The following is a 57,671-nucleotide window of genomic DNA, read 5'->3' as shown; positions in this document are numbered from 1 at the left end:
GATGCCGATGCGTCGACGGTGTTCGTCAGCTGGCTCCCGGTGTTTCACGACATGGGCTTCTTCGGCAAGGTACTGCTGCCGATCCATCTCGGTGTGCTGTCGGTGCTGATGGCGCCCGCGGCCTTCGTGCAGCGGCCCGTCCGCTGGCTTCAGGCGATCACGAAGTATCGCGCCACGCATTGCGCCGCGCCCGACTTCGCCTACGACCTGTGCGCACGCAAGGTCTCGGATGACGCGCGCGCGCAGCTCGATCTCGGCAGCTGGAAGGTGGCATTCAACGGCGCCGAGCCGGTGCGCGCGGAGTCGGTCGCGCGTTTTTCGCGCGCGTTCGCCGCGTGCGGGTTTCACGCGCACACCATGCGCCCCGTCTACGGGATGGCCGAGGCGACCTTGTTCATCTCGGGGCAGCCGGCGCATTCGCCGCCGCTGGTGGCGGACTACGACGCCGACGATCTCGCCCGCGGCGTCGCGACGAGGCACGCGCACGGCAAGCACCACGCGCTGGTGTCATGCGGGCGGCCGTGGGCCGGGCATCGCGTGCAGATCGTCAATCCGGATACCGGCGAGCGGTGCCCGCCCGGCCGGATCGGCGAAATCTGGTTGACCGGCCCGAGCGTCGGCGCGGGCTACTGGAAGCGCGACGACGAGACGGCGCGCACCTTTCGCGCGACGCTCGACGGCGATGCCGCGCATTACCTGCGCACCGGCGATCTGGGCTTCGTCGACGGCGAGCACCTGTTCGTCACCGGCCGCCTGAAAGACCTCATCATCGTCGCGGGTCGCAATCACTACCCGCAGGATCTCGAGCATACCGCCGAGGGCGCGCACGCCGCACTGGCGCCGAACGCATCGGCGGCCTTCTCGATCACCGTCGACGGAACCGAGCGGATCGTCGTCGCCTGTGAAGTGCGCCGCGAAGCGCTCAACACGCTGAATGCCGAAGCCGTCGCTGCGGAGATCCGGCGCACGCTCGCGGAACAGCATGACGTCGATCTGTACGCGGCTGTGCTGTTGAAGCCCGCGACGATCCTGCGCACGTCGAGCGGAAAGATCCAGCGCAGCCGCATCCGGCAGGCGTTCGTCGACGGTCAGGGGCTCGCGATCGCGGGCGAGTGGCGCCGCCCGCTGCCGGCGGCGCACGCACCGTCCGAGGCCCCATCGCGCGATACGCAAGCGCTCGTGCAATGGTGCGTCGAGCGTGTCGCGCATCTGTCGGGAATCGACCCGGCCGCCATCGACCCCGACCAGCCGTTCAGCATCTACGGCCTCGATTCGCGGGACGCGATCATGCTGTCGGGCGAGTTGCAGGACTGGCTCGGGATTCCGGTTTCGCCTACCGTCGTCTACGATTTTCCGAGCATTGCGCTGCTTGCGCGCCATCTGTGCGGCGCCGACAAGGTCGCGCCGGCCCGCGCCGCGGCCGCACCGTCCAGTGCACATGCGGACATCGCGATCGTCGGCATCGGATGCCGATTCCCCGGCGCGAACGGCCCCGACGAATTCTGGCAACTGCTGCTCGACGGCCGCGACGCGATCGGCGCGTCCACCCGGCGCGCCGGCGCGCTGCCGCCCACGGGGCTGCTGGACGACGTCGACCGCTTCGACGCGGCGTTCTTCGGCATCAGTGCCCGCGAGGCCGAGTCGATGGATCCGCAACAGCGTCTGCTGCTCGAGGTCGCATGGGAGACGCTCGAACATGCGGGGATCGCACCGCGCAGTCTCGCCGGCGCACGCACCGCGGTCGTCGTGGGCATCAGCAATGCCGACTACGTCCGACTGGCGCAGCAGGAAGCGGCCGATATCGGCCCTTATGTCGCGACCGGCAATGCGCTCGGCGTCGCCGCTAACCGCATCTCGTACACGCTCGATCTGCGCGGCCCGAGCTGGGCGGTCGATACCGCGTGTTCGTCGTCGCTCGTCGCGGTTCATCACGCGTGCCGCACGCTGCAGCGCGGCGAGTCCGACGCGGCGCTGGCCGGCGGCGTCAACCTGATTCTGGCGCCGCAACTGAGCGCGTCGTTCACGCAGGCCGGCATGCTGTCGCCGGACGGCCGTTGCAAGGCTTTCGATGCGGCCGCCAACGGTTACGTGCGCGGCGAAGGCGTGGGCATGGTGCTGCTCAAGCGTCTCGACGATGCGCTCGCGAACGGCGACACCGTATTCGCGGTGATCCGCGGCTCGGCGGTGAACCAGGACGGGCGCAGCAACGGCTTGACCGCGCCCAACGGCCCGGCGCAGCAGGCCGTGATCGTCGACGCGCTGCGCGATGCGGGCGTGCCAGCGCAGGACATCGGCTTCGTCGAGGCGCACGGAACGGGGACGCCGCTCGGCGACCCGATCGAGTTGAACGCGCTCGCGGCCGTGCTCGGTGAATCGCGCGCACCGGACGCGCATTGCTGGATCGGTTCGGTCAAGACCAATATCGGGCATCTGGAGTCCGCAGCCGGGATCGCCAGCCTGATCAAGACGGCCCTCGTGCTACACCATCGCGCGATTCCGCCGAACCTCCATTTCCGGTCGATCAATCCGCAGATCGCCATCGACGGCACGCCGTTCCGCATTCCGCAGCAGGTCACGCCGTGGCAGGCCGAGCACGGCACGCGCATGGCCGGCGTGAGCTCGTTCGGCTTCGGCGGCACCAATGCGCACGTGATTCTGTCGGAAGCACCGCAGGACGCGCGCCCGGAAGCGGAGGCGACTGCGAGCGCATCGTGCGTCGTGACGCTCTCCGCGCGCACGCCGGAAGCGTTGCAGACGCTGGCGGCAGCGTATGCGGCCTATCTCGACGCCCATCCCGACGCGCGGGTGCAGGACGTCGCGTTCACCGCGAACACCGGACGCACGCACTTCGCGCGGCGGGCGGCGCTCGTCGCGTCGAGCGTCGCCGGGTTGCGTGCGCAACTGGATGCCGTCGTGGCCGGCGCGCCGGCCGAGCAGCCGCCCGCGGTGAGGTTCCACTTTGCCGCCGACGACGGCGGCAGCGCCGATGCCATGCGCCACCTGCGCGCCGCGAGCCCGGCCTTCGACGCGCTGATGCAGCGGAACGCGGACGCAGCCGACGCAACGCCGTTCACTGCGTTCCAGTGCGCGCTCGCGCAACTGTGGATGTCGTTCGGCGTCACGCCGACGGCGGTCAGCAGCACGGGCGACGGGCATCGCGCGGCAGCATCGCTGACCGGCGTGCCGCCGCTGTCCGACGGCGCCAAGGCGGCCGACACCGGCAACTCGATCGAGATCGAGATCGGCGCGCAGGCGGCCGCGTGGGACACGATCCTGCGCACGCTCGCCGAGCTCTACGTGCGCGGCGCGTCGCTCGACTGGGATGCCGTCGCGCAACACGCGCCGCGTCGCCGCCTCGCCCTGCCCACCTATCCGTTCGAGCGCCGCGCCTTCTGGATCGGTCCCGACGCGCCACGCCATCCGCTGCTCGGGCGTCGTCTCGAGCAGCACGCGCATGCGCCGGCCACGTGGATCTGGCAGTCGCGTCTCGACGCGCCGGCCGCCACGTTTCTCGACGGTCATCGCGTCAAGGGTTCGCCGGTGCTGCCCTACTCCGCATATGTGGAAATGGCGCTGGCCGCGACGTCGGAAATCGGCGCGGCCGGCCATACGACGTTGAAGGATCTCGCGCTGCACGCGCCGTTACCGTTGCATGCGCATCGATCGCACACCGTGCAGACCGTGCTGAGCCGGCGGTCCTGGGGACCGTTTTCGTTCGCCGTCTATCACCGGATCGACGACACGAGCGGCGCCGCCGCATGGCAAATGTGCGCGAGTGCCGAAATACACGAATCCGAGCGGAGCCACGCATGAAATTCGGCCTGATGTTCTTCGCGAGCAGTGAAGAGGCGCTGTCCGGCAACAAGTACCAACTGGTCATGGAGAGCGCGCGCTTCGCCGATGCGAACGGCTTCTCCAGCGTCTGGGTGCCGGAGCGCCACTTCACCGAATTCGGCTCGCTGTACCCGAATCCGGCCGTGCTGCATGCGGCGCTGGCCGCCCTCACCCAACGCGTGACGCTGATCGCGGGCAGCGTGGTAGCGGCGCTGCACAACCCGATCCGGATCGCGGAAGAATGGTCGATGGTGGACAACCTGTCGAACGGCCGCGTCGGCGTGTCGTTCGCGTCGGGCTGGAATCCGGACGACTTCGTGTTCGCGCCGGACAAGTACGCGACCCGGCACGACGAGATGCTGACCACGATCGACGCCGTCCGAAAGCTGTGGCGCGGCGCGCCGCTGGAGGCGACCAACGGCGTCGGCAAGCCGGTGCAGCTGCGCATCTATCCGACGCCGGTGCAGCCGGAGCTGCCGGTCTCGGTCACGGCGGCCAGCAATCCGCAGACCTTCGTGCGCGCCGGCGAAGTCGGCGCCAACCTGCTGACGCACGTGCTCGATCAGGATCGCGACCAGCTCGCGCAGAAGATCGCGCTGTACCGCGACGCGCGCGCGCGGCACGGCTTCGATCCTGCTGCCGGCACCGTGTCGGTGATGCTGCATACGTTCGTCGGCGACGACGCGGCGCGCGTGCGCGAGCAGGCGCGCGCGCCGTTCTGCAACTACATCCGCAGCAATATCGGCCTGCTGAACGGGCTGGCGCAGAGCCGCGGCCAGTCGGTGGACGTGCGCGCGATGGGCGCGCGCGAGCTGGACGAGTTCGTCGAGTTTCTCTACGAACGCTTCGCGCAATCGCGCGGGCTCATCGGCACCCCCGATACCTGCGTCGAACTCGTGCGGGAACTCGAATCGATCGGCGTGGACGAGGTGGCGTGCCTGCTCGATTTCGGGCCGCCGGTCGAAGCGATCCTCGGCAATCTGCCGCACCTGCGCCGGCTGCGCGAGATGTGCGTGCCGACGCGCCGCGTCGCGCCGACGAAGTTCGATGCCGCCGCGGTGCAGGCCCGCTGCACCGAGACGACGTCGGGCGCCGACTTCAACGGCGAGATCGGCCAGCACGGCGTGCAGATCGACGGCGCGTTCAACGCGATCCAGCAAATCTGGCGCACGGCCGGCGAAGCGCTCGGCCGCATCAGCCTGCCTGGCGACGCGCCGGCGTCGTCGCAGTACCACGTGCATCCGGCCTTTCTCGACGCGTGCAGCCGCGTGCTCGCCGCCGCCGTCGATCCGGCTGCGCTGGAGGCCGGCGACCTGTACCTGCCCAGCTCGATCGGCGCGGTGCGGGTCCACCAGCCGCCGTCGTCGACCGATGCGTGGAGCCACGCGACGCTGCGCAAGCCGGACGGGCAGCGCGTACTCGAAGGCGATATCCGCATCCACGACCTCGCCGGACGGCTGCTGATCGAGATCGACGCGCTGCGCTTGCAGCAAGTGCGCTCGGCGCGCGGCGCCGAGCGTCACGACCTGTCCGGGCTGCTTTATCAGCGCGTCTGGAGACCGTCGAGCGCCGACGCGCCCCTCGGCGCGTCGCCCGCCGGCGAGTGGCTGATATTCGCGGATCGCGGCGGCGTCGGCGCGCAACTGGCCAGCCTGCTCGAAAGCGCCGGCGATACCTGCACGCTGCAGTTCGACGACGCGACGCCGGCGCTGCCCGCGCTCGACCGTCCGCTCAAGGGCGTGATTCATCTGTGGAGCCTCGATCTCGCCCCCGCCGACATCGCGGCGCGACGGCGTGCCAGTGCGAGCGTGCTGCAACTGGTCAGAGCGCTGGCGTCGGGCGCGGCGGCCGGCCCGCAGCCGCGCCTGTGGCTGGTGACGTCCGGCGCGATGAACGTGCTGGACGGCGAAGCGACCGCGCTCGCGCAGGCGCCGCTGTGGGGGCTGGGCCGGGCGATCGCGGTCGAGCATGCGGCGCTGTGGGGCGGGCTCGTCGATCTCGATCCCGAGCAGCCGTCGGCGGCCGATGTCGTGCAGGCGATCCGGGCCGCCGGCCGCGAAGACATGATCGCGTTTCGCCGCGGCCAGCGCCACGTCGCGCGCATCGCCCGCGACAATCGCGAATTCGTCAGCCACCGGCCGGTCCAGTTCCACCGCGACGCGACCTATCTGGTGACGGGCGGCCTCGGCGGGCTCGGCCTGCGGCTCGCGTCGTGGCTCGCCGACAACGGCGCCGGTCAGGTCGTGCTGCTCGGCCGCAGCGCGCCGTCGGCCGAAGCGGAGCAGATGCTGCGCACGCTCGGCGCGCGCTTCATCCGTGCCGATCTCGCGAATCGCGACGACGTCGTGCAAGCGCTCGCCGAAATCGCGCACGCGATGCCGCCGCTCAAGGGCGTGTTCCACCTCGCCGGTGCGCTCGACGATGCGCTGCTGACGCGCCAGGACGACGACTTCTTCCACCGCGCCGGCAGCGGCAAGGCCGACGGCGCGTGGTATCTGCACGAGCTGACGGCCGACTTGCCGCTCGACCATTTCGTGCTGTTCTCGTCGATGGCCGCGCTGCTCACCATGCCGGGCCAGGGCAACTACGCGGCGGCCAACAGCTTCCTCGACGCGCTGGCGCAGCACCGGCGCGCGCACGGGAAACCGGCGCTCAGCGTCAATTGGGGGCCGTGGGCCGACATCGGCCATGCGGCCAGCGACTACGGCCGGCGCGCGCACGAACAGCTGGCTGCGCTCGGCGTCGGCACGCTGTCGCCGGACCTCGCGGTCGCGACGCTGGAACGGCTGATGGCCGCGGGCGTTGCGCAGTCCGGCGTGGCGCACATCGACTGGCCAACGCTGTTCCGGGTCGATGCGCCGGCCGCCGGGTCGGCGCTCTTCAGCGAGCTGGCGCAACCGGCCGCCCGGCCCGCGCAGCAGGAGACGCCGCTGGTGCGCGAGCTGCAGGCGTGCGCGCCGCGCGAGCGGCTCGCGCTCGTCACCGACACGCTCGCGCAGATGCTGGCCGAGACGCTGCGGCTCGCCGGCCCCGACGCCATCGCGCCCGAGCAGTCGCTGCTCGATCTCGGCCTGGATTCGCTGGTCGCGCTCGAACTGACGGACCGCCTCGCCAAGACGTTCGGCAAGCCGTTGCGCGCGACGCTGTTCTTTTCCTATCCGAACCTGCAGACGCTCGCCCGCTTCATTCTCGACGAGCTGTCGTCGTCGCTTCCCGAGGCGGCCGGCGACGCCGCCTCGGACGACCTCGACGAGCTCGACGAGGACGAACTTTCCGAACTGATCGCCCAGGAGATCGGCGCCCAATGAACGCCAAGGCCACGCAAGCACTCAAAGCCGCGCTCGACGAACTCCGCCTGCGGCGCGCGGAAATCGCGGCGCTGAGATCGGACCGCAACGAGCCGATCGCCGTGATCGGCATGGCGTGCCGCTTTCCCGGCAGCAGCGACACGCCGGACGCGTTCTGGCGATTGCTCGACGGCGCGCGCGATGCCGTCACCGAGGTGCCGGGCGAACGCTGGGACATCGAGCGCTATTACCACCCCGATCCGGCCACGCCGGGCAAGATGGCAACGCGGCACGGGGCCTTTCTCGAGCGCGTCGACGAATTCGACGCCGCGTTCTTCGGGATCGCGCCGCGCGAAGCGACCTACCTCGATCCGCAGCAACGGCTGCTGCTCGAAGTCGCGTGGGAAGCGCTCGAGAATGCGCATCTGCCGCCCGAGCGCTTCCGGCAATCGGCCACCGGCGTGTACGTCGGCATCACCTGCTTCGATCATGCGATCCAGGTGTCGAACGCGGCGATGCCGTCGAGCAGCTACGCCGGCACGGGCAGCGCGCTGAACATGGCCGCCGGCCGGCTGTCGTTCGTGCTGGGCCTCACCGGGCCGAGCATGGCGATCGACACCGCGTGCTCGTCGTCGCTCGTCTGCCTGCACCTCGCGTGCGAAAGCCTGCGCGCGCGCGAAACCGACATGGCGCTGGCGGGCGGCGTCAACCTGATGCTGTCGCCCGAGGTGATGGTCAGCTTCTCGCAAGCCCGGATGCTGTCGCCGGACGGCCGCTGCAAGACCTTCGATGCGGCGGCGGACGGCTACGTGCGCGGCGAAGGCTGCGGGATGGTGGTGCTCAAGCGCCTCGCCGACGCGCTCGCCGACGGCGACCGCGTGCTCGGCGTCGTGCGCGGCACGGCGGTCGACCAGGGCGGCGCGGGCGGCGGCCTCACCGTGCCGAGCCGCGATTCGCAGGAACGCGTGATCCGCCGCGCGCTGAGCCAGGCCGGTGTCGCGCCGGCCGAGGTCGGCTATGTCGAAGCGCACGGCACCGGCACGTCGCTGGGCGACCCGATCGAGGTCGACGCGCTGGCCCGCGTCTACGGCGCCGGGCGTGCGGCGCACGAGCCGCTCGTGATCGGTTCGGTCAAGACCAATATCGGGCATCTGGAATCGGCGTCCGGCATGGCCGGGCTGATCAAGGTGCTGCTGTCGTTCCAGCACGGCCGGATTCCTGCGCACCTGCACTTCCGGCAACCCAATCCGCATACGCCGTGGCAGGAGATTCCGGTCCGCGTCGCGGCCGAGCCGCTCGACTGGCCGCGCGGGGAGCGCCGGCGTGTCGCCGGCGTGAGCGCATTCGGATTCAGCGGCACCAACGCGCACGCCGTCGTCGAGGAGCCGCCGGCCGCGCCGTCGCCTGCGGCGCAGCGCGCGCTGTTGCTGCTGTCGGCCCGCTCCGAAGCGGCGCTCACGGCGCTCGCGCAACGCTACGAGCGCGCGCTCCGCGACGCGCCGCCGCAAGAGCTTGCCGCCGTGTGCCGCGCCGCCGCCACCGGACGAAGCCACCATCCGTATCGCGCGGCCTATGTGGCCGGCGTGCGCGTGCCGTCGGCCGGCGCGTCGCGCACCGGCAAGGCGTTGCGCGTGGGCATCGCGTTCGGCGCGCCGGACCCGGACGCCGCGCGCGCGCTTCACGCGTCCGAGCCGCTGTTCCGCGACGCGTTCGCGCAATGCGCGGTGCCGCTCGCGGCGCTCGATACCGATGCGGGCCGCTTCGCGGCAGCGTTCGCGTGGGCGCAGCTGTGGCAGGCGTGGGGCATCCGCCCGGCCGTCGTGGCGGGGCGCGGCGTCGGCGAATATGTCGCGGCCTGTGTGGCCGGCGTCCTGAGCGTCGCCGACGCGCTGCGTGTGCTCGCCGTCCGCGCGGATGCCGCCGCCATGCGCGCGGTGCTGCACGACGTACGGCTCGCGCGGCCGACGGTGCGGCTGATCTCCGGCTGCCTCGGCGCCGAGGTCGCCGACGAGATGACGCACGCCGCGTACTGGTTGCAGCTCGCCGAAGCGCCCGAGCAGGCCGCCGAGCCGCCCGTGCCGGAGGGGCTCGCCGACAGCTGGCTGCCGCCGCCCTGCGCGGGCGATGCGCTGGAGCGCGCAATCGCGGCGCTGTACGTGCGCGGCGGGCAGTTCGACTGGCAGGCGCTGTTCCCCGTCGCTGCGCAGCCTGCCACGATGCTGCCGAACTACCCGTTCGAGCGGCAGCGCTTCAGCCTCGAGAAAATTCAGTCGCCGGTCGTCGGCATGGACGCCGGCAGCATCGACGCGGCGGTGCGGCACCTGAAGGCGTCCGGCAAGTACCCGGACGACGTGCTGAACGCGTTTCCGGAGCTGGTCCGCACCGCGTTCGCGCCCGCCGCCGACGAAGCCGTCGCCCCGGCCGCGCCGTCGCTCTATCACGTCACATGGGAGCAGCACGTCGCGGCACCGACTGCGCGCGCGGCCCTGCCCGGATCGTCGTGGCTGATCTTCGCGGACGAAACCGGCGTGGGCGAGCGGCTGGCGGCGCTGCTGCGCGCGCGCGGCGCGTCGTGCGCGCTGGTGCGCGCGGGCGTCGACTATGGCGGCAACGCGGCGGCAGGCTGGCAGGTCGCGCCGGAGCGCCCCGACGATTTCGTGCGCCTGCTGGATGAAGCCGCCGTTCCCGCCCGGCACATCGTGTTTCTATGGGGGCTGGACGAAGCCCCCGGCGCGACGCGCATGTCCGCCGCGTTGCTGCATCTCGTGCATGCGCTGATCGGCGGCGAGCGCGACTGGACGGCTTCGCTGCGGCCGCGCATCCGGGTGGTCACGCGCGACGCCGTGGAAGCGGGCGACGCCCCGCGCGTGACGGGCGTTGCCCAGGCCGCGCTGATGGGCCTCGCGCGCGGCGCGATGATCGAGCAGCCGGACTGGTTCGGCACCGCGATCGACCTCGACCCGGCCGCGCCGGACGACGAACCGGACGCGCTGCTGGACGAACTGCTCGTCGAGAGCCGCGAGGATCAGGTCGCATTGCGGCACGGCGCGCGCCTGGTGGCGCGCCTGAGCCCGCTCGTGCCGGCCGAAACGGACGCGCTGCGGGTCGAGCCGGACGCGACCTACCTGATCACCGGCGGGTTCGGCGCGCTCGGCCTGCACACGGCCCGGTGGCTCGCGGCGCGCGGCGCGCGCACGCTGATCCTGGCCGGCCGCCAAGGCGCGGCGAGCGACGCGAGCCGGCAGGCGCTCGCCGAGCTGCGCGAGCGCGACGTGGCGGTGCGCTGCGAGCGCCTCGACATCGCCGACCCGGCGGCGGTCGACGCCTTCTTCGCCGAACTGCGGCGCGACCGCGTGCCGCTGCGGGGCATCGTGCATGCGGCCGGCGTCGTCGGCTACAAGCCGATCCTGCAGGTCGGGCGCGACGAACTCGACGCGGTCCTGCAGCCGAAGGTCGCCGGCGCGTGGCTGCTGCATCGGCACAGCGAGGCTTTCCCGCTCGATTTCTTCGTCATGTTCTCGTCGATCGCATCCGCCTGGGGCTCGCGGGAGCAGGCGCACTACAGTGCCGCCAACCGGTTCCTCGACGCACTCGCGCATCATCGCCGCGGCCTCGGCTTGCCGGCCCTCTCCGTGAACTGGGGGCCGTGGGCGCAAGGCGGCATGACGTTCCCCGATGCGGAAGCGCTGCTGCGGCGGGTCGGCATCCGTTCGCTGGCGGCCGACCGCGCGCTCCACATGCTCGATCGCGTGGCCGCCGTGCCGCAGGCGGCGATCGTCGACATCGACCTCGAACGGTTCCAGGGCTCGTACGAGGCGCGTGGGCCGCGGCCGTTCCTCGATCGCGTGCGGACCAGCGCGAGCCCGTCGAGCCCGTCGGGTGCCACGGGCGCAGCTGCGCTGCCGGCGTCGGGCGACGTATCGCCGCGCGAGCGCAGGCGGCAGGTCGCGGACAGCATCGAGCAGGCGGTGGCCGACGTGCTCGGCTACGGCGCGGGGACGCTGGACCGCGACCTCGGCTTCTTCGAGATGGGCATGGATTCGCTCATGGCGCTCGACGTGCGCACGCAGCTCGAGAACGCGCTGGGCGTCAAGCTGTCGGTCGCGCTGTTGTTCGATCATCCGACCATCAACGCGCTGGCGGATTTCCTGACGGAGCAAGCGCCCGGCGTGACGCCGGACGCGCTCGCTGAACCGACGCAGCCTGCAGCCCCGCAACCGGCCGCGCCGACGGCCACGGCCCGCGAGGCCGGCACGCCGGAGCCGATCGCGATCGTCGGCATGAGTTGCCGCTTCCCGGGCGCGGCGCACGATCTCGACGCCTATTGGCGGCTGCTGAACGACGGCGTGGACGCGATCTCCGAGGTGCCGCGCGAGCGCTGGGATGTCGATGCGTACTACGATCGCGATCCCGAAGCGCCGGGGCGCATGTATTGCCGCTTCGGCGGCTTTCTCGACGGCGTCGACCAGTTCGATCCGGCCTTCTTCCGCATCACGCCGCGCGAAGCGGCTGCGATGGACCCGCAGCAGCGCTTGCTGCTCGAAGTCAGTCACGAAGCGCTCGAGCATGCCGGCATTCCGGTCGACGGCCTGAAGGGCAGCCGCACCGGCGTGTTCGTCGGCATCACCACCAACGATTACGCGAACCTGCAGCTGCGCCACGGCGGCATCGACGGCTATTTCTTCACCGGCAATCCGCTGAACACGGCCGCCGGCCGCATCTCGTACGGCCTCGGCCTGCAAGGGCCGAGCATGGCGATCGACACGGCGTGCTCGTCGTCGCTCAGCGCGATCCATACGGCCAGCCAGAATCTGCGCAGCGGCGAATGCGATCTCGCGATCGCGGGCGGCGTGAACCTGATCCTGTCGCCGGACAATTCCATCGCCGTGTCGCGCACGCGGGCGCTCGCGCCGGACGGCCGCTGCAAGACCTTCGATGCGGCAGCCGACGGCTTCGTGCGCAGCGAAGGCTGCGGCGCGCTGGTGCTCAAGCGCCTGTCCGATGCGCTCGCCGCGGGCGACCGCGTGCTGGCCGTGCTGCGCGGATCGGCGGTGAATCACGACGGCGCATCGAGCGGCTTCACCGCGCCGAACGGCCGCGCGCAGGAAGCCGTGATCCGCCAGGCGCTCGGCGCCCTTCCCGCCGCGTCGATCGACTACGTGGAAGCGCACGGCACCGGCACGCCGCTGGGCGACCCCGTCGAGCTGAACGCGCTGGCGACGGTGTTCGGGGAAGGCCGCGACGGCCGCCCGCGCCTGCGCGTCGGTTCGGTGAAGACCAACATCGGCCATGCCGAATCCGCCGCCGGCATCGCGGGGGTCATCAAGGTCGTGCTGGCGCTGCACCACGAACGCCTTCCCGCCCATCTGCATTTCCGCCAGCCGAGCCCGCTGGTGCAGTGGGACGCTTTGCCGCTCGAGATCTGCGCCGAGGCGAGCGCGTGGCCGCGCGGCGAGCGGCCTCGCCGGGCCGGCGTCAGCGCGTTCGGCGCGAGCGGCACCAATGCGCATCTCGTGCTGGAAGAGGCGCCCGCGCCGGCGCGCGCGGCGACGCCGTCGAAGCACAAGGTGCATCCGCTGGTGCTGTCGGCGAAGACGCCCGCGGCCTTGCGCGAACTCGCCGGGCGCTATCGGAGCCGGCTCGAAGCCGAGCGCGGCCTCGACATCGCGGCCGTGGCGTTTTCGGCCGCGACCGGCCGCTCGCACTTCGCGCACCGGCTCGCGCTGCCGGTGACGTCGATCGACGACGCGATCGACAAGCTGCGTGCGTTCCACGAACAGGAGCCGTTCGCCGCCGCGCCGCGCGCGGCCCGCGTGAAGACGGCGTTCCTGTTCACCGGCCAGGGCTCGCAATATGCGAGCATGGGCCGCCGTCTGTACGACGCGTATCCGGTGTTCCGCGACGCGATCGACCGCTGCCGCGCGGTGGCCGATCCGCTGCTCGACAAGCCGTTGCTCGACGTGCTGTCCGCCCCCGGCGACGACATCCACCAGACCGGCTACAGCCAGCCGGCCCTGTTCTCGCTGCAGTTCGCGCTCACCACGCTGCTCAGGTCGTTCGGCGTGGTGCCCGACGCCGTGATGGGCCACAGCGTCGGCGAGTACGCGGCGGCCTGCGCGGCCGGCGTCTTCTCGCCGGAGGACGGGCTGCGCCTGATCGCCGAGCGCGGACGCCTGATGCAGGCGTTGCCGCGCGATGGCGAGATGGCGGCCATCTTCGCCGACCTCGGCACGGTCGAGCGCGCGATCGCCGCGTGGCCGCAGGAGGTCGCGGTGGCCGCCGTCAACGGTCCGGCGAGCACCGTGATCTCGGGCCGGCGCGAGCGCATCGCGATGCTCGTCGACGCGTTCGCCGCGCAGGACATCCGCTCCGTGCTGCTCAACACGTCGCACGCGTTCCACTCGCCGCTGGTCGAGCCGATGCTCGACAGCTTCCAGGCCGCGGCGAAAGGCGTGCGCGCCGCGCGTCCGGCGATCCCGTTCTATTCGAATCTCACCGGCGCCGTGATGGACGACGCGCCCGACGACACGTACTGGCGTCGTCACTGCCGCGAGCCGGTGCAGTTCGCGAGCAGCGTCGAGCGTCTCGCCGAAGCCGGCTTCAACGTGCTGGTCGAAATCGGCCCCAAGCCGGTGCTCGTCAACCTGGCCCGCGCGTGCTGCGCACCGGACGCCGGAATCCACTTCGTTGCGCTGCAGCGGCCGCAGGCCGAGCAGCAGGCGCTGGTCGAAACCCTGGCGGGCCTGTATGCGCGCGGCGTCGACATCGACTGGGCCGCAACCGAAACACCGGCGCCCGCGCGCGTCGCCTTGCCGTCCTACCCCTTCCAACGCAGCCGTACCTGGTTCCAGAAAACGGAAACGTCCATGACACAGACAAGTGCATCTCCCGTCGCCGCCACGCCGGCGCCCGATCGTAGCGGCGAGGTTCTCGACTGGCTTCGCGGCAAGATCGGCGAGCTGATCCAGGCCGATCCGGCCACCATCAACATCGATGTGCCGTTCCTCGAGATGGGCGCCGACTCGATCATCCTGATCGAGGCGATCCGCCACATCGAAAAGCAGTACGGCGTGAAGCTCGCAATGCGCCGCTTCTTCGAGGACCTCGCGACGATGGAGGCGCTCGCCGAGTATGTCGCGGACAACCTGCCGGCGGTCGCCGCGCCGGCCGAGCCGGTAGCCGTGGCTGCGGCCGAGCCGGCTGCTGCCGCCGCGGCGGTCGCGCTCGCACCGTCCGCGCCGGCGCGCGCGCCGGTCGCAGCGGCCCCGGCGCAATGGGTCGCGGCCGAAGGCGGCTCCACGGTCGAGCGCGTGCTGCGCGAGCAGAACCAGTTGCTGTCCCAGCTGATGAGCCAGCAGATGGAACTGCTGCGCACGTCGCTGCACGGTCAGGCAGGCGCGGCGGTGGCCCCGCAAGCCGCGGCAAGCGGCGCCGCCAGTCCCACGAACGCCGCCAGCGTCGCGAACGTCGCCGCCAAGGCCGCGATGGCGGCCCCGGCCGCCGCGCGCGCGGCGACGCCCGCTGCCGCGACCACGGCCGCGCCCGCCGCGGCCGACAACCGCAAGCCCAAGCCGATGATGCCGTGGGGCAGCCCGGTCGAACAGCGCGCGCGCGGCCTGTCCGCGGCGCAGCAGGAGCATCTCGAAGCGCTGATCGTGCGCTACACGTCGCGCACCCGCAAATCGAAGGAATCGGTGCAGGCGTCGCGCCCGGTGCTGGCCGACAGCCGCGCGACGGTCGGCTTCCGCTTTTCGACCAAGGAGATGCTGTATCCGATCGTCGGCGATCGCGCGGCCGGTTCGCGGCTGTGGGACATCGACGGCAACGAGTACATCGACTTCACGATGGGCTTCGGCGTGCATCTGTTCGGCCATTCGCCCGAGTTCATCCAGCAGCAGGTCACGCGCGAATGGCAGCGCCCGCTCGAACTGGGCGCTCGCTCGAGCCTCGTCGGCGAAGTCGCCGCGCGCTTCGCGCGCGTCACCGGCCTCGATCGCGTCGCGTTCTCGAACACCGGCACCGAGGCCGTCATGACCGCCATGCGGCTCGCGCGCGCCGTGACCGGGCGCGACAAGATCGTGATGTTCACGCACTCGTATCACGGCCACGCCGACGGCACGCTCGCCGCGGCGAACGCGGAAGGCGCGACGGAAACCATCGCGCCCGGCGTGCCGTTCGGTTCGATCGAGAACATGATCGTGCTCGACTACGGCAGCGACGCCGCGCTCGATGCCATTCGCAACCTCGCGCCGACGCTCGCCGCCGTGATGGTGGAGCCGGTGCAGAGCCGCAACCCGTCGCTGCAGCCGGTCGCGTTCCTCAAGGAATTGCGCCGCATCACCGAGGAAGCCGGCGTCGCGCTGATCGTCGACGAAATGATCACCGGCTTCCGCGTTCATCCGGGCGGCTCGCAAGCGATGTTCGGCATCAAGGCCGACCTCGCGACGTACGGCAAGATCATCGGCGGCGGCCTGCCGCTGGGCGTCATCGCGGGTTCCACCCGCTTCATGGATGCGATCGACGGCGGCATGTGGACCTACGGCGACCATTCGTTCCCCGCCGCGGACCGCACCGCGTTCGGCGGCACCTTCTGCCAGTACCCGCTCGCGATGGCGGCCGCACTGGCCGTGCTGGAAAAGATCGAACAGGAAGGCCCGGCGCTGCAGGCCGCGCTCAACGAACGGACCGCGCAGATCGCCGACACGCTCAACGCCTTCTTCGTCGAAGCCGAGGCGCCGATCAAGGTCACCTGGTTCGGCTCGATGTTCCGCTTCGAATTCACCGAGAACCTCGACCTGTTCTTCTATCACATGCTCGAAAAGGGCATCTACATCTGGGAATGGCGCACCTGCTTCCTGTCGACCGCGCATACGGATGCCGACATCGAGCGGTTCATCGGCGCGGTGAAGGACAGCGTGGCCGACCTGCGGCGCGGCGGCTTCATCCGGCCGCACTCGAAGCACGGCACGGTCGCGGCGCTCAGCGAGGCGCAGCGCCAGCTGTGGGTGCTGTCGGAGATCGATCCCGAGGGCTCGCTCGCGTACAACGTCAACACGACGCTCGAACTGAAGGGCCGCCTCGACGAGGCCGCGATGCGCGCGGCCGTCCAGAGCCTCGTCGATCGGCACGAGGCGCTGCGCACCACGATCCTGCCGGACGGCTCGGGCCAGATCGTGCATCCGTCGCTGACGCTGGCGCTGCCGCTGATCGACCGCGATCAGGACGCGTGGCGCCAGCAGGAAAGCCGCCAGCCGTTCGACCTGGTGAACGGCCCGCTCTTTCGCGCCGCGCTGGTGCGCATGGACCACGACCATCACCTGCTGGTGATGACGGCCCATCACATCGTCTGCGACGGCTCGACGTTCGGCGTGCTGCTCGAGGATCTGGCGCGCGCGTATGCCGGGGCCGCGCCGGACGCGGCGCCGCTGCAGTTTCGCGAGTACCTGAAGACGCTCGACGCCCAGCGTCACAGCCCGGAAGCGAAGGCGAATCGCGACTACTGGCTCGCGCAATGCGCGCGCGCGGTCGAGCCGTTGAGCCTTCCCGCGGACTATCCGCGGCCGGCCGTGAAGACGTTTCACGGCGCGCGCGTGTCGCTGCACCTCGACGCCGCGGCGGCCGCGGCGCTGCGCACCGTCGCGCGCCAGAACGGCTGCACGCTCTATATGGTGTTGCTCGCGGGCTTCAATCTGTTCCTGCACCGCGTCGCCGGTCAGCAGGACATCGTCACGGGCATCCCGGTGACCGGCCGCTCGGTGGCCGGCAGCGAGCGCGTGGCCGGCTACTGCACGCATCTGCTGCCGCTGCGCTCGACGCTGCCGGACGGCGCGTCGGTCGCCAGCTTCCTGGCTGCCACCCGCCAGAACCTGCTCGATGCGCTCGAGCACCAGGATTATCCGTTCGCCGAACTCGTCCGCGAAATCGGCGCGCAGCGGGATCTGAACGCCGCGCCGCTGGTGTCGGCGGTATTCAACCTGGAGCCCGTGTCGGCGCTGCCTGAACTGCCGGGCCTGACGGTCGGCCTGGTCGCGCCGCTGATCCGCTATACCGCGTTCGATCTGAACGTCAACGTGCTCGACGCCGGCGACGAGCTCCTGATCGATTGCGACTACAACACCGATCTGTTCGACGAGCGCACGGCCCAGCGATTCCTCGGCATCTACGAGACGCTGCTGACGGCTGTGGCCGCCGACGCGTCGGCCGCGGTTGCGCGGCTGCCGCTGACGAGCGACGCCGAGCGCAATCTGGTGACCGTCGAATGGAACCGCACCGACGCCGACTTCGGCGACGCGGCCGCGCAACCGCTGCATCGGCTGTTCGAGCAACAGGTCGAGCGCACGCCCGATGCCGTCGCCGCCGTGTACGACGGTGCGGCCCTCACCTACGCCGAACTCAACGCGCGCGCCAACCGCCTCGCGCACCGGCTCATCGCGCTCGGCGTCGCGCCCGATACGCTCGTGGGCGTCGCGATGGAACGTTCGCTCGACATGATCGTCGCGCTGCTTGCGATCCTGAAGGCCGGTGGCGCATACGTGCCGGTCGACCCCGACTATCCGGCCGAGCGCGTACGCTTCATGATCGATCACGCGCAGCTGCGCTGGCTGCTCACGCAACAGCATCTGCTCGCCGCGCTGCCCGATACCGGCGCACGCACGATCGTCGTCGATCGCGATACCTCCGAGTTCGATGCCGCGCTCACGTCCAACCCGGCGCTGGACCTGAGCAACGACAACCTCGCGTATATGATCTACACGTCCGGTTCGACCGGCCGGCCGAAGGGCGCGCTCAATACCCATCGCGCGATCGTCAACCGCATTCTGTGGATGCAGCACGCGTACGCGCTCGACGCCGACGATGCCGTACTGCAGAAAACCCCGTTCAGCTTCGACGTGTCGGTGTGGGAGTTCTTCTGGCCGCTCGTCACCGGCGCGCGCCTCGTGTTCGCGCGCCCGGGCGGGCAGCGTGAGACCGACTATCTCGTCGAGCTGATCGACCGCGAGCGGATCACGACGCTGCATTTCGTGCCGTCGATGCTGCGCGCGTTCCTCGATCATCCGCAACTCGCTGCGCACTGCACTTCGCTGCGCCGCATCGTGTGCAGCGGCGAGGCGTTACCCCACGACCTGCAACAGCGTTGCTTCGAGCGTCTGGATGTCAAGCTGTACAACTTGTACGGCCCCACCGAGGCCGCCGTCGACGTGACCGCGTGGGAATGCCGGCGCGACGACCCGCAGCGCATCGTGCCGATCGGCCGGCCGATCGCGAACACGCGCATCTACATCGTGGATGCACAGCTGCAGCCGACGCCGATCGGCGTGCCCGGCGAGCTCCTGATCGGCGGTACGCCGGTGGGCCGTGGCTATTACAACGAGCCGAATCTGAGCGCCGAGAAGTTCATCGCCGACCCGTTCTCAGACGACCCGCACGCGCGCCTCTACCGCACCGGCGACCTCGCGCGCTACCGCGCCGACGGCAACATCGACTTCCTCGGCCGCATCGATCATCAGATCAAGCTGCGCGGCCTGCGCATCGAGCCCGGCGAAATCGAGGCCGTGCTGACGTCGCACCCGCAGGTCGACGCCGCGGTCGTGGCGCTGCGCGGCGTGGACGAAGGCGCGCGACTCGTCGCGTGGCTGTGCTCGCCGCATCGCGAGGCCGACGTGATCGACGCCGTGCGTACGCACCTGCGGCAGCGCCTGCCCGAATACATGGTGCCGTCCGCGTTCGTCGTCGTGCCCGCGTTCGCGCAGCTGCCCAACGGCAAGCTCGACCGCGCCCACCTGCCCGAGCCGGCCGACGGCGTGGCTCACGTCGCGCCGGGCAACGCGCTCGAAGCACAGCTTGCGGCGATCTGGCAGGAGGTGCTCGGCAACGCACGGATCGGCACGACCGCCAATTTCTTCGAGCTGGGCGGTAACTCGCTGCTGGCGACCAAGGTCGTCGCGCGCATCCGTCGCGATCTGCACGCGAAGCTGGAGATGCGCAGCCTGTTCGAGCACCCCACCATCGCGAGCCTCGCGAAGCGCATCGCCGCGACGCAGCCGATCGACTACGCGCCGGTGACGCCGCTGCCGCCGCAGGCCCACTACGAACTGTCGCCGGCCCAGACGCGGCTCTGGGTCCAGGATCGCCTCAATGCCGGTCAGGCCGGCGGGCCGCTGCCCACGTCGCTGCTGCTGGAAGGCGTGCTCGACGTGGACGCGCTCGTGCGGGCGTTCCGCGCGTTGAGCGAGCGTCACGAGATCCTGCGCACGCGCTTCGTGCTGGCCGGCACCCAGCCGGTGCAACAGGTGCTGCCGCCCGACGAAGCCCCGTTCGCGGTCGAGGTCGTGGATCTGCAGGACGCGGCCGACCGCGATGCGCGCGCGATGTCGATCCACGCGAGCGAGCGGCTCGCGCCGATGGATCTCGCCACCGGCCCGCTGTTCCGCGTCAAGCTGCTCAGGCTCTCCGAAGTGCGGCACGTGTGCATCTGCACGATGCATCACATCGTCACCGACGGCTGGTCGACGGAGGTGCTGCTCGACGATCTGTCGAGGCTCTACGACGCATTCGTGCAGCGTCGCGACAACCCGCTGCCGCCGCTGCAGATCCAGTACAAGGATTACGCCGGCTGGCTGAACCGGCTGCTCGCCGGCCCGGACGGCGCGCGCATGAAGGACTACTGGCTGAACAAGCTGGCCGGCCTGCGCGCGCTGGCGCTGCCCGGCGACGTCGCGCAGCCGGCCGCGCCGAGCTGGAAAACCTGGCGCTTCGCGCTGCCGGCCGCCGAGACGGCGGCGCTCGACGCGCTCGGTAAGCGCCACGGCGCGACGTTGTTCATCGCGCTGCTGGCGGCCATCAAGGCGCTGTTCTACCGCCGTTCCGGCCAGGAGGACATCGTCGTCGGTACGCCGGTCGCGGGACGCGAGCTGCCCGAACTCGAGTCGCAGGTCGGCCCGTACCTGAACGTGCTGGCGCTGCGCGATCGGGTCGCCGGCGACGACCGCTTCGACACGCTGCTGACCCGCGTGCGCGACACCACGCTCGAAGCGTTCTCGCATCCGCTGTATCCGCTCGACCGCCTGCTCGACGAGCTGCACATCGAGCGCGTCGCCGGACGCAATCCGCTGTTCGACATCGGCCTGACGCTGCAGAACCAGCGTGACGGCGCGATCGATCGCTATGCGGGGCCGGTGCGCCTCGCCGAGCTGCCGGATCACGATCCGCAGCACGCGGACAGCGAAGCCGCCACCGATTTCTGGTTCCTCGCCGAGCCGCGTGCGGACGGTCTCGCGATCAGCGTCGTCTATCACGCCGGCCGCTTCAGCGACGCGCTGGTGCGCGGCCTTGCGGACGAACTGACGTCCGTGGTCGGCGAAGTGCTGGCCGATCCGGGCGTCCGCATCCGCAACCTGACGCTCGGACAGCGCGCGCTGCAGGCCGACGCGCGCCAGCCCAGCGTCGAACTGAGCGCATTCTAAGGAGCCTTCGTTGACCATTTCGTCCAACACGCAGGTCTACCTGCGACAGAACATCCAGTTCGAACCGTTGATCAACAGCTGGTACGCGTGGTTCCACACGCTGCCGCCGCTGACCGCCGCGCTCAACGTGGCCGAGCGGTTCCTGCCGCTGCTGAAGTCGTACGCCGCATCGCCGCTGATGCATGCGGCCGCGTGCAGGGACCCCGCGATGCGCGGCGGCCCGTTCCTCGATCTGGACGGCAAGCGCGTCGACGAGATCCGCGCGCTGATCGAGCGGACCGAGCGCCGCGCGACCCGGCAGCTGGAGCTGGCGAAGGCCTACAAGGCGTTCTCCGCGCTGCTGCTGGACCAGGCGAAGGGAATGGCCTCGGACCCGCTCTATCGCGCGCTTCCCGAGGTGTTGAAGGGTTACGTCGAGATCTATTACGACCTGAATCACAACCCGTCGTTCCGGATCTTCGAAAGCCTGCTGTACGCGAGCCCGTTCTATGCGCGCGATGCGCAGAGCATCGCGCTGTCGGCGATCGAGGAACACACGCCGCGGCCGTTCATCCTCAGCACGCCGCGGCTCGGCGACGAGCGCACGCTGTTCCGCGACATGGCGTTCGACGAGCCCGCGCTCGACGCGCTGTTCCGCATGCGCGAGACGCCCGCCAGCTACGCGAAGATCGTCGACCTGATGCGCGTGGAGGAACGCGACGAGCCGCTGTTCCGCTCGTTCTTCGTCGAGGAGGCGCCGGCGCCGAAGCCGGACCGCTCGTTCGACGGCGACGACGTCCGGATCCGCTACTACGGCCATGCGTGCCTGCTGATCCAGAGCCGCGGCGTGAGCATCCTGATCGACCCGGCGATCAGCTACGGCTACGACACCGCGCTGCCGCGCTATACGTTCGCGGACCTGCCGGACCAGATCGACTACGTGCTCATCACGCACAGCCATCACGACCACATCGTGCTCGAAACGCTGCTGCAGCTTCGCCACAAGATCAAGACCGTGGTGGTCGGCAGGAACCTCGACGGCTTTCCGCAGGATCCGTCGCTGCAACTGGCGTTGCGCAAGCTCGGCTTCGCCGACGTGCTCGAAGTCCGCGACCCGCAGGAGATCCCGCTGCCCGGCGGCGCCATCACGGCCATTCCGTTCCTCGGCGAACACAACGACCTCGCGATCCAGAGCAAGCAGAGCTTCATGATCCGCTTCGGCTCGCGCTCGGCGCTGTGCATCGCCGATTCGTGCAACCTCGATCCGCGCCTCTACGAGCACGTGTTCCGGCTGGTCGGCAAGCCCGACACGCTGTTCGTCGGGATGGAGACCGAAGGCGCGCCGCCGTCGTGGGTCTACGGCCCGCTGTTTCCGCACGCGCTGCCGCGCGACATCGACCAGTCGCGCCGCGCGCGCGGCTGCCAGTTCGGCGAGGCCGCCGCACTGGTGGACGACTTCGCGTTCAACGCGGCGTACGTCTATGCGATGGGTCAGGAGCCGTGGCTGAACCATCTGCTCGACAACACCTTCGACGAAAACTCGCCCAGCCACGTCCAGTCCACGCAGTTCGTCGCGCACTGCAAGGCCAAGGGCATCGCGTCGGAAATCCTGTACGGGACCAGGGAGATCGTGCTTTGTCAGAACTGAATCTCAATGCGCTGTCGACCAGCGGGCAATACCGGGAACACGCGGCGTTCTGGCGCGACGCGCTCGGCCGCAGCGCCGAGGACTTCCGGCTGCAGCAGGCGTGGCAAGCCTACGCGCTGCCGCTCGGCCCCGCGCCGGAACTGACGTACGCGCTCGACGGCGACGCGTCGCTCACGCTCGAGAAGCTCGCCGCCGGCAACAAGCTCGGCGCGTTCGTCGTGCTGCTGGCTGCGCTGTTCCGCGTGCTGGCCCGTTACGGCGACACGTCCGCGGCGTTCGTCGAGACGCCGGGCCTCGTCGCCGCGGCCGCACGCGATCTGACCGATCCGCTGCCGCTGTTCGACGCGATCGAGCCCGGCCCGACGGTTCGCGCGTATCTGAACCAGCTGCGCGACACGGTGCAGCGCAGCTATTCGTATCAGGATTTTCCGGTGGCCGCGCTCGCGCACCAGCTGCACGGCGAACGGCGCACGACCAACGTCGGCGTGCGCTTCGACGGGCTTCACGAAGCGTGGGCGGCGGCGGACTACGACCTGTCGATCGAAATCAGGCGCCGCGCGGGCTACGAGATCGTGCTGACGGGCCGGCCGACCGTGTTCACGCTGCACTATCTGCGGCACCTCGCACGCCATCTGGGCAACGTCGTGGCCGGCTTCGGCGCGCTGGACGCGCCGCTCGACACCGTGTCGCTGCTCGACGACGCCGAGCGCGCGCGCCTGCGTGCGCAAGCGGCGCCCGTCGCGGTCCGGGGCACCTTCCTCGAACAGTTCGCGCAGCGGGTCGCCGCCGCGCCGGACAGCATCGCCGTCGCGAGCGCCGAGGCGTCGCTGACCTATGCCGAACTCGACGACCAGGCGTCCCGGCTCGCGCGGTTCCTGCGCGCGGAATACGCGATCGAACGCGGCGACGTGGTGGGCGTGGTGGCCGACCGTTCGGTCCGCTGGATCGTCGGTCTGCTCGGCGCGCTGAAGGCCGGCGCGGTCTATCTGCCGCTGGACCCGGAGTTTCCGCCGGAGCGGCTGCGCTTCATGATCGACGACGCGAAGGTCAAAGCGCTGCTGACGCAATCGGAACACCTGTCCCTGCTCGCCGACTTCTGGGCGATTCCGATGTTCGCGCTCGACTTCCAGCTCGACACGCTCGAGCCCGCACCGGAACCGGCGCAGGCCGACGTGCGGCCCGACGATGCGGCGTACGTCATCTACACGTCCGGCTCGACGGGCGTACCGAAGGGCGTCGTGCTCGAACACGCCGGGCTGCTGAACATGGCGCAGTACCACGTGGACGCGTTCGGCTTCGACGCGGACGACCGCTTCGTCCAGTTCTACTCGCCCGGGTTCGACGGCTCGATCATGGAGATCTTCGTCACGCTGCTCGCGGGCGCGCGTCTGGTGCTGGCGAAACCGAGCGTGATCCGCGACGTGCCGCGTTTCGTCGAATACGTCGCGCAGCAGGGCGTCACCACCATCAACGCGACGCCGGCCTATCTCGCCGCGCTCGACTGGCGCGCGCTCGACACCGTGACACGCGTGATCAGCGCGGGCGACGCCGCGCGCGCGGCCGAGCTGCGCGAGCTGGCGCGTACCCGCATCTGCCACAACTCGTACGGCCCCACCGAGGCGACCGTCTGTATCGCCGACTACGTGGTCGATCCCGCGATCGCATACGGCAGCCGTCTGCCGGTCGGCCGCCCGATCAGCAATGCGCACCTGTACCTGCTCGACGAGCACGGCGCGCTCGCGCCCGACGGCTGCACGGGCGAGGTCTGCGTGTCGGGCATCGCGCTGGCGCGCGGCTATCTCGGCCGCAACGACCTGACGGCCGCCGCGTTCGTCGCGCATCCGTTCGAACCCGGCGAGCGCCTGTATCGCACCGGCGACCTCGGCGTGTGGCTGCCGGACGGCAACCTGGAAATCACCGGCCGCCGCGACACGCAGGTGAAGATCCGCGGCTACCGCATCGAGATCGGCGAGATCGAAGCGGCGCTGCGGCAGCATCCCGACGTCGCGGACGCGATCGTGTTCGTGCGCGAGGATGCCGCGCAGCACAAGCAGCTGACGGCCTGCGTCGCCCCGGCGACGGCGAACGCCGCGAGCCTGCGCGAGCACTTGAAGGCACATCTGCCCGCCTTCATGGTGCCCGCGTCGATCGTGGCGCTGGAACGCCTGCCCGTGACGCCGAACGGCAAGCCCGATCGCAACGCACTTGCCGCGCTGGACGCGCTGGACGCCGCGCCGGGGCCGGGACCGGCCGACGCCGCGTACGCCGCGCCGACCAACGACGTCGAAGCGCGGCTGGGCAGGATCTGGTCGGATGTGCTCGGCCGCGCGCCGATCGGCGTGCACGACAATTTCTTCGAGCTGGGCGGCGACTCGATCCTGCTCATTCAGGTGATGTCGCTCGCGCAGCAGGTCGGCCTCAAATTCACCGCCGACCAGTTCTTCGCGCATCCGACCATTGCGGGCCTCGCGCAGGTCGTCGTCGATGCGCCGCCGCTGCGCGCCGCGCAGGAGCCGGTGGTCGGCCCGGCGCCGCTGACGCCGATCCAGCACTGGTTCTTCGCGCAGGACGTGGCCGACCCGCACCACTACAACCAGTCGACGATGATCGAGGTGCCGGCGACGTTGCGGCCCGACGTGCTGCAACGCGCGCTGACGGCCGTCGCGACGCATCACGACGCGCTTCGGCTCGGCTTCGAGTGCGTCGCCGGCGCGTGGCGGCAAACGCATGCGGCGGCGCCGCTCGCGATTCCGCTCGGCGTCACGTCGCTGGCCGGCGCGTCGGCCGCCGCCCGCCACGCCGCGATGCTCGACACGGCCACGCGCATGCAGCAGGGCTTCGCGCTGTCGGCGCCGCCGCTGCTGCGCGCGCATCTGTTCCAGTTCGAACCGGACGCGCCGCAACGCGTGCTCGTCGTCGCTCACCATCTGGTCATCGACGGCGTGTCGTGGCGCGTACTGTTCGAGGATCTGTACGCGGCGTGCCGGCAGCTCGACGCCGGCGAAGCGGTGGCGCTGCCGCCGAAGACGACGTCGTGGCTCGACTGGTCGACCCGCCTCGCCGCGCTCGGCGCACAGGGGCTCGACGGGCTCGACTACTGGCTGCAGCGGAACGTCGACGCGCTGGCGTGCTTCGACGACATGCCGGTCGGCACCGTCGCCGACGCCGGCACGGCCGTCGTCGAGCTCGACCCGCAGCACACGCTCGCGCTGTTGCAGGACGTGCCGCGCGCGTTCAACACGCAGGTGAACGAAGTCCTGCTGACGGCCCTGCTGCTCGCGTTCGGCGACTGGGCCGGCACCGCGTCGCTGGTCGTCGATCTCGAAGGCCACGGCCGCGAGGCGCTGTTCGACGGCGTCGACACGTCGCGCACGATCGGCTGGTTCACCGCGCACTATCCGGTGTACCTCGACGCCGGCGACGCCACCGGGGCCGTCGAGGCGCTGCGCGCCGTCAAGGAGCAGCTGCGCGCCGTGCCGCTGCGCGGGCTGCCCTACGGCATCGCGCGCTACCTCGGCCGCGACCCGCGCGTCGCGGCGGCGCTGGAGCGGCAGCCGCCGGCGCCGGTGCGCTTCAACTATCTCGGCCAGGTCGATCGCGTGCTGGGCGACGATACCGGCTGGAAGCCGGTGCTCGATTTCCAGAGCCCCGAACACAGCCCGCGCGCACGGCGCGGCCATCTGTTCGAAATCGACGGGATGGTGTTCGACGGGCGCCTGCGCCTCACCTGGCACTACAACGGCGCGAGCTGCGCGCCGGACATCGTCGAGCGGCTCACGCAGTGCTACCGCAGCCGCCTGCTGTCGATCGTCGCCGCGGCCGGCGACGGACAGCACGGGCTCAGCCCGTCGGACTTTCCGGCTGCGCGCATCAGCCAGGACGCGCTGGACGCCCTCGTCTCAAGGATCAAATCGTGACATCCCCGACCATCGCCGATATCTACGAGCTCTCCCCGATGCAGGCGGCGATGCTGTTTCATGCCGTGCACGCGCCCGGCTCGCGAAGCAGCTTCAACCAGCTCAGTTGCCGGATCGCCGGCAGCCTCGATCCTGCGTCGTTTCATGCCGCATGGCAGCAGCTCGTCGATCGGCATCCGGTGCTGCGCACGTCGTTCCATTGGGAGGAAGTCGACAAGCCGATGCAGGTCGTGCACGCGCACGCCACGCTGCCGTGGGTGCAGGACGACTGGCGCGAGGTGCCGGAGCGCGAACAGCGCGCGCGCTGGAGCGCGCATCTCGAGGCGGATCTGGCAGAAGGCTTCGCGCTCGATCGCGCGCCGCTCGTGCGCTGCCGCCTGGTGCGCATCGCCGACGATGCCCATCTGTTCAGCTGGAGCCACCATCACATCCTCGCCGACGGCTGGTGCCTGTCGCTCGTCATCGAGGAGATCTTCCACGTCTACGGCGCGCTGCTGCGCGGCGCGCCGCCCGCCCTCGCGCCGGTGCGCCCGTATCGCGACTATATCCAGCTGCTTCAGCAGGGCGACCCGCAGGCCGCGCAGCAATACTGGAAGCGCTATCTGGAAGGGTTCCGCTCGCCTACCCCGCTGCCGAGCGCGGCGCGCGCCGGCGCGAGCGAGCGCTTCGGCCAGGGTCTCGCACAGGTGCAGGCCGACCTGTCGGCCGATCTCAGCGCGCGCTTGCGGCAGTTCGCGGCGCGCCATCACATCACGCTGAACACGCTCGCGCAGGCGGCCTGGGCGCTCGTGCTGTCGCGTTACAGCGGCGAGACCGACGTGGTGTTCGGCGCGGTCGTGTCCGGGCGCGGCGTCAATCTGCCGGGCATCGAAACCATGCTCGGCCTGTTCATCAACACGGTGCCGGTGCGCGTGCGCGTCGATCCGCGGCAGCCGCTGGTGCCGTGGCTGAAGATGATCCAGGCCCGCGTGGCCGCCCGCGCGCCGTTCGAGCACACGCCGCTGCCCGACATCCAGCGCTGCAGCGACGTGCCGGCGGCGACGCCGCTGTTCGAGAGCAACGTCACGTTCATGAACTACCCGCTCGACGCGTCGCTCACGCACGGCGCGCACGGGCTGGCCGTCGACGAGGTGCAGCTCTACAACCGCGCCGACATTCCGCTCGAGTTCGTGGTGACGGCGCGCGACGACTGGAAGATGGAGCTGTCGTTCGACCCTCGGCGCTTCGACGAAGACGCGATGCAGCGCATGCTCGGCCACGTGGCCGCGACGCTCGACGCGTTCGCGGCCGATCCGGGCCGGTTGCTCGGCCGCGTGCCGATCCTGCCCGACGCCGAGCGGCATCGGTTGCAGGACGTGTTCAACGACACCGCCGTGCCGTTCGACGCCGCGCGCACCGTGGTGCACCGCCTCGAGCAGGCGGCCGCCGAGCATCCCGAGCGGCCGATGGTCGAATACCGCGACGGCGTGCTGAGCGCCGCCGAACTGAACGCCCGCGCGAACCGCACCGCGCGCATCCTGCTGGCCGCCGCCGAGCTCGGGCCCGACACGCTGGTTGCGATCTGCATGCACCGGTCGGCGCGGCTGATGGAGGCGATCCTCGCCGTCTGGAAATGCGGCGCCGCGTACGTGCCGATCGACCCCGACTATCCGGCCGCCCGCATCCGCACCATCCTCGAAGACTCCGGCGCCGCGCTGGTAATCACCTGCGACGGCCTCCTTCCGCCTGAGCTGGCCGCAATCGCGCCGGTCGTGTCGCTCGACGCGGACGGCGGCGATACCGACGTCGACGACGGCAACCTCGGCCGCCCGGTGTCGCCCGACGGCCTCGCCTACGTGATCTACACGTCCGGCTCGACCGGCAAACCGAAAGGCGCGATGGTCGAGCACGCCGGCATGCTGAACCACATGCTCGCCGAGATCGACGCGCTGTCGATCACGGCGTCGTCGGTGATTGCCCAGACGGCGCCGCATTGCTTCGACATTTCGGTCTGGCAGTTCTTCACGGCGCCGCTCGTCGGCGGCAGGACCGTGATCGTCGACGACGACTGCATCCGCGATCCCGCGCGTTTCGTCGACTATCTGGAGGCCGCCCGCGTCAGCATCCTGGAACTGGTGCCGTCGTATCTGTCGGCCGTGCTCGACCGCGCGTCGGAACGGCCGGCGTCGATGCGGCATCTGCAGGAGCTGCTCGTCACCGGCGAGATGGTGAGCCCCGCGCTGGTGAAACGGTGGTTCGACCTGTTCCCGGACATCGCGCTGTCGAACGCGTACGGCCCGGCCGAAGCGTCGGACGACGTCGCGCAGCACCGCATGACCGGTGCGCCGGCCACGCCGTACGTGCCGGTCGGCAAGCCGCTGCGCAACGTGCGCCTGTACGTCGTCGACGCCCAGATGAACCTGTGCCCGATCGGGATCCCCGGCGAAGTGTGCGTGTCGGGCGTCGCGGTCGGGCGCGGCTATCTGAACGACGAAGCCGCCACGCGCGAGGTGTTCGTCGAGGACCCGTTCCATCCGCAGCGCGGCGTGCGCCTGTACCGCACGCGCGACATCGGCAGCTATCTGCCCGACGGCACGCTCGTGCTGCACGGCCGCAGCGACCATCAGCTGAAGATCCGCGGCTACCGGATCGAGCTCGGGGAGATCGACAACGCGCTGGCCGCGATTCCGGAAATCCGCCAGGCGGCCGCGCTCGACTATCGCGACGAGAACGGTCGCGCCGCGCTGTGCGCGTATGTCGCGTTCCGCGACGGCGCGTCGCTCGGCGACGCCGAGATCGCCGCGGCGCTGTCCGCCACGCTGCCGGCCTACATGGTTCCCGGCGTCTACGTGGTGCTCGACGCGCTGCCGCTCAGCGGCAACGGCAAGATCGACCGCAAGGCGCTGCCCGCGCCGGACCGGTCGCGGCGGTCCGCCGCCGGCGACGCGCCGACGCCGCCCCGCACGCGCACCGAGACGCTGCTGTGCGGCATCTGGGCCGAAGCGCTCGGCATCGCGTCGCCCGGCATCCACGACAACTTCTTCGCGCTCGGCGGCGATTCGATCCTCAGCATGCGCATCGTGTCGCTGGCGGCCCGGGCCGGCCTGAAGATCACGACGCGGCTGGTGTTCCAGCATCCGACCGTCGCCGAGCTCGCCGCCGTAGCGACGCTCGGCACAGCGGCCGCCGCGCAGTACGTCGCGTCGTCCGGCCCGCTGCCGCTGACGCCGATCCAGCAGCGCTTCTTCGCGCAGCGCAAGACCGCTGCGGATCAGTACAACCAGGCCGTAATGCTCGACGTGCCGGCGGACCTCGACCCGCTGCTGCTGCGGCAGGCGCTGCGGCACGCGGTGCGATGGCACGACGCGCTGCGGCTGCGCTTTCGCGCGGGCGAAGCCGGCTGGCTTCAGGAAGTCGTCGACGATCAGGAGGTGCCGGTCGGCGTGTTCGACGTTGCGCGCGACGAGCTCGCGCAGCACGTCGCGCAGTCGCATGCGAGCCTGAATCTCGCGCACGGCCCCGTCGTGCGTGCGGACCTGCTGCGCCTCGATGGCGGCCGCTCGCTGCGTCTGCTGCTGATCGCCCATCATCTGGTGGTCGACGGCGTGTCGTGGGGCGCGCTGCTCGAAACCGTGTACGACGCCTATACGCGGCTGCGCAACGGCAAGGCGCCGGAATTCGCCGGCGGCAGCGCGACCTGGACCGCATGGACGCAGGCGATATCGGCGTGGGCCGCCTCCGGCGCCGCCGACGCCGATCTCGCCCATTGGCAGGCCGTCGCGCGCGGCGCGCAGCCGGGGCTGCCGGTCGATCGCGCCGCGCCGGCCGACGCCAATACCGTGTCGTCGGCCGAGACGATCGTCGTCGAACTCGGCGAGGCCGCCACCGCGGCGTTGCTCGGCGCCGGGCCGCGCGCCTACGACGCGCAGATCAACGACCTGCTGCTGGCGGCGCTCGCGCGCGCGGTCGGCGACTGGAGCGGCTGCGCCGACGTGCTGGTCGACCTCGAAGCGCACGGGCGCGAGGAGCTGATCGACGCGCTCGACATCTCGCGCACGGTGGGCTGGTTCACGTCGATCTTCCCGGTCGTGCTGAGCGCCGATGCCGGTGTGCGCGATCCGGCGCGGCTGGTGGCGTCGGTCAAGGCGCGACTGCGTGCGGTGCCGAATGGCGGCATCGGCTACGGCCTGCTGCGGGACCGCCTCGACGGCCCGCTGCCGCGGCCGGCGCTGCTGTTCAACTACCTGGGCCAGACCGACCAGCTGTTCGCCGCCGCACGCGAGTGGCAGCCGGCCGCGGAGCCGAGCGGCGACGGCCGCCATCCGGACCAGCTGCGCGAGCACCTGCTCGACGTGAACGCGTACGTCGCCGGCAATCGCCTGCACGTTGCATGGGAATTCAGCCGCGCATGCCACGACGCCGACACGATTCGGCGCGTCGCGCATGCGTACGTCGCGGCGCTCGAGGCGCTGGTCGCCGCGCATGCCGCGTCGCCCGCGCTGTCGGCGTCGGCGCCGGCAGCGCTCGCCGCCGACGAGATCGCCGACGTCTATGCGCTGACGCCGACCCAGCAGGGCATGCTGTTCCACGGCCTGTACGAACCCGAGTCGGATGCGTACTTCAGCAGCCTGAATTTCCGGATCGACGGCGCACTCGACGTCGCACGCTTCTGCCGCGCATGGGAGACGGTGGCGCAGCGGCACGACATCCTGCGAACCTCGTTTCACTGGGAAGAAACCGAAAGTCCCGTGCAGGTCGTGCATCGCCGGATCGACTTGCCGTGGCACGACGAGGATCTGCGCGCGGCCTCCGCCGCGGACGCGCAACGGCGCTGGGACGCCTACGTGGCGCAGGACCGGGCGCGCGGCTTCGACTTCACGCAGGCGCCGCTGTTCCGCCTCGCGCTGTTCCGCCTCGGCGATCAGGCATGGCGGTTCCACTGGAGCCATCACCACATCCTGCTCGACGGGTGGAGCTCCGCGCGGCTGCTGAGCGAAGTGGCCGCCGCATATCAGGCAGCGGCCGACGTCGCGCCGCCGCCCGCCTTCGGCGATTACGTGCGCTGGCTCGCAAGTCAGGACACCGCTGTCGCCGAACGCTTCTGGCAGGCGAAACTGGCCGATTTCCCGGCGACCACGCCGCTCGTGCTGGGCCAGCCGGAACTCGACGGCACGGCCCGGTCGGGCGCCTATGTCGAAGAGCCGTTGCTGCTGTCGGAGCACGACACGCAGCGGCTGGTCGCGTTCGCGCGGGCCAGCCGGATCACCCTCAACACCCTCGCGCAGGGCGCGTGGGCGCAGTTGCTGAGCCGCTACAGCGGCGAAGCGGACGTCGTATTCGGCACGATCGTGTCCGGTCGCCCGGCGTCGCTGCCGGCGTCGGACGAGATGGTCGGACTGTTCATCAACACGCTGCCGGTGCGGGTGCGGATCGACGCGCGTCCGACCTCCGCATGGCTCGCCCAGCTGCAGGCGGATCTCGCGCAGCAGGACGAATATGCGCACCATCCGCTCGCCGACATCCAGAAGTTCGCCGGCCTGCCGCCCGGCGTGCCGCTGTTCGAAAGCCTGCTGATCTTCCAGAACTATCCGGTCGAGGAGGCGCTGGCCGATGCGCTGCCGGGCCTGCGGATCGGCGCATTCGACGTGTCCGATCCGAACAACTACCCGCTCACGCTGGTCGTGACGCCGGGCAAGCGCCTGTCGCTGCAGGCGCTGTACGACGACGGGCGGTTCGATCGCGACACGATCGTGCGGCTGCTGCGCCATGTCGAAACGCTGCTCGTCGGCCTGGCCGGCGCGCAGGATCGCCCGAACCGCAGCATCCCGCTCCTCGCCGCCGCCGAGCGCGACGCGCTCCTGCACGGCTGGAACGATACCGGCGCGCCCGTTCCGGCCGACCGCACGCTGCCCGAACTGATCGAGGCCGTCGCAGCCGCCCACCCGGACCGGATTGCGGTGCGCTGCGGCACGGAGGTGCGCACCTACGGCGAGCTGGTCGAACGTGCGGAGCGGATCGCCGCCCGTCTGATGCAGGCCGCGCCGCTGCGCGCGGACGACCGGATCGCCGTGTGGATGCCGCGCTCGCCGCTGATGCTCGAGACGATCCTCGCCATCTGGAAATGCGGCGCGGCATACGTGCCGGTCGATCCGGCCTATCCGGCCCAGCGCGTCGAGACGATCCTGACGCTGGCGCGCCCTTCGATCATCGTCGGCGCCGACCGTCGGCCGCCGGCCGCGCTCGCGTCGGTGCCGCTCGTCGACCCCGCGCATGCCGCGCACCGCGACGGCGACGGCGACGCGCCGCCGCGCACGCCGCGTGCCGGCCCGGCGGACCTCGCCTACGTGATCTTCACGTCGGGTTCGACCGGGCAGCCGAAGGGCGCGATGGTCGAGCATCGCGGCATGCTCAATCACGTGCTCGCGATGGCGCGCCGAGTCGGGCTCGGCGCGCACGGCGCGGTGGCGCAGACCGCGTCGCACTGCTCCGACATTTCGGTGTGGCAGTGCTTCGCGGCGCTGGCGTCGGGCGGCACGACGGTGATCTATCCCGACGACGTCATTCTCGAGCCCGCGCGCCTGATCGACTGCCTCCGTCGCGACCGCATCACGGCGATGCAATTCGTGCCGTCGTATCTCGCGACCTTCGTCGAGGAACTGGAACAGCACGCCGAGCCGGCCTTCCCTGACCTCGACACGCTGCTGACGATCGGCGAAACCTTGCAGCCTGCCACCGCGCAGGCGTGGTTCCGGCTGAATCCGGCCGTGCGGCTCATCAACGCGTATGGCCCGACCGAAGCGTCGGACTCCGTCGCGCACTACGCCATGACGCACGCGCCCGCGCGGCCGGCCATCCCGATCGGCCGGCCGATCGAGAACCTGCGCCTCTACGTCGTGGACGCCGACATGAATCCGTGCCCGGTCGGCGTCAAGGGCGAAATCTGCATCGGCGGCGTGGGCGTCGGGCGCGGCTATCTGTTCGACGAAGCGCGCACGCAGGCGGTGTTCCGCGACGATCCGTTCAGCCCGGCACCCGGCGCACGCCTGTATCGCACCGGCGACATCGGCTGCTTCGGGGCCGACGGCAATCTCCACTTCTTCGGCCGCCGCGACTTCCAGGTCAAGATCCGCGGCTACCGGATCGAGCTCGGCGAAATCGAAGCCGCGCTGACCGGCCTCGCCGGCATCTCGAACGCGGTCGTCGTCGCGCGCGACACGCAGGACGCGGGCAAGACGCTGTGCGCGTACGCGGCGGGTGCATCGGACGCCGGCTGGACACCCCAGCGCGTGCGCGACGCGCTGCGCGAGCAATTGCCCGCGCACATGGTGCCCGACACGGTGGTGCTGCTGCCGGCCCTGCCGGTGATGCCGAACGGCAAGATCAACCGCGCGGCGCTACCGCTGCCGGAAGCCGCTGCGTCGCCGGCCGGCCCGCCCGCCGACGCGCAGACGCCGGTGGAAGCGGCGCTGCTGCGGATCTTCGCCGACGTGCTCGGCCACCGGCCGACCGGCGTCGACGACGACTTCTTCGAGCATGGCGGCCAAAGCCTGAAGGCGATCCAGATGGTCAGCCGGATCCGCCGCGAACTGAAACTGAACGTCGCGGTGGCCGACATTTTCCATGCGCCGTCGCCGCGCGCCCTCGCGCGCAAGCTCGCCTCGTCGCCCGCGGGCGACGCCGCCGACGATGCGCTCATCCCGGCACTCGCCGCGCAAGCGTCCTATCCGGTATCCCGCGCGCAGAAGCGCATCTGGCTCGCGAGCCGCAGCGCGGCTCCGTCGACCTACAACATGGCGGGCGCGCTGCAGCTGGACGGCGCCGTCGACACCGCGCGCCTCGTCGCCGCGTTCGACCGGCTGGTCGATCGCCACGAGAGCCTGCGCACGGTGTTCGCGATGAGCGAAGGCGAGCTGCGCCAACGCATCCTGAGCCGCGACGCGTCGGGGTTCCGCGTCGAGCACGCGACGCTCGCGGCCGACGCCGGGCCGGACGCGATCGATGCGCTGATTCGCGCGGAAAGCGAGCAGCCGTTCGATCTCGCCACGGGGCCGCTGCTGCGCGTCAAGCTGGTGACGCTGTCGCCGACCCGGCACCTGCTCCTGCTGAACATGCACCACGTGATCTCCGATGCGTGGTCGATCCGCGTGCTGACCGACGATCTGCAAGCGCTGTACGACGGGCGCGCGCTGCCGCCGCTGTCGATCCAGTACCGCGACTACGCCGCGTGGCACAACGCGAGCGTCGCCGGCCCGCGCGCGGCCGCGCATCGCGCGTACTGGCTCCAGCAACTGGCGCCGCCGCTGCCGCGCCTGCAACTGGCGGCGGATTTTCCGCGCCCCGAACGGCTCGGCCATGCCGGGCAGACGCTCGAAGTCGCGCTGTCGCAGCCCCAGGTGGACGGCCTCGCCGCGCTCGCCCGCGCGCACCGCACGTCGCTCTACACGGTGCTGCTCGCGTCGTTCTGCGTGTTGATGCACCGCTACACGGGGCGCGAGGACATCGTGATCGGCAGCGTGTCCGCGGGACGCGACCGCGAGCAGCTCGAGCCGCAGATCGGCCTGTACCTGAACACCGTCGTGCTGCGCGTTCCGGTGCGCAACACCGCGACCGTCGCCGACGTGATCGACGCCGTCGCGCAGGCGTCGACGCAGGCGCTCGAGCACGCGTCCTATCCGTTCGACGCGCTGCTCGACGATCTGAAAATCCGTACGCCGGCCAACCATTCGCCGATCTTCGACATTCAGGCGAACCACGTGTCGATGCCGGCGCCGCAGTCCGGCCTGCGCATCACCGACGTTTCGCCGCCCGACACGACCGCGAAGTTCGATCTGTCGTTCCAGGTCGTCGAAAGCGCGGGCACGCACCTGATCCAGTTCATCTACAACACGCACCTGTTCCGCGCCGCGACCATCGCCGCGATGCGCGACCGGCTGCTCGCGATCCACGACGCGTTCCGTCGCGATCCGGCCATGCCGATCGATCGCATCGCGCTCTCCTCTGATGCGCCCGCGGGCGGCGAGCGCGTGCGGGTCGGCCTGCGCCTGAAGCGCACGGACGCGCCCGCGCTCACGGCCGACGCCGCGATCGAGGAGAAGACCTGATGCGCGCCGTCCGTGGCGACCGCGGCGCGCGTCATGCGCGCGGCCGCGGGTCGTTCCAGCTAAACAAATCGTCTCAAGGAGTGTCCTGTGCAAGACAATAACGTGCTGGTCACCGACCATCGCTATGCGCATACCGCGCGTTTCTGGCGCGAAAGCCTGTCGCAGGTTGCCGGCGTCTATCGGATCGCACCGCACGGACCGGGCCGCCAGCCCGCGCGCCGGCTGTCGCGCACGGTGCCGCTCACGCGCGCGTCGGTCGACGTGCTGCGGCGCATCGGCGACGGCGAGCTCGGCGAGTTCGCGGTCGCGGCGGCGGGCATCGCGTTTCTGCTGTGGAAGTACTTCAGGATTCCCGTGACGGTGCTCGGCACGCCGGGCCTCGCCGCGCAACCGTCGGCGCGCGCCGCCGCCATTCCGCTGATCGTCGAGGTCCGTCCCGACGAGCGCGTCGACGACTATCTGGCGCGCGTGGCCGCGATCGTCGAAGACAGCTACGCCGCGCCCCATTTCCCGCTCGACACGCTGGTGCGCAACGAAAAGGACATGGACGTCGCGCAGCTCACGCGCGTCGCGCTCGCGGACGATCGCGTCCACCAGGCGCCCACCCTGCGCGACGACGACCTGCAGCTTGAGCTGCGGCTCGGGCGCGGCGAAATCGAGCTGCACCACAGCGACGCGATCGAGCCGTTCGTCATCGACGGTTTCGCGAACGGCCTCGGCGCCGTGCTGGAGGCATTCGAACGCCTCGACGCGGCGGTCGGCGACATCGTCGCGAGCACGCCGACGGAGCGCCGGCTGCTGGCGTCGTTCAACGAAACCGCGACGGCCGGGCCGCGCCACCCGACGGTCGTCGAGATGTTCGAGGCGCAGGTCGCGCGCACGCCCGCGGCGCCGGCCCTCGTCACCGACACGTCGCTGATGAGCTACGCGGATCTGAACGCGCGCGCCAACAGCCTCGCGCTTCGCTTGCGCGAGGATCACGGCGTCGGGCCGGAAGCGCTGGTCGGCGTCATGTTCGACCGCTCCGAATGGATGATCGTCGCGATCCTCGGCATCCTGAAGGCGGGTGCGGCGTTCGTGCCGCTGGACCCGGCGTATCCGGCCGAGCGGATCGATCACATCCTCGCCGACACGGGCCTCGCGCTGCTGCTGACGCACTCGGACCAGCTCGCGCAGTGGTACGAATTCTCCGGCGCGACGCTGCTGCTGGATCAGGAGCTGCCCGGCTGGACGCCGCTGCCGGACAATCCGCCGTGCCGCGCGCAGCCGGCGCAGCTCGCCTACGTGATCTACACGTCCGGCTCGACCGGCAAACCGAAAGGCTGCCTGCTCGAACACCGCAATCTGGCCCACTACATCGGCTGGGCCGCCGACTACTACTTCCCGGAAAGCACGACCGGCAGCTTCGGGCTGTACAGCTCGCTGTGCTTCGATTTCACGCTGACCAACATCTTCTGCCCGCTGGTGCGCGGCAAGACGCTGCGCATCTATCCGCAGTCGGAGAGCATCGACACCATCCTGGCCCGCATGTTCCAGCCCGGCAGCGGCGTCGACACGCTCAAGCTCACGCCGACCCACATTCACCTGCTGGAATACATGAACCTCGGACGCTCGGGCGTGCGCAAGGTGATCGTCGGCGGCGAGGAGCTCGCGCCGCAGCACATCGCGACGCTGCGCAAGATCGACCCTGCGATCGAGATCTACAACGAGTACGGTCCGACCGAAGCGACGGTCGGCTGCATCGTCGAGTGCGTCGACGACGTGCCGTCCACGGTGCTGATCGGCCGGCCGATCGCCAACACGCGCGTGTACATCGTCGACGACGCGCTGCGCCCGGTTCCGCTCGGCGTGCCGGGCGAAATCTGCATCGCCGGCGCCGGCCTCGCGCGCGGCTATCACCAGCGCCCCGACGTCACCGCCGCGAAGTTCGTCGAGCAGCCGTATCCCGACGAACCGCGCATCTACCGGACCGGCGACATCGGCCGATGGCTGCCCGACGGACGGATCCAGTGCTACGGACGCGTCGACGACCAGGTCAAGATCCGCGGCCACCGCATCGAGCTGGGCGAGGTCGAGGCCGCGATCGCCGCGCACGAGGAAGTCGTCGGCGCGGCGGTCATCGTGCGCGAGTCCGCGCACGGCGCCCGCAAGCTGGCCGCCTATGTCAAGGGTTCCGCGAACCTGAGCATGGCGGACCTGCGGGCCTTCCTGGCCGCGAAGCTGCCCGACTACATGGTGCCGTCAGACCTCGTCCCGATCGCCGAATTTCCGCTCAACGCGAACGGCAAGCTGGATCGCCCGGCCTTGCTCGCGCTGACGCCCGCCGCCGCGCCCGACGACGCCGCCGTCGACGCCGACGCCACGCCGATCCAGCTCGAGCTGTTGCGGATCTGGCGCGATGTGCTCGACAACCCGGCCGTCGATCTCGCCGGCCGCTTCTTCGACTACGGCGGCGATTCGCTGCAGGCCATGCAGCTCGTATCGCGCATATGGAGCAGCTTCGCGGTGGAGATCGGCATCGACGCGATCTTCGAGCTCCAGACCATCGGCGCCGTGTCCGACCTGATCGAGGCGTCGTCGCCGCGCGCCGGTTCGACGGCCGGCAGCATCGTGCCGCGCCCGCGCGCCGGCGACCTGCCGCTGTCCTTTCCGCAGCAGCGCCTGTGGTTCCTCGCGCAACTCGAAGGACCGTCGTCGACCTACAACGTCTCGAGCGCGCTGCGCTTCGAGGGCGAGCTGGACGTCGAGCGGCTGCGCGCCGCCGTGTCGGAGATCTGCCGGCGTCACGAGATCCTGCGCACGACCTTTCCGGCCGTCGACGGTCTCGGGGTCCAGCGCATCGCCCCGCCCGCAGCGGTCGCGCTCGACGTCGTCGACGTCGCGAGCGAAGCCGATGCGCTCGAACGGCTCGCGCAGCAGGCCGACCGGCCGTTCGATCTCGCCGCCGGGCCGCTCCATCGCGTCGCGCTGTATCGCGTGCATGCGCGGCTGCACGTCTTCGGCATCGTGATGCATCACATCGTCTCCGACGCGTGGTCGTCGGGCATCCTGCTCGGCGAACTGGCCGCGCTCTACGCCGGGCGCTCGCTGCCGGAACTGGCCGTCCAGTACGCCGATTACGCGGTGTGGCAGTACGAGCGCCTCGCGTCCGCCGACACGCATCGCGAGCTTGCGCTGCTGAGCGCCGCGCTCGCCGATGCGCCGGACGTGATCGCATTGCCGACCGACCGCCCGCGGCCGGCGATCCAGCAGTTCCGCGGCGCGGTGCTGCCGTTCCGGCTCGACCGCGATCGCGCCGGCGGCCTGCGCGCGCTCGCGCGCGCGTCCGGCACCAGCACCTACATGGTCGTGCTCGCCGCGTATGCGCTGCTGCTGTCGCGCTACAGCAACCTGCAGGACCTCGTGATCGGCTCGCCGATCGCCAATCGGCGCTCCAGCATGACCGAGCCGCTGATCGGCTTCTTCGCGAACATGCTCGCGCTGCGCGTGGACCTGTCGGGCAACCCGAGCTTCGGCGAACTGCTCGCGCGCGTGAAGCGCGTCGCGCTCGACGCCTACAGCCGTCAGGAGATTCCGTTCGAGCAGGTGGTGGACGCGCTCGCGCTCGAACGCGACCTGAGCCGCACGCCGGTGTTCCAGGTCGTGTTCGCGTACGAGAAGGCGCAGCCCGACGCGCTGAACTTTCCCGGCCTCGTGACCACGCCGGTGCAGGTGGAGAGCCACACGTCGAAGTTCGATCTCACGCTGCACGTCGAGGATGCCGACGACGGCCTCGCGGGCGCGATCGAATACAACCTGGACCTGTTCGATGGCAGCACGATCGAGCGGATGGCCGGGCACTTCCGCACGCTGCTCGATGCGGTGATCGCCGCGCCGGACCGGCCGCTCGGCGAGTTGCCGCTGACGAGCGACGCCGAACGCGCTTTGGTGACCGTCGAATGGAACCGCACCGACGTCGACTTCGGCGGCGCGGCCGCGCAACCGCTGCATCGGCTGTTCGAGCAACAGGTCGAGCGCACGCCCGATGCCGTCGCCGCCGTGTACGACGGTGCGGCCCTCACCTACGCCGAACTCAACGCGCGCGCCAACCGCCTCGCGCACCGGCTCATCGCGCTCGGCGTCGCGCCCGATACGCTCGTGGGCGTCGCGATGGAACGTTCGCTCGACATGATCGTCGCGCTGCTTGCGATCCTGAAGGCCGGTGGCGCATACGTGCCGGTCGACCCCGACTATCCGGCCGAGCGCGTACGCTTCATGATCGATCACGCGCAGCTGCGCTGGCTGCTCACGCAACAGCATCTGCTCGCCGCGCTGCCCGATACCGGCGCACGCACGATCGTCGTCGATCGCGATACCTCCGAGTTCGATGCCGCGCTCACGTCCAACCCGGCGCTGGACCTGAGCAACGACAACCTCGCGTATATGATCTACACGTCCGGTTCGACCGGCCGGCCGAAGGGCGCGCTCAATACCCATCGCGCGATCGTCAACCGCATTCTGTGGATGCAGCACGCGTACGCGCTCGACGCCGACGATGCCGTACTGCAGAAAACCCCGTTCAGCTTCGACGTGTCGGTGTGGGAGTTCTTCTGGCCGCTCGTCACCGGCGCGCGCCTCGTGTTCGCGCGCCCGGGCGGGCAGCGTGAGACCGACTATCTCGTCGAGCTGATCGACCGCGAGCGGATCACGACGCTGCATTTCGTGCCGTCGATGCTGCGCGCGTTCCTCGATCATCCGCAACTCGCTGCGCACTGCACTTCGCTGCGCCGCATCGTGTGCAGCGGCGAGGCGTTACCCCACGACCTGCAACAGCGTTGCTTCGAGCGTCTGGATGTCAAGCTGTACAACTTGTACGGCCCCACCGAGGCCGCCGTCGACGTGACCGCGTGGGAATGCCGGCGCGACGACCCGCAGCGCATCGTGCCGATCGGCCGGCCGATCGCGAACACGCGCATCTACATCGTGGATGCACAGCTGCAGCCGACGCCGATCGGCGTGCCCGGCGAGCTCCTGATCGGCGGTACGCCGGTGGGCCGTGGCTATTACAACGAGCCGAACTTGAGCGCGGAGAAGTTCATCGCCGATCCGTTCTCAGACGACCCGCACGCGCGCCTCTACCGCACCGGCGATCTCGCGCGCTACCGCCCCGACCGCAACATCGAGTTTCTCGGCCGCATCGATCATCAGATCAAGCTGCGCGGCCTGCGCATCGAGCCCGGCGAAATCGAGGCCGTGCTGCGCACCCATCCGGCGGTCGACGACTGCGTCGTGATCGCGAAGACCGAAGACGCGCGAACCTTCCTGATCGCATACGTCGCGACCGCTTCCCGGGACATCGCCGGCCTGCGCGACCATCTGCGCGGCAAGCTCGCGGATTACATGGTGCCGTCGCAATTCGTCGCGCTGGCGTCGTTGCCGCTGCTGCCGAACGGCAAGATCAACCGCAAGGCGCTGCCGGCTCCGGCGGCGGCCGATGACGCGGCAAGGCCATACGCGCCGGCCGTCACGCCGCGGGAAATGCTGCTCGCGTCGATCTGGCAGCAGGTGCTGCAACTGCCTTCCGTCGGTATTCACGACAATTTCTTCGAGCTCGGCGGCGATTCGATTCTCAGCATCCAGGTGATCGCGCGCGCGAACCGGGCCGGGCTGCGCGTGACGGCGCAGCAGCTGTTCCAGTATCAGACGATCGCGCAACTGGCCGCCGCGCCCGACGCGCACGCCGTGCCCGCGCCGGCAGCCAGCCCGCTCGGCGATGCGCCGCTGACGCCTGTACAGCACTGGTTCTTCGAACAGAACCTCGACACGCCGTCGCACTACAACCAGACGGTCCTGATCGAGGTGCCGGCCGACCTCGACGCCGCGCGGCTCGCGGACGCGTTCCGGCAGGTCTGCGAACATCACGACGCGTTGCGCACGCGCTTCACGCGCGGCACGGACGGCTGGACTCAGGAAGTGCTCGGCAGCGGCGCGACGCCCGCACTCTTCGCGGCGCAGACCGTCGCAGGCGACGCCGCCGAGCGCCTCACGGCGATGCGCGCGGCCGCCGCCGACGCGCAGCGCGGCATCGACATCGTGCACGGCCCGCTGCTCGCGGCGCGACTGTTCCGCGCGGCCGGCGAGCCGCTCGCCCGCCTGTTCGTGGCGATCCATCACCTCGCGGTGGACGGCGTGTCGTGGCGCGTGCTCGTCGAGGATCTGCATGCCGCGTACCACGGCCGGCCGTTGCCCGAGAAGACGACCTCGTTCCGCGAATGGGCGCTGCATCTGCAGCAACTGGCCGGCTCGCAAGCCGTTGCCGACGAAGCCCCGACGTGGCAGGCGCTGCTCGCGCAGCCCGTCGAGCCGATGCCGGTCGACTATCCGGCCGCGGGCGCCAACAACGCGGTCGGCGATGCGGCGTCCGTGTCGTTCGAGCTGGACGAAGCCGCCACCACGGCGTTGCTGCGCCGGCTGCCGCGCGCGTACGACACGCGCATCAACGACGTGCTGCTGGTCGCGCTCGCGCAAGCGTGCAGCATGGCGACCGGCAACGTCCGCACCCGGATCGACCTCGAGAGCCACGGCCGCCACGTGGCCGATGCGGCGCTGGACCTCAGCCGCACGGTGGGCTGGTTCACGTCGATCCATCCGGTCGTGCTCGAAGTCGACGCGATGCAGGCGCCGGGCGACGCGCTGCGTGCCGCGCGGCAGCAACTGCGGCGCATCCCGGCCGACGGCCTCGGCTATGCGCTGCTGCGCTACCTGAGCCCCGACGCCGCCGTGCGCGCGAGCCTCGCCGCGATGCCGAAGGCCGACATCCTGTTCAACTATCACGGCCAGCTCGATACGGTATTGCAGCAGTCCGACGACTGGCGGCCGGCAGGCGAGGATCTCGGTGCGCTGCGCGCCGAGCGCTCGCAGCGCACGCACGCGTTCGAGATCGTCGCCGCCGTTGCAGACGGCAAGCTGCAGGTCGACTGGCATTACGGCGAGCGGCTGCACCGGCGGCAGACGGTCGAGAACCTGGCCGCGCACTTCAAGGACCGGCTGCTCGACTTCGCGGCATCGGTGCGCGACACCGCGTGGGACGGCGTCGACGACAGCTACCCGCTGTCGTCGCTGCAGCAGGGCATCCTGTTCCATTCGCTGTACGACCTCGACCCGGCCGCCTATTTCCAGCAGTTCAGCTTCGTCGTCAGCGGCCCGCTGCAGGTGCCGGCGCTGCGGCAGGCGTGGGCCAACGCGATGGCGCGCCATCCGGTGCTGCGCACCGCGTTCGCCTGGGCCGAGCGCGAACGCCCGGTCCAGACCGTGCTGCATACGGTCGACCTGCCGTGGAGCTTCGTCGACTGGCGACACCGCGACGCGACGCGCCGCGCGCAGGACTTCGACGCGTTCCTCGCCGACGACCGGCAGCGCGGCTTCGATCTGCGCCATGCGCCATTGTTCCGCTGCACGCTGATCCAGGAAACCGACACGCGCCATCGCTTCTGCTGGAGCGCGCACCACATCATCCTCGACGGCTGGAGCACCGCGATCCTGATGAAGGAGGTGTTCGACGACTACCTGTCGCTCGCCCGCAGCGGCGCGCCGGTCGCCGTCGCGCCGGTGCCCGGCTACCGCGCGTACCTCGACTGGCTCGCGCGCCATCCGCGCGCGGCCGACGAGCGCTGGTGGCGCGCCGAGCTCGCAGGCTTCCGGGCCGCGACGCCGATCGCCGGCAGCGCCGCGCAGCCGGCGGCCGGCGACGCCGCACGACGCGACACGCTGCGCAAACAGCAGTTCGTGCTCGACGACGCGCTGACGGCGCGGCTGCAAGCGCTGTTGCGAACCCATCGCGTCACGCTGAACGTGCTGATCCGCGCAGCCTGGGCGCTGGTGCTGTGGCGCCGCGCGGCGACCGACGACGTCGTGTTCGGCGTCACCGTGTCGGGCCGCCCGCCGGCGCTCGAGGGCGTCGAGTCGATCGTCGGGCTGTTCATCAACACGCTGCCGCTGCGCGTGCGCATCGCGCCGGAGCGCCCGTTCGTCGACTGGCTGGCGGCGCTGCACGCCGCGCAGGCCGCGATGGAGCCGCATTCGTACAGCTCGCTGGTCGATATCCAGTCGTGGAGCGAGCTGCCCGCCGGCGACAGCCTGTTCGACAGCCTGCTCGTGTTCGAGAACTTCCCGGTGGCCGCGGCCCCCGATCTCGGGCCGGACGAAATCGAGATTCTCGACGTCCGCGCGTTCGCCGAATCGAACTACCCGCTGACGCTGACCGTGCATCCGAACGAGCGCATCGGCTTCGAGCTCTCGCACGACGCACGCCGCGTCGCGCCCGAGGTCGTGCGGCAGATGCTCGACACGCTGCGCGCGTTGCTGGAGCGATTCGCCGACGACCCGCAGCAACTGACCGGCCAGCTCGTCGATGCAGCGAGCGCCGCCGGCCGGCCGGGCACGCCGCACGGCGCGCCGGAGCACGCCGCGCCTGCCGCCGACGCGGCCGCGACCGCGCGGGCCGTCGTTGCGCCGTCGGCCGACGAGCGCACGTTGCTGGAGATCTGGCAGCGGATCTTCAAGCGCGACGACATCGCGGTCACGGACAACTATTTCGATCTCGGCGGCCATTCGATCATCGCGATCCAGCTGATGGCCAACGTCGAGAAGGCGTTCGCGCGACGGCTGCCGATTTCGTGCCTGTTCGAGAATCCGACGATCGAGAAACTGGCGGCGGCGCTCGCGACCCAGGCGACGGCGGCGCGCACGGACGTGCTCGTGCCGATCCGCGACGGCGGCCCCGCCGCGCCGCTGTTCCTGCTGCCGGGCGCGGGCGGCAACGTGGTCTACTTCCACCCGCTCGCGCACCATCTGAGCGCGGCCCACGCCGTGTACGGGCTCGAAGCGCTCGGCCTCGACGGCTCGTGTGAGCCGCTCACTCACGTGGAAGACATCGCGGCCCGCCATGTCGAACGCATCTGGCCGCTGGTGGGCGCCGGGCCGTACTACCTGGCCGGCCATTCGTTCGGCGCGCAGGTGGCGCTCGAGATGAGCCGGCAGCTCGTCGCCAAGGGCGCGGTCGTGAAACTGCTGGCGATCTTCGACGCGTCCGCGCCGGTCGACAGCACGGCCGCCGCCTACTGGCACGACTGGGACGACACCGACTGGCTCGTCGCGATCGCGCACGAAATCGGCACCTTCCTCGGCGCCGATCTTCAGGTGACGCGCGACGACCTCGTCGCGCTCGATCCCGACGGCCAGGCCGGCCTGATTCTCGCGCGGATCGGCGCTCGCAGCAGCTGGTTCGCGGACGCCGATTCGGACCGGCTGCGCGCCTATCTGCGCGTCTATCAGGCCAACTTCAAGTCGCGCTACGCGCCGCAGGCCGAGCCGCTGCCGGTGCCGATCGCGCTGTTGCGCAGCGTCGAGCACGACCCCGGCGACCACGCCCCGTCGCCGGAGATCGCGCAGCTCCGTCTGGACCCGACCTGGGGATGGTCGCGCTTCTCGACGCTGCCGGTAGCCGTGATGGACGTCCCCGGCGACCACCTGACCATGCTGCTCGATCCGCATGCCGGCGCCGTCGCTGCCCATCTCAACCCGTTCCTGGAAAAAACGCCCTCATGAAATCGACCGCGACGATCGACAACACCTTTGCCCGCAAGGTCTGCATCAACCTCGACCGGCGCCCCGACCGCTGGGAAGCGATGCAGCGCAAATTCGCGGAACAGGAGATCCGCACCGTCGAACGGCTGTCCGCCGTCGATGCCAGACAGATCAGCGTGCCGGCCTCGCTGAGCCACATGCGGCCACAGGATTACGGCTGCACGATGAGCCATCTCGCCGCCGTGACACAGGCGAAGGCCGCCGGCGCGCGCGAAGTCCTGATCTTCGAGGACGACGCGTTCTTCGCCCCCGAGTTCGCCGAGCGCTTCCCCGAGTTCATCGCGCAGGTGCCGCAGGACTGGCACATGCTGTTCCTGGGCGCCTACCACTTCACGCCGCCGATTCCCGTCGCGCCGAACGTCGTGAAGGCCGTGGAGACGCTGACCGCGCACGCCTACGTCGTCAGGGACTCGCTGTACGACGCGTTCATTGCGATCAACGAACGGCCGCCCGCGATCAACGACCGCAACAACCTCGTGCTGCAGAAGACCTTCAACTGCTACTGCTTCGAGCCGAACCTGGTCGGACAGGAGTCCGGCTACTCCGACATCATGGAAGAGGTCATGCCGGAGAAGCCGCTGGCCTATTCGCTGCCGATTCCCGACGGCTGGTGAGCGCCGCGTGCGCCGTTCGCAGCAATCCCTATCCCGACAGACTATGACGACCATGAAAATCACCACCGCCGACCACGAAGCGGCGTTCGTGCAGTCCGCACTCGATTCGCTCCACCGCGATCACAAGCTCGCCGAGGCCATTGCGCTGACCTTCGGGAAATGCGAATCGGCCGCCGACGTGATCGATCTGATTTTTCCGCTGATCACGAAGAAGCGGCGGGTCGATTACGTTCTCATGTACAGCATCGTGAGCAATCCGCGCACGCTGCTGCAGTTCCTTCGCGCGGCCGATTCGCGGCTGAGCCAGACCGCCGCGTGGGCGCCCGCGTCGGTCGACGCGTCGTTGCGCGCCGCGGCCGCGGCGGCCGACCTCGGCTGGGACCGTGCGCAGCGCGTGCTGAAGTGCTGCGTGCTGTTCTCCGACTCGCCGCTCGAAATCGTCGCCAGCATCGCGTTCCTCGGCCGGCACGAAACCGCGTCGAGATTGCGGTCGGCGGCGCACAACGTCGAGCTGAGCCACCTGGTCAACTGAGCATATTGGCATCCCATGGATTTCGCTGAAAGCAAATCGCCGCCGTGGCATTCGGCCGTCACGCTGATGTGGCGCAGCCATCCGTGGCTGACGCTCGGCACGGTGCTGACGGGGCTGCTGAGCGGCGTCGCGTCGATCGTGGGCGTCGGCCTCATCAGCCGCGCGCTGCACGACCAGGACGAGCGACGCACGCTGCTGCTCGTGTTCATCGCGGTCAACGTCGTGGCGATCGTCTGCCGCAGCGGCGCTGCCGTGATGCCGTCCTATGCGTGCATGAAGCTGATGACGCGCCTGCGCGTCAACCTGTGCAAGCGGATCCTGGCGACCCCGCTCGACGAAATCGACCGGCGCGGCGCGCCGAACGTCCTGACGCTGCTCACCCAGGACATTCCGCAACTGAGCCAGACGCTGCTGACGATACCGACGATCATCGTTCAATCGGTCGTGCTGATCTGCAGCATCGTCTATCTCGCGTACCTGTCCTGGATCGTCTTCGCGTCGACGATGGTCCTGACGATCGTCGGCCTCGCGCTTTACCTGTTCTTCTACCGGCGGGCGGTCAATTTCACCGAGCGCGTTCGCGACGAGTTCGTGCGCTTCAACGAATACACGCACGGGCTCGTGTTCGGCATCAAGGAGCTCAAGCTCAACCGCGCGCGGCGGCGCTGGTTCACGCGTGCCGCGATCGAGCTGTCGTCGAAGCGCGTGGCCGGCTTCAATTACATCGAGCGCTTCTGGTTCATGGGCGGCGACACCATCGGCCAGATCACGGTGGCCGTGCTGCTCGGCTTCCTGCTGTTCGGCGTGCCGTCGCTCGGCGTCGTCGATCCGTCGGTGCTCACCGCGAGCATTCTCGCCGTGCTCTACATGATGGGTCCGCTGACCATGCTGATCAATATTCTGCCGATGGTGGCCGAGGGCAAGACGGCGCTCGCGCGGCTGGCGGAGTTCGGCTTCCTGGTCGACGACACGCAGGTCTCGCCCGCCGACCGCTCGCCCGAGCGTGCGCCGGAATCGTCATCGGCCGGCGCGTGGCGCGTCATCGAGCTGAAGGGCGTGAAGATGAACTACCGCGACAGCGAGTCGACGACCGACTTCGTGCTCGGCCCGATCGACATGACGATTCATGCCGGCGAGCTGGTCTACGTGATCGGCGGAAACGGCAGCGGCAAGAGCACCCTGGGCAAGGTGCTCAGCGGCCTGTATGCGCCCACCGAAGGCCACATCGCGCTCGATGGCGCAGTCGTCGACGACGATGCGCGGGAGCGCTACCGAAACCTGTTCTCCGCCGTCTTCACCGATTTCCATCTGTTCGACCGCGTGATCGGCCCCGATCGCGAGGACGAAGGCATCGCGCGTGCGCGCCGATACCTCGAGACGCTGAAGCTGGCTGACAAGATCACGATCGACGGCAAGCATTACTCGACGACGACCGCGCTGTCGACCGGGCAACGCAAGCGGCTCGCGCTGCTTTGCGCGTACATCGAGGATCGCCCGATCTATATCCTCGACGAATGGGCCGCCGATCAGGACCCCGTTTTCAAGCGGTTTTTCTACGAGGTGCTGGTGCCCGACCTGCGAGCGCGCGGCAAGTGCGTCGTCATCATCACGCATGACGACCAGTACTTCGGGCTGGCCGATCGCGTCATTCGCCTCGAGCGCGGCCGGATCTTCTCCGATACGGCGATGGAAACCGCGCGAGCCGAAGCGGCAGGATGAGCGGCGCGCCGGGCGCGCGCGTCGCCGTCGGCGGTTGATCGGCTGTCCCTGCTATCCGTTACAGACGCGGCCGCCGCCCGGTGCTTAAATCACGTCGGCATCCGTGCGCGCAAGCGCAGCTTCAACGTCTCATCAGGAATCCATTCATGGAGTTCAGCAGATTGTCCGCACACGTCGGCGAAGCGATCTCGAGCAGCGGGAGCCGACGCTTTCCCCGCATGATGTACAGCCTGATCTCGGCGGCGGTCCCCGTCGACGAGATTCGCATTTCGGAATTTTCGGTCGACGCCGCGCCCGCCGGCGAGCTCGCGATGCGCAGCCTCGGCGCCGCGCCCGACAAGACCGGCGCGGCAGGGGCCGGTCATGAAGCGCAGATGCCGCCGCAAGCGAGCGCGCGCCACGTGTACGTCGACGACCCGCCGGCCGGCCTCGGCTCGGCCCCCGCGCTGGTCGAGCGCATCGTCGCGCTGCTGTCGGCAAACGCGTCGCCGCACGGCCGGCAATTCCATCTCGTCAGCCGCAAGCGCACGCACTATTACGTGATCTCGTTGCATCGCGCCGATACGGCGGACGATTTCTCGCCGCAGGAGCAGGACTTCATCAAGGAGCTGTCGCACGTGCTGTTTCCGATCGTCGCGAGCCACGCGACGGCGCTGGGCTCGGCTCCGCCGTCACCGGCGCAGATCGCCACCGTTGCGCCGCCCGCGACGGAATCGGGCCGCGAGCGCGTCGCGCGGCGATTCGCCGACCGTCTGCGGCATGCCGGCGTCACGCTGTCGGCGCGCGAGATCGACGCGTGCACTGCGCTGCTGGCCGGCGACACGGTGGCCGCGATCGCTATGCGTTTGGCGCTGCGCGAGAGCACCGTCGAGACTTATCTGAAGCGGGCCGCGGTCAAGCTCGGCTTCGGCGGCCGTCATGGCCTGACGCGATGGATGCTGGACGAGACGGCCGGCGGCGCGACGGAAGCCGGCCTGGAGCGCACCGGCGGCGCGTGCCGCGACTGCGGGGCGTCGCGCCTCGGTACCTGAACGCTCGCGGGTAGGATGCGCGAGGGCCGTCGGTTACTCTGCGTGCGTTGAGCCCGGCGCCGCGCGCTGCTGCATGGCGGCCGCCGATGCAGGCGTCGTACGAACGCGTCACGTATCGCCACGGCGGCCGCGCTGTGCGTCGATTCGTACGCCGGCTATCGTACATTCGGACTCAACCGCGCCGCAGCGCCGACCGACATCGTCACGGCTCTTGCTGCAACCGGCGTCGAAGCGGCCAAGCACATCCGCAATCGGGGCTCGCTCGGCCTTGCCGGCGATCGTCGTCGATCGCCGGCATGAACCGGATCACGCTGCCGACGCGTAGGTCGTGCAGTCGTCGATCATCCATTTCGTGAGCCCGTGCCGGCCGCTGATGCCGAGCTTCACCGCGGCGCGCTTGATGTACGTCTCCACCGTGCTTTCCTTCACGCCGAGCTCTTCGGCCAGTTCCCGCAGCATCTTGCCCGCGAGCAGGCCGAGGCACACTTCGCTTTCGCGAGCGGACAGCGCGACCGCCGCTCGCGCCAGCCGCGACTCGAACTCGTGCCGCAGCGCGTCGACGCCCGGCAGGCCGCCGGTCGCGAGCGGCGCCGGCGCGCAGTCGCACTCGCCGTGCCGGCGCGTCGACGCGTGCCATTCGACGAGCGGCAGCAGCGTATCAGCGAAATTCTTCAGGAACGACATTTCCCGCAACGAGAAGTCGTGATGCGATGCCGCGCGATGCAGCGAGATCACGTAGCGGCGGTTCGCCTTGCCCGACACCAGATGACACTGGAATCCATCGCATGCGCCGCGCGGCGGCGCGGCTTCGCTGCCGTGACCGTGCTGGCGCTGCGGGCTGATGTGGATGAGCTGCCGGTCGCTCGCGGACCGGATCCGGTTCAACAGCGGATGCGCCGGCTCGCGCTCGCCCTGCGCCGCCGCCGTGCCGAACGCGCCGAGCGACTGCACGTGCACCACTTCGCCGGCCGGCTTGTCGAGCGTCCATTCCGTCATTCGGGTAATGGCGAGCGGAACCGATTCGACCAGCAACGCATGCATGTCCGATGCGAATCGCTCGCTGCCGGCGCTCGAAATCACCTTCCCAAGCTTCGCGAATATCGCGACCATCTGACTCTCCTAGTTGTGCCCGCGTGACGACCGACGGCGCAATGTCCGCGTGCATCGGCGCGATTTGCTGCCGGTACTTGTCGACACGCATCGTTGCGCGCAGCCGCCGCGCTTACCGCGCCGTCGCCACACGTGTTGAAGGGCTAAATCGAAAAACCCGACGACGTTTCGAACGGGACGAGTTCCCTGCAAATCAAACAAAAATCGCAATCGAAAAATGAAACAATCATTTTCATTGAATTTGATCGGCATAAATACCCGCTGCGTATGATAGCCACGATTTTAGAAGTTTGCAGATGGCGTGATAGTGACTTCACCATTTTTCGACCATCGCGAATACGAATTCAGTTCCCCCTACCGCCCGACACGCGAACGCAACATGAATCAGCTCGATAAATCAATATCCGTTTGCATCGAATTTCTGTAACAATCTGATAATGCCGGCATACCACGAATTCTCGCCATTCGACGTTCCCGGCAGTTGGAATATCAACCTTTGCCGCGCTGTTTTTCTTTTAACTGTATGGCTTCGCGTTCCGCATACCGTGCATTGTTGCGAATCCCTCAATGCTCGGCCGAATATGCGCGACGAAAGGGCACAATTCATCGCGGCCGCCGGGCGGCCTCGTCCGACCGATTACCCCATTCGGCAATAAAAATCTACCTCGATAATATTTACGACGGTGTCGACGCCCGCGTTGCAAAATACCCACAAAATGCCGCTCATTGTCTGCCACAAACCCACCACATTGAAGCCGCGCAGTTCATCAACTCCGCGGCTTGCTCACGGATGGATAAATTGCTAATCTCGCCCGGCGATATAACGCATGTGCAGTCCAATTACCTTGAATTACGATAGCGTTTATTCAGAAAATCGAAACATGCCTATAAACATTCACGCCGCATCATCTTTTATCGCGCGCCGTTGCTGACGGCCGCCCGCCGCAATTAAAGATTCAATCGAAATACCGATATTCCCTCGGCCGAAGGATCGGTCGACGGCTCGTTGCAAAAGTCGTCCGAAAAATACTCGTTTCTCTCGTTGAACGCCCGTGACGATGCGCACTCGCGCCACCTCGTTCGCGCATCACACGCGCTTGAAGTGCCACACCCGCCTCAACGCATCGATTGCCGTTTCTCCAATCACAAAACGCATCCGAAGAACTGGAGCACACGATGAATCAAGACTTCCGAGACGAACCCGCGCGCCGATCCTTCCTGGCCGACATGGCGAAGCTGGCGGCGGCCGGCGTCGTCGCCGGCTGGACCCCGCTCTATCAGATCGCCGCGCACGCGCAGTCGGCCGGCGCGACGCCGCCCGGCTTTCCGGCCGACGTGCCGCTTTACAAGCAGGCGTTCCAGAACTGGAGCGGCGAAGTTGCCGTGCAAGACGTGTGGACGGCCGCGCCGCGCTCGGCCGATGACGTCGTCGCGATCGTCAACTGGGCGCGCGCGAGCGGCTACCGCGTCCGACCGCGCGGCTACATGCACAACTGGTCGCCGTTGACGCTGGATCCGGGCGCCGGCGCCGCCAATGTCGTGCTGCTCGACACGACGAAGTCGCTGACGACCGTATCCGTCGACACGTCGGCGCGTCCGGCGCGCGTCACCGCGCAAACGGGCGTGTCGCTGGAGAGCTTGCTCGCGACGCTCGAGCAATATGGCCTCGGCGTGATCGCCGCGCCTGCGCCCGGCGACATCACGCTCGGCGGCGCGCTCGCGATCGACGCGCACGGCACCGCGGTGCCGGCCACCGGCGAAACGCTGCAGCCGGGCCATAGCTATGGGTCGCTGAGCAATCTCGTCGTCGCGCTGACGGCGGTCGTGTTCGATTCGGCGCGGCAGCAATACGCGCTGCGCCGGTTCGAGCGCAACGATCCCGAGATCGGCGCGTTCCTTGCGCATCTCGGGATGGCCTTCGTCGTCGACGTCACGCTGATCGCCGGGCCCAACCAGCGGCTGCGCTGCCAGAGCTTCGTCGACATTCCGGCTTCGGAGTTGTTCGCACCGGCCGGCACGGCCGGCCGCACGATCTCATCGTTGCTCGCCCGCTCGGGCCGGATCGAAGCGATCTGGTTTCCGTTCACGAGCGCCCCGTGGCTCAAGGTCTGGACGCCGACGCCCAGCAAGCCGTTGTTGTCGCGCGCCGTCACGCAGCCGTACAACTATCCGTTCTCCGATTCGATCTCGCAGTCGATCTCGGATCTCGTGAAGCGGATCGTGATCGGCGGCGAAGCCTCGTTGACGCCGCTGTTCGGCCAGACGCAGTTCGCGGTGACGGCCGCCGGCCTCGCGCTCACGCTCAGTGCGGACCTCTGGGGCTGGTCGCGCACGGTGCTTCAGTACATCCGGCCGACGACGCTGCGCGTGACCGCGAACGGCTACGCCGTACTGGCGCGGCGCGCCGACGTGCAGCGCGTGATCGGCGAGTTCGTGCAGTTCTATCAGAACCGCATCGACGCGTACAAGGCACGCAACGAATATCCGATCAACGGCCCGGTCGAGATCCGCATCACCGGCCTCGACCAGCCGGCCGACGTCGGCGCTGCAGCGGTGGCGCCGACGCTGTCCGCGCTCACGCCGCGCCCCGATCACCCGGAATGGGACGTCGCCGTCTGGTTCGACATTCTGACGTTGCCCGGCACGCCCGGCGCCGACCGCTTCTATCGCGAGATCGAGCAATGGATGCTGGCCAACTACACGGGTTCGTATGCGATGCTGCGCCCCGAATGGTCGAAGGGCTGGGGCTACACCGACACCGCCGCGTGGCAGGACGGCACCATGCTGTCCGTCACGATCCCGCGCCTGTATCGCGACGGTCAGCCAACGACAAGCAACTGGGACGCCGCGCGAGCGACGCTCGCGCGCTACGACCCGCAGCGGATCTTTCGCGCACCGCTGCACGACCGGTTGATGCCGTAGCGAACCGTGCGACTGCGGGCTCGCTCGATGCAACGGAGCCGATGCCGATAGCGGCGCGCGAGCCGGGCCTGTTCGGCGCATAGAGGACGGCCGGTCCGGTGCGCCGCGAGGTGACGACTCGGCTCGCGGCCCGCGGCCGTCTGCGCGTGTCCGAGCGGCCTCGCAGCCCGCTGTAAAAATCGACGCAGCGGCGATCGCGCCGATGCCCAGGCTCGCGTCGTTCGACCGATTCGGTTCGCTCGTCACGGTGTCGCGCACACGCGCCGTGAATCGTCGGCGGGACGATCGCGCGTCGCGTCGTTCGCGCACTTGACGAGGTTCGTAAGCGGAATCGAAGCGATGGGAAAGATTGCGGACGACGAACCGACGTTGCGCGGGCGCGTTACATGCGCTGCATCGATGAACGCAGCATGTACCGTACCGCGGATACGGCGAGCGCCGGGCGATACGCAACCTGCGCGTACCGCCCGGCGTCGCCCGTTCCGACGGCTGCTTGCTTCGCCTTCGATCAGCCGATCGATCAGCGTGTGGGCACAGACGCCCTGTGTCGTCACGCCAACTTCGGCTGCCGCACGCTTGCTCGTTCCGAAATCGGCGTTGCCGCGCATGCTCGCCGCGGCGGCCGCATCTTCATCGAACGGGCGCGTCGGCGTCGGCCTGGCGGCGCGTATTGCCGAGCACGGCGACGAGCACCAGCCCGCCGATCAGCCCGAGATGCTCGAAGAACGCGTTGAGCGCCATGAAGCGCGCGGCGCCCGACATGTTCCAGAAGTCGGCGGCCACCAGCATCGCGACGAGCGTCAACACGCCGAGGCCACCGGCGCCGAGCCACGTGAAGCGCCGGGACAACACGCACAGCGGCCCGCCGATCTCGACCACGATCGCCATCGCGGCCCAGACGGGCCCGGGATGCAGGCCGAAGTGCGCCTGCTCCGCGGCAGCTGCATTGAAGTCGAGCAGCTTGTAAATGCCCGCGATCAGATACGCGGACACCAGCGCGGCGCGCGCGACCGGCAGCACCCACCGCTGCGACAGCAGTGCGCCGACCCAGGCCGGACAGTCGTAAGCCGCACGTGCCGTCATCTCAGATCGCCCAGCACGAGCATCCGAACGCGCCCCAGAAGCCCTTCGCGTCGGACGTCGGCAACGCGCTGCCCCATGCGCCCGCGTGCGCATGCTGGTGAACGTTGCATTCGTTCGCGCAGCCGCACATCGCGGCGGCCGCCGCGCGTTGCAGCGGCGCACCGGCGCGCTGCGTCGCGCCCCAGCCGCCGTAGCCGCCGAACTCGCGCACCGGCGACCAGTCGGGCATCGCCGGCGGGATCGGCGCGTCGTGCGACTCGAACGGCCCCGCGCCCCAGACGATCTTGCCGTCGACCACCGTCAGCAACGCAGTCGTGGCGGCGATATCGTCCTCCGCGCACGCGAAGAAATCGCGATCCGGGACCACGAGGTCGGCAAGCTGCCCCACCGCGATGCGCCCTTTCTTGCCTTCTTCGTTCGAGAACCACGTCACGTACTCGGTCCACATCCGCAGTGCGGTTTCGCGATCGAGCAGGTTGCGCTGCGGATACATCCTGAGGCCGCCGACCGTCTTGCCCGTCACGAGCCACGCGAGCGATACCCACGGGTTGTACGACGCCACGCGCGTCGCGTCGGTGCCGGCCGACACCTTCAGCCCCTTGCCGAGCATCTTCGCGACCGGCGGCGTCGCCTCGGCAGCTTGCGCGCCGTAGCGCTCGACGAAGTATTCGCCCTGATACGCCATCCGGTGCTGCACCGCGATGCCGCCGCCGAGCGCGGCGATCCGGTCCATCGATTTCTCGGTGATGGTTTCCGCGTGATCGAAGAACCAGTTCAGCCCTTCGAGCGGGATGTCCTTGTTGACCTTCTCGAACACGTCGAGCGCGCGGCTGATCGTTTCGTCATAGGTCGCGTGCATGCGCCACGGCCAGCGGTTCTCCGCGAGCACGCGCACGACGCCTTCGAGGTCGTCCTCCATCTGCGCGGGCAGGTCCGGGCGCGCCACGCGGAAGTCTTCGAAGTCGGCCGCGGAAAACGCCAGCATCTCGCCGGCGCCGTTGTTGCGGAAGTAGTCGGTTCCGTCGTGATACTTGACGCTCTTGGTCCAGTTCACGAAGTCTTCCTTCTCGGCGTTCGGCTTCTGCGTGAACAGGTTGTACGCGATGCGGATCGTCATCTCGCCGGCGTCGTGCAGCTTGCGGATCACCTCGTAGTCTTCCGGGTAATTCTGCGAGCCGCCGCCCGCGTCGATCACGCCCGTGACGCCCAGCCGGTTCAGTTCGCGCATGAAATGGCGCGTCGAATTGTATTGATACTCGAACGGCAGCTTCGGCCCCTTCGCGAGCGTCGCGTAGAGGATCGTCGCGTTCGGGTTCGCGAGCAGCAGGCCGGTCGGGTTGCCCGCGGCATCGCGCAGGATGGTGCCGCCCGGCGGCTCCGGCGTGTCCTTCGTATAGCCGACGACACGCAGCGCCGCCGCGTTCAGCAGCGCGCGATCGTACAGGTGCAGGATGAACACCGGCGTGTCCGGCGCGACTGCATTGAGTTCGTCGATCGTCGGCAGGCGCTTCTCGACGAACTGATGCTCGGTGAAGCCGCCGACCACGCGCACCCACTGCGGCGCGGGCGTCACGGCCACCTGGCGCTTGAGCATCTCCATCGCGACGGCGAGCGACGGCACGCCGTCCCAGCGCAGCTCCATGTTGTAGTTCAGTCCGCCACGAATCACGTGGCAATGGTTGTCGATCAGGCCGGGCAGCACGCCGCGGCCGCCGAGATCGACCACCTTCGTCGCGCGGCCCGCGAGCGGCATCACATCCGCGTCGCTGCCGACGGCGACGAAGCGGCCGGCGGCAATCGCGACCGCGGTCGCGATGGGGTTCGCGCGGTCGAGGGTCGTGAATCGCCCGTTATGCAGGATCAGATCCGGTTGGGTCACGGTTGCGGTCATGTGCATCACCTCTTGATGATCAGAAGCCAAACAGCTGTTTGACGGTGGGCAAGGCCTGCACGCCGATCAGCATGCCGAGCAACCCGACCAGCGCAATCAGCGGCGGTGCGGGAGAGCGAACCTTGATGGCGCTGTAAATCACACCGATCAGCAGGCCCGCACCAAGCGAAACCAGATAGGGTTCCATGCGATAAATCTCCCGGAGAATGTCGAACGCGGCGGCGGTGTGCCGGCCCGCATGCCGCGCGCGGCATGCGTGACGCGCTCACGTGCGCCCGCGCGGCAATGGCCGCTGCGGCGGGTTCGCATGGAACCCGCCGCAGCGGCCGCGACGGTCGTAACCCGTCTGCGCTTACTTCGCCGGAACCGGCGGGATCGACTCGTGCGGCGTCGCGGTGCGCGGCGCGCTCTTGTGGACCATCGTGTATGCGTAGTCGACGCCCATCCCGTACGCGCCCGAATGCTCCTTGGCGATCGCCATCACCGCGTCATACGTTTCGCGGCGCGCCCAGTCGCGTTGCCATTCGAGCAGCACCTGCTGCCACGTGACCGGCACCACGCCGGCCTGCACCATGCGCTGCATCGCGACGTCGTGCGCGGCTTGCGACGTGCCGCCCGATGCGTCGGACACCATGTAGATTTCGTAGTCGCCTTCGAGCATCGCGCACAGCGCGAAGGTCGTGTTGCAGACTTCGGTCCACAGGCCCGACACGACCACCTTCTTGCGGCCGTTGGCGGCCAGTGCGTCGCGCACTTTCTGGTCGTCCCACGAGTTCATCGACGTGCGTTCGAGCGTCTTCTGGTTCGGGAACACGTCGAGCAGTTCCGGATACGTGTGGCCCGAGAAGCTGTCGCTTTCGACGGTCGTGATCGTGGTCGGGATGTTGAAGACCTTCGCGGCCTTCGCGAGGCCGACGACGTTGTTCTTCAGCGTCTGGCGATCGATCGATTGCACGCCGAACGCCATCTGCGGCTGCTGGTCGATGAAGATCAGCTGGCTGTTGTGCGGAGTCAGTACTTCAAGCTTCGGGTTGCTCATGGCGATGATGTCCTTTGACGCGGAGAAATGTGAGGCTTGCCCCGCCGACGAATCTGCGAGGCGTCCGATGCGTTGTGTCGAGCGGTTCGACAGTCAACGCGCACCATTTCAGCGGCAAGCAGCCGACTACGCCAGTTAATCGTTCTGATTATCTCGACCAGCGATATTCAGGCTTAAAAGATCTGAATTTCAATGAAAGCACATGGGACGAACGCGAAGACCTGATAGGCTGATTCGAGACTTTCGGATCGCAGCCGAACCGGTCGCGATCGCCATTTCAACACGCTGTCCGTCACGTTCCATTGCCATGAAACCGTACGCTGCTTCAATTCTCGCCGGTATTCTCGCCGGCGTCGTCTACGCGCTGATCGGCGTGCCGTCTCCGGCGCCGCCTACCATCGCGCTGGCCGGCTTGCTGGGCATTCTGGCGGGCGAACAGATTCTTCCCGTCGCGCGGCGGATGATCGGCGGCATTCGGCTCGGGACCGCGTGGCGCGAGGCGAAGTGCAGTCAGCACATGTTCGGTGCGCTGCCGGGCGGTCATGCGGCGGATGCTGGGGCGAAGCGCGATTGATGGCAGGACAGCCGGCTTGCGTGAGATCCCGGCGAGGTCTGCAAACGGCCGTCGGATTTGGACGTGAAGCGTTGCCGCATGCGGCTCTGAGCCGAGACCGCCGGCTTTTGCACGAAACGGACGATTGACGATTGACGCGCCTCGACGGTGTCGCGGCGCACACCGTCACGACGTCACGTTCTGCGCGCCAAGCTCGCCAAGCAAGCAGCCGGCTGCTTGCCCATCCCAACAGCAGCGCAACCGCTGGGCATTCGCCGGCGCCACCGTCGAACCACCTGTCGGCGAGCGATCGACGAATCCGCGCACGCCGCCCCCCTCATCCCC

Annotated in this window: 20 protein-coding genes (1 of these 20 running past the window's edge); 13 read left to right on the top strand and 7 right to left on the bottom strand. The window is 69.4% G+C overall.

Going from position 1 to position 57,671, the window contains the following annotated elements:
* From C3Y15_RS00095 to C3Y15_RS00045, 11 genes are all read left to right on the top strand, one after another.
* Positions 1-3,813, top strand: partial view of a beta-ketoacyl synthase N-terminal-like domain-containing protein gene (locus C3Y15_RS00095; RefSeq protein ID WP_124259707.1) — the 3' portion only. Its footprint begins 600 nt before the window's first position; only the last 3,813 of its 4,413 coding nucleotides appear in the window; the start codon falls outside the window, past its left edge; its stop codon occupies positions 3,811-3,813.
* Entirely contained in the window at positions 3,810-7,142 is a 3,333-nt protein-coding gene (locus tag C3Y15_RS00090; protein WP_124259708.1) for a type I polyketide synthase, read from the top strand. The genes C3Y15_RS00095 and C3Y15_RS00090 overlap by 4 nt, the downstream gene beginning before the upstream one ends.
* On the top strand, positions 7,139-20,584 hold the full coding sequence (locus C3Y15_RS00085) for a non-ribosomal peptide synthetase/type I polyketide synthase (protein WP_124259709.1): 13,446 nt from the start codon (positions 7,139-7,141) through the stop codon (positions 20,582-20,584). The genes C3Y15_RS00090 and C3Y15_RS00085 overlap by 4 nt, the downstream gene beginning before the upstream one ends.
* 10 nt (positions 20,585-20,594) lie before the next feature.
* Positions 20,595-22,211 (top strand): MBL fold metallo-hydrolase, encoded by a 1,617-nt coding sequence (locus C3Y15_RS00080; RefSeq protein WP_124259710.1) that lies wholly within the window; start codon positions 20,595-20,597, stop codon positions 22,209-22,211.
* Positions 22,199-26,128, top strand: coding sequence for a non-ribosomal peptide synthetase (locus tag C3Y15_RS00075; RefSeq protein WP_059461624.1), 3,930 nt, complete (start codon positions 22,199-22,201; stop codon positions 26,126-26,128). The genes C3Y15_RS00080 and C3Y15_RS00075 overlap by 13 nt, the downstream gene beginning before the upstream one ends.
* A complete protein-coding gene (locus tag C3Y15_RS00070) occupies positions 26,125-35,208 on the top strand; it encodes a non-ribosomal peptide synthetase (protein WP_124259711.1) in 9,084 nt (3,027 codons plus the stop codon). Before C3Y15_RS00075 ends, C3Y15_RS00070 begins: the two co-directional genes overlap by 4 nt.
* Positions 35,209-35,295: 87 nt before the next feature.
* Entirely contained in the window at positions 35,296-44,793 is a 9,498-nt protein-coding gene (locus C3Y15_RS00065) for a non-ribosomal peptide synthetase (protein ID WP_059461626.1), read from the top strand.
* Positions 44,790-45,446 (top strand): glycosyltransferase family 25 protein, encoded by a 657-nt coding sequence (locus tag C3Y15_RS00060; RefSeq protein WP_059454707.1) that lies wholly within the window; start codon positions 44,790-44,792, stop codon positions 45,444-45,446. The genes C3Y15_RS00065 and C3Y15_RS00060 overlap by 4 nt, the downstream gene beginning before the upstream one ends.
* A 52-nt stretch (positions 45,447-45,498) precedes the next feature.
* Complete coding sequence (locus C3Y15_RS00055) at positions 45,499-45,978, top strand: hypothetical protein (RefSeq protein ID WP_226098028.1); 480 nt, start codon at positions 45,499-45,501, stop codon at positions 45,976-45,978.
* Positions 45,979-45,993: 15 nt separating this feature from the next.
* On the top strand, positions 45,994-47,697 hold the full coding sequence (locus tag C3Y15_RS00050) for a cyclic peptide export ABC transporter (protein WP_045579765.1): 1,704 nt from the start codon (positions 45,994-45,996) through the stop codon (positions 47,695-47,697).
* 146 nt (positions 47,698-47,843) lie between these two features.
* The gene (locus C3Y15_RS00045) at positions 47,844-48,728 is read left to right on the top strand and encodes a LuxR C-terminal-related transcriptional regulator (protein WP_124259712.1); all 885 of its coding nucleotides are present in this window, start codon (positions 47,844-47,846) and stop codon (positions 48,726-48,728) included.
* Between the two features lie 306 nt (positions 48,729-49,034).
* Here the strand turns inward: C3Y15_RS00045 and C3Y15_RS00040 are convergent, their stop codons facing one another.
* The gene (locus C3Y15_RS00040) at positions 49,035-49,838 is read right to left on the bottom strand and encodes a helix-turn-helix transcriptional regulator (RefSeq protein ID WP_069224816.1); all 804 of its coding nucleotides are present in this window, start codon (positions 49,836-49,838) and stop codon (positions 49,035-49,037) included.
* Positions 49,839-50,733: 895 nt separating this feature from the next.
* Positions 50,734-50,904 (bottom strand): hypothetical protein, encoded by a 171-nt coding sequence (locus tag C3Y15_RS31605; RefSeq protein WP_155768324.1) that lies wholly within the window; start codon positions 50,902-50,904, stop codon positions 50,734-50,736.
* 110 nt (positions 50,905-51,014) lie between these two features.
* On the opposite strand from C3Y15_RS31605, the gene C3Y15_RS00035 reads away from it, so the two are divergent.
* Positions 51,015-52,760: a cholesterol oxidase substrate-binding domain-containing protein gene (locus tag C3Y15_RS00035; protein ID WP_059991444.1), complete on the top strand. Its 1,746-nt coding sequence runs from the start codon at positions 51,015-51,017 to the stop codon at positions 52,758-52,760.
* 242 nt (positions 52,761-53,002) lie between these two features.
* Here C3Y15_RS00035 and C3Y15_RS00030 read toward each other — a convergent pair whose 3' ends face one another.
* The 5 genes from C3Y15_RS00030 to C3Y15_RS00010 all read right to left on the bottom strand — a co-directional run bounded on the left by C3Y15_RS00030 (position 53,003) and on the right by C3Y15_RS00010 (position 56,773).
* Positions 53,003-53,368 (bottom strand): hypothetical protein, encoded by a 366-nt coding sequence (locus C3Y15_RS00030; protein WP_059463975.1) that lies wholly within the window; start codon positions 53,366-53,368, stop codon positions 53,003-53,005.
* A gap of 22 nt (positions 53,369-53,390) precedes the next feature.
* Complete coding sequence (locus C3Y15_RS00025; protein ID WP_046428113.1) at positions 53,391-53,843, bottom strand: DoxX family protein; 453 nt, start codon at positions 53,841-53,843, stop codon at positions 53,391-53,393.
* 1 nt (position 53,844) lies between these two features.
* Positions 53,845-55,734, bottom strand: coding sequence for an amidohydrolase (locus C3Y15_RS00020; protein ID WP_014725962.1), 1,890 nt, complete (start codon positions 55,732-55,734; stop codon positions 53,845-53,847).
* Positions 55,735-55,753: 19 nt separating this feature from the next.
* Positions 55,754-55,921 (bottom strand): DUF1427 family protein, encoded by a 168-nt coding sequence (locus C3Y15_RS00015; RefSeq protein WP_014725963.1) that lies wholly within the window; start codon positions 55,919-55,921, stop codon positions 55,754-55,756.
* A gap of 165 nt (positions 55,922-56,086) precedes the next feature.
* On the bottom strand, positions 56,087-56,773 hold the full coding sequence (locus tag C3Y15_RS00010; protein ID WP_045579768.1) for a hydrolase: 687 nt from the start codon (positions 56,771-56,773) through the stop codon (positions 56,087-56,089).
* A gap of 307 nt (positions 56,774-57,080) precedes the next feature.
* Between C3Y15_RS00010 and C3Y15_RS00005 the strand changes: the two genes are divergently transcribed.
* Positions 57,081-57,347 carry a XapX domain-containing protein gene (locus C3Y15_RS00005; protein WP_124259717.1) on the top strand — a complete coding sequence of 89 codons (267 nt, stop codon included), beginning with the start codon at positions 57,081-57,083 and terminating at the stop codon, positions 57,345-57,347.
* The last annotated feature ends 324 nt before the right edge of the window (positions 57,348-57,671 follow it).

The sequence above is a fragment of the Burkholderia sp. B10 genome (assembly GCF_004368385.1).
Classification (GTDB): domain Bacteria; phylum Pseudomonadota; class Gammaproteobacteria; order Burkholderiales; family Burkholderiaceae; genus Burkholderia; species Burkholderia vietnamiensis.
This window is presented reverse-complemented; position numbering and strand designations above follow the sequence as displayed.

Coding starts and splice junctions, on each gene's coding strand:
- C3Y15_RS00090 (WP_124259708.1), top strand. CDS start 3,810: ATGAAATTCGGCCTGATGTTCTTCGCGAGCAGTGAAGAGGCGCTGTCC.
- C3Y15_RS00040 (WP_069224816.1), bottom strand. CDS start 49,838: ATGGTCGCGATATTCGCGAAGCTTGGGAAGGTGATTTCGAGCGCCGGC.
- C3Y15_RS00035 (WP_059991444.1), top strand. CDS start 51,015: ATGAATCAAGACTTCCGAGACGAACCCGCGCGCCGATCCTTCCTGGCC.
- C3Y15_RS00050 (WP_045579765.1), top strand. CDS start 45,994: ATGGATTTCGCTGAAAGCAAATCGCCGCCGTGGCATTCGGCCGTCACG.
- C3Y15_RS00025 (WP_046428113.1), bottom strand. CDS start 53,843: ATGACGGCACGTGCGGCTTACGACTGTCCGGCCTGGGTCGGCGCACTG.
- C3Y15_RS00010 (WP_045579768.1), bottom strand. CDS start 56,773: ATGAGCAACCCGAAGCTTGAAGTACTGACTCCGCACAACAGCCAGCTG.
- C3Y15_RS00015 (WP_014725963.1), bottom strand. CDS start 55,921: ATGGAACCCTATCTGGTTTCGCTTGGTGCGGGCCTGCTGATCGGTGTG.
- C3Y15_RS00020 (WP_014725962.1), bottom strand. CDS start 55,734: ATGACCGCAACCGTGACCCAACCGGATCTGATCCTGCATAACGGGCGA.
- C3Y15_RS00055 (WP_226098028.1), top strand. CDS start 45,499: ATGAAAATCACCACCGCCGACCACGAAGCGGCGTTCGTGCAGTCCGCA.
- C3Y15_RS00045 (WP_124259712.1), top strand. CDS start 47,844: ATGGAGTTCAGCAGATTGTCCGCACACGTCGGCGAAGCGATCTCGAGC.
- C3Y15_RS00060 (WP_059454707.1), top strand. CDS start 44,790: ATGAAATCGACCGCGACGATCGACAACACCTTTGCCCGCAAGGTCTGC.
- C3Y15_RS00030 (WP_059463975.1), bottom strand. CDS start 53,368: ATGCGCGGCAACGCCGATTTCGGAACGAGCAAGCGTGCGGCAGCCGAA.
- C3Y15_RS00005 (WP_124259717.1), top strand. CDS start 57,081: ATGAAACCGTACGCTGCTTCAATTCTCGCCGGTATTCTCGCCGGCGTC.
- C3Y15_RS00085 (WP_124259709.1), top strand. CDS start 7,139: ATGAACGCCAAGGCCACGCAAGCACTCAAAGCCGCGCTCGACGAACTC.